General features: G+C 69.5%; 54 protein-coding genes and 1 pseudogene (2 of these 55 cut by a window edge). 26 read left to right on the top strand and 29 right to left on the bottom strand.

Annotated elements, in window-relative coordinates:
• Nucleotides 1–414, bottom strand: partial view of a type I methionyl aminopeptidase gene (gene map, locus MUN74_RS18995; protein WP_244854169.1) — the beginning only. 450 nt of this gene lie to the left of the window's left edge; the window shows 414 of its 864 coding nt (coding positions 1–414); the start codon lies at nt 412–414; its stop codon lies off the left edge, out of view.
• 11 nt (nt 415–425) lie between these two features.
• On the opposite strand from map, the gene MUN74_RS18990 reads away from it, so the two are divergent.
• Nucleotides 426–611, top strand: coding sequence for an SPOR domain-containing protein (locus tag MUN74_RS18990; protein WP_244854168.1), 186 nt, complete (start codon nt 426–428; stop codon nt 609–611).
• Nucleotides 612–616: 5 nt separating this feature from the next.
• Here MUN74_RS18990 and panB read toward each other — a convergent pair whose 3' ends face one another.
• Nucleotides 617–1525 carry a 3-methyl-2-oxobutanoate hydroxymethyltransferase gene (gene panB / locus MUN74_RS18985; protein WP_244854167.1) on the bottom strand — a complete coding sequence of 303 codons (909 nt, stop codon included), beginning with the start codon at nt 1523–1525 and terminating at the stop codon, nt 617–619.
• Between the two features lie 110 nt (nt 1526–1635).
• Here panB and MUN74_RS18980 point away from each other — a divergent pair, with 110 nt between their 5' ends.
• Both MUN74_RS18980 and MUN74_RS18975 read left to right on the top strand, forming a co-directional pair.
• The gene (locus MUN74_RS18980; RefSeq protein WP_244854166.1) at nt 1636–2973 is read left to right on the top strand and encodes a glutamine synthetase family protein; all 1338 of its coding nucleotides are present in this window, start codon (nt 1636–1638) and stop codon (nt 2971–2973) included.
• An 8-nt stretch (nt 2974–2981) separates the two neighbouring features.
• On the top strand, nt 2982–5990 hold the full coding sequence (locus MUN74_RS18975) for a bifunctional [glutamine synthetase] adenylyltransferase/[glutamine synthetase]-adenylyl-L-tyrosine phosphorylase (protein WP_244854165.1): 3009 nt from the start codon (nt 2982–2984) through the stop codon (nt 5988–5990).
• Nucleotides 5991–6127: 137 nt separating this feature from the next.
• On the opposite strand, the gene glnA is transcribed toward MUN74_RS18975, so the two are convergent.
• The gene (gene glnA / locus MUN74_RS18970; protein ID WP_244854164.1) at nt 6128–7552 is read right to left on the bottom strand and encodes a type I glutamate--ammonia ligase; all 1425 of its coding nucleotides are present in this window, start codon (nt 7550–7552) and stop codon (nt 6128–6130) included.
• A gap of 137 nt (nt 7553–7689) precedes the next feature.
• On the opposite strand from glnA, the gene MUN74_RS18965 reads away from it, so the two are divergent.
• Nucleotides 7690–8124, top strand: coding sequence for an RDD family protein (locus MUN74_RS18965; RefSeq protein ID WP_244854163.1), 435 nt, complete (start codon nt 7690–7692; stop codon nt 8122–8124).
• An 88-nt stretch (nt 8125–8212) separates the two neighbouring features.
• Here MUN74_RS18965 and MUN74_RS18960 read toward each other — a convergent pair whose 3' ends face one another.
• From MUN74_RS18960 to lipB, 3 genes are all read right to left on the bottom strand, one after another.
• Complete coding sequence (locus MUN74_RS18960; RefSeq protein ID WP_244854162.1) at nt 8213–8926, bottom strand: DUF4191 domain-containing protein; 714 nt, start codon at nt 8924–8926, stop codon at nt 8213–8215.
• Between the two features lie 97 nt (nt 8927–9023).
• Nucleotides 9024–10013, bottom strand: a complete 990-nt coding sequence (gene lipA / locus MUN74_RS18955) for a lipoyl synthase (RefSeq protein WP_244854161.1) — start codon at nt 10011–10013, stop codon at nt 9024–9026.
• Nucleotides 10010–10651 (bottom strand): lipoyl(octanoyl) transferase LipB, encoded by a 642-nt coding sequence (gene lipB / locus MUN74_RS18950; RefSeq protein ID WP_244854160.1) that lies wholly within the window; start codon nt 10649–10651, stop codon nt 10010–10012. The genes lipA and lipB overlap by 4 nt, the downstream gene beginning before the upstream one ends.
• 108 nt (nt 10652–10759) lie before the next feature.
• Between lipB and MUN74_RS18945 the strand changes: the two genes are divergently transcribed.
• The gene (locus MUN74_RS18945) at nt 10760–12490 is read left to right on the top strand and encodes a serine/threonine-protein kinase (RefSeq protein WP_244854158.1); all 1731 of its coding nucleotides are present in this window, start codon (nt 10760–10762) and stop codon (nt 12488–12490) included.
• Here MUN74_RS18945 and sucB read toward each other — a convergent pair.
• From sucB to MUN74_RS18930, 3 genes are all read right to left on the bottom strand, one after another.
• Complete coding sequence (sucB, locus tag MUN74_RS18940; protein ID WP_244854156.1) at nt 12487–14043, bottom strand: 2-oxoglutarate dehydrogenase, E2 component, dihydrolipoamide succinyltransferase; 1557 nt, start codon at nt 14041–14043, stop codon at nt 12487–12489. The two genes, MUN74_RS18945 and sucB, sit on opposite strands and share 4 nt — an antisense overlap.
• A gap of 68 nt (nt 14044–14111) precedes the next feature.
• Nucleotides 14112–15485, bottom strand: coding sequence for a dihydrolipoyl dehydrogenase (gene lpdA / locus MUN74_RS18935; protein ID WP_244854155.1), 1374 nt, complete (start codon nt 15483–15485; stop codon nt 14112–14114).
• A gap of 98 nt (nt 15486–15583) precedes the next feature.
• Nucleotides 15584–17056, bottom strand: a complete 1473-nt coding sequence (locus MUN74_RS18930) for a leucyl aminopeptidase (RefSeq protein ID WP_244854154.1) — start codon at nt 17054–17056, stop codon at nt 15584–15586.
• Nucleotides 17057–17145: 89 nt separating this feature from the next.
• On the opposite strand from MUN74_RS18930, the gene MUN74_RS18925 reads away from it, so the two are divergent.
• The 4 genes from MUN74_RS18925 (at nt 17146) to MUN74_RS18910 (ending at nt 21679) form a co-directional block, all read left to right on the top strand.
• A complete protein-coding gene (locus MUN74_RS18925) occupies nt 17146–18072 on the top strand; it encodes a proteasome assembly chaperone family protein (RefSeq protein ID WP_244854153.1) in 927 nt (308 codons plus the stop codon).
• Nucleotides 18073–18340: 268 nt separating this feature from the next.
• On the top strand, nt 18341–19666 hold the full coding sequence (locus MUN74_RS18920) for an RNA polymerase sigma factor (RefSeq protein ID WP_244854152.1): 1326 nt from the start codon (nt 18341–18343) through the stop codon (nt 19664–19666).
• A 7-nt stretch (nt 19667–19673) separates the two neighbouring features.
• Nucleotides 19674–20945, top strand: a complete 1272-nt coding sequence (locus MUN74_RS18915; protein ID WP_244854151.1) for a Mur ligase family protein — start codon at nt 19674–19676, stop codon at nt 20943–20945.
• The gene (locus tag MUN74_RS18910) at nt 20942–21679 is read left to right on the top strand and encodes a type 1 glutamine amidotransferase (RefSeq protein WP_244854150.1); all 738 of its coding nucleotides are present in this window, start codon (nt 20942–20944) and stop codon (nt 21677–21679) included. The genes MUN74_RS18915 and MUN74_RS18910 overlap by 4 nt, the downstream gene beginning before the upstream one ends.
• 113 nt (nt 21680–21792) lie before the next feature.
• Here MUN74_RS18910 and MUN74_RS18905 read toward each other — a convergent pair whose 3' ends face one another.
• A complete protein-coding gene (locus tag MUN74_RS18905) occupies nt 21793–22026 on the bottom strand; it encodes a DUF7455 domain-containing protein (RefSeq protein ID WP_244854148.1) in 234 nt (77 codons plus the stop codon).
• A 143-nt stretch (nt 22027–22169) separates the two neighbouring features.
• On the opposite strand from MUN74_RS18905, the gene MUN74_RS18900 reads away from it, so the two are divergent.
• Nucleotides 22170–24248 carry a DNA gyrase/topoisomerase IV subunit B gene (locus tag MUN74_RS18900; RefSeq protein WP_244854147.1) on the top strand — a complete coding sequence of 693 codons (2079 nt, stop codon included), beginning with the start codon at nt 22170–22172 and terminating at the stop codon, nt 24246–24248.
• 134 nt (nt 24249–24382) lie between these two features.
• Here MUN74_RS18900 and MUN74_RS18895 read toward each other — a convergent pair whose 3' ends face one another.
• On the bottom strand, nt 24383–26857 hold the full coding sequence (locus tag MUN74_RS18895) for a DNA gyrase/topoisomerase IV subunit A (RefSeq protein ID WP_244854146.1): 2475 nt from the start codon (nt 26855–26857) through the stop codon (nt 24383–24385).
• 75 nt (nt 26858–26932) lie between these two features.
• On the opposite strand from MUN74_RS18895, the gene MUN74_RS18890 reads away from it, so the two are divergent.
• A complete protein-coding gene (locus MUN74_RS18890; protein ID WP_244854145.1) occupies nt 26933–28078 on the top strand; it encodes an alkaline phosphatase family protein in 1146 nt (381 codons plus the stop codon).
• Nucleotides 28079–28143: 65 nt separating this feature from the next.
• Here MUN74_RS18890 and MUN74_RS18885 read toward each other — a convergent pair whose 3' ends face one another.
• Nucleotides 28144–28731 (bottom strand): DUF3043 domain-containing protein, encoded by a 588-nt coding sequence (locus MUN74_RS18885; RefSeq protein WP_244854144.1) that lies wholly within the window; start codon nt 28729–28731, stop codon nt 28144–28146.
• 38 nt (nt 28732–28769) lie between these two features.
• Between MUN74_RS18885 and MUN74_RS18880 the strand changes: the two genes are divergently transcribed.
• The 5 genes from MUN74_RS18880 to MUN74_RS18860 all read left to right on the top strand — a co-directional run bounded on the left by MUN74_RS18880 (nt 28770) and on the right by MUN74_RS18860 (nt 33895).
• Nucleotides 28770–30212: a dipeptidase gene (locus MUN74_RS18880; protein ID WP_244854143.1), complete on the top strand. Its 1443-nt coding sequence runs from the start codon at nt 28770–28772 to the stop codon at nt 30210–30212.
• 81 nt (nt 30213–30293) lie between these two features.
• Nucleotides 30294–30644, top strand: a complete 351-nt coding sequence (gene erpA, locus MUN74_RS18875; protein WP_244854142.1) for an iron-sulfur cluster insertion protein ErpA — start codon at nt 30294–30296, stop codon at nt 30642–30644.
• Nucleotides 30645–30843: 199 nt separating this feature from the next.
• The gene (ctaC, locus tag MUN74_RS18870) at nt 30844–31746 is read left to right on the top strand and encodes an aa3-type cytochrome oxidase subunit II (protein ID WP_244854140.1); all 903 of its coding nucleotides are present in this window, start codon (nt 30844–30846) and stop codon (nt 31744–31746) included.
• A complete protein-coding gene (gene ctaD / locus MUN74_RS18865; RefSeq protein ID WP_244854139.1) occupies nt 31743–33479 on the top strand; it encodes an aa3-type cytochrome oxidase subunit I in 1737 nt (578 codons plus the stop codon). Before ctaC ends, ctaD begins: the two co-directional genes overlap by 4 nt.
• Nucleotides 33479–33895: a cytochrome c oxidase subunit 4 gene (locus tag MUN74_RS18860; RefSeq protein ID WP_244854138.1), complete on the top strand. Its 417-nt coding sequence runs from the start codon at nt 33479–33481 to the stop codon at nt 33893–33895. Before ctaD ends, MUN74_RS18860 begins: the two co-directional genes overlap by 1 nt.
• A gap of 60 nt (nt 33896–33955) precedes the next feature.
• Here MUN74_RS18860 and MUN74_RS18855 read toward each other — a convergent pair whose 3' ends face one another.
• From MUN74_RS18855 to ctaE, 7 genes and pseudogenes are all read right to left on the bottom strand, one after another.
• Nucleotides 33956–34621 carry an SAM-dependent methyltransferase gene (locus MUN74_RS18855; RefSeq protein WP_244854137.1) on the bottom strand — a complete coding sequence of 222 codons (666 nt, stop codon included), beginning with the start codon at nt 34619–34621 and terminating at the stop codon, nt 33956–33958.
• Nucleotides 34622–34655: 34 nt separating this feature from the next.
• On the bottom strand, nt 34656–35366 hold the full coding sequence (locus tag MUN74_RS18850) for a methyltransferase domain-containing protein (protein ID WP_244854135.1): 711 nt from the start codon (nt 35364–35366) through the stop codon (nt 34656–34658).
• A gap of 69 nt (nt 35367–35435) precedes the next feature.
• A pseudogene (locus tag MUN74_RS19340) lies at nt 35436–35519 on the bottom strand (hypothetical protein); the annotation flags it as partial.
• 31 nt (nt 35520–35550) lie between these two features.
• Nucleotides 35551–37158 (bottom strand): cytochrome bc1 complex cytochrome b subunit, encoded by a 1608-nt coding sequence (gene qcrB, locus MUN74_RS18845; protein ID WP_244854134.1) that lies wholly within the window; start codon nt 37156–37158, stop codon nt 35551–35553.
• Complete coding sequence (gene qcrA / locus MUN74_RS18840) at nt 37155–38231, bottom strand: cytochrome bc1 complex Rieske iron-sulfur subunit (RefSeq protein WP_244854133.1); 1077 nt, start codon at nt 38229–38231, stop codon at nt 37155–37157. The genes qcrB and qcrA overlap by 4 nt, the downstream gene beginning before the upstream one ends.
• Nucleotides 38232–38269: 38 nt before the next feature.
• The gene (gene qcrC / locus MUN74_RS18835; RefSeq protein WP_244854132.1) at nt 38270–39064 is read right to left on the bottom strand and encodes a cytochrome bc1 complex diheme cytochrome c subunit; all 795 of its coding nucleotides are present in this window, start codon (nt 39062–39064) and stop codon (nt 38270–38272) included.
• A 50-nt stretch (nt 39065–39114) separates the two neighbouring features.
• On the bottom strand, nt 39115–39759 hold the full coding sequence (gene ctaE / locus MUN74_RS18830; protein WP_244854131.1) for an aa3-type cytochrome oxidase subunit III: 645 nt from the start codon (nt 39757–39759) through the stop codon (nt 39115–39117).
• Between the two features lie 132 nt (nt 39760–39891).
• On the opposite strand from ctaE, the gene trpD reads away from it, so the two are divergent.
• Nucleotides 39892–40944 (top strand): anthranilate phosphoribosyltransferase, encoded by a 1053-nt coding sequence (gene trpD, locus MUN74_RS18825; RefSeq protein ID WP_244854130.1) that lies wholly within the window; start codon nt 39892–39894, stop codon nt 40942–40944.
• A gap of 104 nt (nt 40945–41048) precedes the next feature.
• On the opposite strand, the gene glpK is transcribed toward trpD, so the two are convergent.
• Together glpK and MUN74_RS18815 are read right to left on the bottom strand one after the other, a co-directional pair.
• Nucleotides 41049–42563, bottom strand: coding sequence for a glycerol kinase GlpK (glpK, locus tag MUN74_RS18820; RefSeq protein ID WP_244854129.1), 1515 nt, complete (start codon nt 42561–42563; stop codon nt 41049–41051).
• Between the two features lie 89 nt (nt 42564–42652).
• On the bottom strand, nt 42653–43420 hold the full coding sequence (locus tag MUN74_RS18815) for an MIP/aquaporin family protein (RefSeq protein WP_244854128.1): 768 nt from the start codon (nt 43418–43420) through the stop codon (nt 42653–42655).
• A 206-nt stretch (nt 43421–43626) separates the two neighbouring features.
• Here MUN74_RS18815 and dhaK point away from each other — a divergent pair, with 206 nt between their 5' ends.
• Genes dhaK through dhaM form a run of 3 tightly spaced genes read left to right on the top strand, consistent with a single transcriptional unit; the run spans nt 43627 to nt 45997 of the window.
• Nucleotides 43627–44628: a dihydroxyacetone kinase subunit DhaK gene (dhaK, locus tag MUN74_RS18810; protein ID WP_244856502.1), complete on the top strand. Its 1002-nt coding sequence runs from the start codon at nt 43627–43629 to the stop codon at nt 44626–44628.
• A 17-nt stretch (nt 44629–44645) separates the two neighbouring features.
• On the top strand, nt 44646–45293 hold the full coding sequence (dhaL, locus tag MUN74_RS18805; protein WP_244854127.1) for a dihydroxyacetone kinase subunit DhaL: 648 nt from the start codon (nt 44646–44648) through the stop codon (nt 45291–45293).
• Between the two features lie 2 nt (nt 45294–45295).
• Nucleotides 45296–45997 carry a dihydroxyacetone kinase phosphoryl donor subunit DhaM gene (gene dhaM, locus MUN74_RS18800; protein WP_244854126.1) on the top strand — a complete coding sequence of 234 codons (702 nt, stop codon included), beginning with the start codon at nt 45296–45298 and terminating at the stop codon, nt 45995–45997.
• 16 nt (nt 45998–46013) lie between these two features.
• On the opposite strand, the gene MUN74_RS18795 is transcribed toward dhaM, so the two are convergent.
• Nucleotides 46014–46778 (bottom strand): SDR family NAD(P)-dependent oxidoreductase, encoded by a 765-nt coding sequence (locus MUN74_RS18795; protein WP_244854125.1) that lies wholly within the window; start codon nt 46776–46778, stop codon nt 46014–46016.
• 75 nt (nt 46779–46853) lie between these two features.
• On the opposite strand from MUN74_RS18795, the gene MUN74_RS18790 reads away from it, so the two are divergent.
• From MUN74_RS18790 to MUN74_RS18775, 4 genes are all read left to right on the top strand, one after another.
• Nucleotides 46854–47210: a hypothetical protein gene (locus MUN74_RS18790; protein WP_244854124.1), complete on the top strand. Its 357-nt coding sequence runs from the start codon at nt 46854–46856 to the stop codon at nt 47208–47210.
• A gap of 114 nt (nt 47211–47324) precedes the next feature.
• On the top strand, nt 47325–47798 hold the full coding sequence (locus MUN74_RS18785; RefSeq protein ID WP_244854123.1) for a GNAT family N-acetyltransferase: 474 nt from the start codon (nt 47325–47327) through the stop codon (nt 47796–47798).
• Nucleotides 47795–48682, top strand: a complete 888-nt coding sequence (locus MUN74_RS18780) for a serine hydrolase domain-containing protein (protein ID WP_244854122.1) — start codon at nt 47795–47797, stop codon at nt 48680–48682. The genes MUN74_RS18785 and MUN74_RS18780 overlap by 4 nt, the downstream gene beginning before the upstream one ends.
• The gene (locus MUN74_RS18775) at nt 48679–49020 is read left to right on the top strand and encodes a YciI family protein (protein ID WP_244854121.1); all 342 of its coding nucleotides are present in this window, start codon (nt 48679–48681) and stop codon (nt 49018–49020) included. The genes MUN74_RS18780 and MUN74_RS18775 overlap by 4 nt, the downstream gene beginning before the upstream one ends.
• A gap of 67 nt (nt 49021–49087) precedes the next feature.
• Here the strand turns inward: MUN74_RS18775 and MUN74_RS18770 are convergent, their stop codons facing one another.
• The 4 genes from MUN74_RS18770 to MUN74_RS18755 all read right to left on the bottom strand — a co-directional run bounded on the left by MUN74_RS18770 (nt 49088) and on the right by MUN74_RS18755 (nt 51292).
• A complete protein-coding gene (locus MUN74_RS18770) occupies nt 49088–49657 on the bottom strand; it encodes a dihydrofolate reductase family protein (protein ID WP_244854120.1) in 570 nt (189 codons plus the stop codon).
• 112 nt (nt 49658–49769) lie between these two features.
• Entirely contained in the window at nt 49770–50138 is a 369-nt protein-coding gene (locus MUN74_RS18765) for a DUF805 domain-containing protein (RefSeq protein ID WP_244854119.1), read from the bottom strand.
• Nucleotides 50139–50418: 280 nt separating this feature from the next.
• Entirely contained in the window at nt 50419–50811 is a 393-nt protein-coding gene (locus tag MUN74_RS18760; protein ID WP_244854118.1) for a hypothetical protein, read from the bottom strand.
• A gap of 64 nt (nt 50812–50875) precedes the next feature.
• The gene (locus MUN74_RS18755; RefSeq protein ID WP_244854117.1) at nt 50876–51292 is read right to left on the bottom strand and encodes a MarR family winged helix-turn-helix transcriptional regulator; all 417 of its coding nucleotides are present in this window, start codon (nt 51290–51292) and stop codon (nt 50876–50878) included.
• On the opposite strand from MUN74_RS18755, the gene MUN74_RS18750 reads away from it, so the two are divergent.
• Nucleotides 51275–51868 carry a hypothetical protein gene (locus MUN74_RS18750; protein WP_244854116.1) on the top strand — a complete coding sequence of 198 codons (594 nt, stop codon included), beginning with the start codon at nt 51275–51277 and terminating at the stop codon, nt 51866–51868. The two genes, MUN74_RS18755 and MUN74_RS18750, sit on opposite strands and share 18 nt — an antisense overlap.
• Here the strand turns inward: MUN74_RS18750 and MUN74_RS18745 are convergent.
• The 3 genes from MUN74_RS18745 to MUN74_RS18735 form a co-directional block, all read right to left on the bottom strand.
• Entirely contained in the window at nt 51849–52499 is a 651-nt protein-coding gene (locus MUN74_RS18745; protein ID WP_244854115.1) for a hypothetical protein, read from the bottom strand. The genes MUN74_RS18750 and MUN74_RS18745 overlap by 20 nt on opposite strands.
• 98 nt (nt 52500–52597) lie before the next feature.
• Nucleotides 52598–53260: a pentapeptide repeat-containing protein gene (locus MUN74_RS18740; protein WP_244854114.1), complete on the bottom strand. Its 663-nt coding sequence runs from the start codon at nt 53258–53260 to the stop codon at nt 52598–52600.
• Between the two features lie 30 nt (nt 53261–53290).
• Nucleotides 53291–55666 carry an ATP-binding cassette domain-containing protein gene (locus tag MUN74_RS18735; protein ID WP_244854113.1) on the bottom strand — a complete coding sequence of 792 codons (2376 nt, stop codon included), beginning with the start codon at nt 55664–55666 and terminating at the stop codon, nt 53291–53293.
• A 210-nt stretch (nt 55667–55876) separates the two neighbouring features.
• On the opposite strand from MUN74_RS18735, the gene MUN74_RS18730 reads away from it, so the two are divergent.
• Nucleotides 55877–55953 carry the 5' portion of an HdeD family acid-resistance protein gene (locus tag MUN74_RS18730; protein WP_244854112.1) on the top strand. Its footprint extends 526 nt past the window's final position, so only the first 77 of its 603 coding nucleotides appear in the window; it begins with the start codon at nt 55877–55879; its stop codon lies off the right edge, out of view.

Below are 55953 nucleotides of genomic sequence, written 5' to 3'. Positions count from 1 at the left end.
GAGGTAGGCCGTGACGTCGAGGTTCACGAGGTCGCCGTCGGCGAGCACGGTGTCGTCGGGGATGCCGTGGCAGATGACCTCGTTGATCGAGGTGCAGCTCGACTTCGGGTAGCCGCGGTAGCCGAGCGTCGACGGGTAGGCGCCGTGACCGGTGACGTACTCGTGCACGATGCGGTCGAGCTCGTCGGTCGTGACCCCCGGCCGGATCGCCGCTGCGGCCGCCTCGATCGCGCCCGCGGCGATACGGCCGGCGGTACGGATCCGCTCCACCTCGTCGGCGGTGTAGCGATCGCCCCCGGTGTTGGGCTGCGGCGCCCGACGGCCGACGTACTCGGGTCGCGCGATGCCTGCGGGCACTGCTCGGGCGGGCGAGAGTCGTCCGGGGATCAGGTGGCCGGCGGCGTCTTTGGGCATAGGATCAGCCTATGACCGAGAACGTCGAGCACATGTTCTGGTACAACCTCAAGACCGGCGAGGTCGAGCAGGGATTCGTCTCGCAGTCGGTCGATCGAGTCGGCCCGTTCGAGACCCGCGAGGAGGCCGAGCGGGCGCTCGAGATCCTGCGTGCGAACAGCGCGAAGTGGGCCGAGGAGGACGCCGCCGACGACTGACCGGGCTACTCGAACGAGTGCTCGGCCGTCGGGTACGCCCCCGACTCGACGTCGGCGCGCCAGGCGTTCGCCGCGTTGCTCAGCACGCTCGCGAGGTCGGCGTACTTCTTCACGAAGCGCGGCACGCGTCCCGTCGTGAGGCCAGCCCAGTCGGTCCAGACGAGCAGTTGCCCGTCGGTGTGCGGACCCGCGCCGACGCTGATGGTCGGGATGTCGAGGAGCTCGGTGACCTGGCGGGCCGCTTCGGCGGGGACCATCTCGAGCACGACGGCGAACGCCCCCGCCTCCTGCACGGCGCGCGCGTCCGCGAGGAGCTGGTCGAGTCCCTCGCCGCGCCCCTGGATGACGTGGCCGCCGAGGCCGTGCTCGCTCTGCGGCGTGTAGCCGATGTGCGCCATGACGGGGATACCGGCGTGCACGATGCGCCGGATCTGCTTGGCGCTGCGTTCGCCGCCCTCGAGCTTCACGGCGTGGGCGCCCGTCTCCTTCATGAAGCGCACGGCGGTGTGCAGGGCCTCCTCGGGGCCGTTCTCGTACGAGCCGAACGGCATGTCGGCGATGACGAACGCGCGCTTGACGGCACCCGCGACGGCGCGCGTGAGCGGAATCAGGTCGTCGACCTTGACCGGCAGGGTCGTCTCGTACCCGAGCACGTTGTTGCCCGCCGAGTCGCCGACGAGCAGGAAGTCGATGCCCGCCTCGTCGAAGATGTGCGCCGTGAGCTGGTCGTAGCTCGTGAGACCCGTGATCTTGATGCCGTCGCGCTTCGCGTTCTGGAAGTGACGGGTGCGCACCCGCTTCGGCCCGCCGGCGGCCGCGGCACCGCCGTAGGGGTTCTGCACGACCGTCGCGTCGGCGGCATCGCCGGCAGCGGGGGAGACGTCGGATGCTGAGGTCTGGGGCTCGCCTGACATGTCGCCATCCTCGCACACGCGGCATCGCGGTCGTGCCCGCCGGATGCTGCCGCCGCGCCGTGCCCGGCGGGGTCGAACCGGTACGCTGGAGACCGCGAGAGAGGGTGTGGATGGATAAGCAGCGCGACTTCGTTCTTCGCACGATCGAGGAGCGAGGGGTCAAGTTCGTCAGGCTCTGGTTCACCGACGTCGTCGGCACCCTGAAGTCGGTCGCGATCGCGCCCGCCGAGGTCGAGGGCGCCTTCACCGAGGGCATCGGCTTCGACGGCTCCGCGATCGAGGGGCTCAGCCGGACGTACGAGTCCGACCTGCTGGCGTTCCCCGACCCGTCGACCTTCCAGACGCTTCCCTGGCGCGGCGACATCGACCCGACCGGGCGCATGTTCTGCGACATCACGACGCCCGACGGCGAACCGGCCGTCGCCGACCCCCGCAACGTGCTGAAGCGCACGCTCGAGCGGGCCGCCGACCGCGGGTTCACGTTCTACACGCACCCCGAGATCGAGTTCTACCTGCTGCGCTCGTCGAAGTTCGGCGACGAGGGCCCGATCCCCGTCGACTCGGCCGGCTACTTCGACAACGTGCCGGGCGGCACCGCGCACGACTTCCGCCGGCGTTCGGTTCGCATGCTCGAAGACCTCGGCATCTCGGTCGAATTCAGCCACCACGAGGCGGGGCCCGGCCAGAACGAGATCGACCTGCGGTACGCCGACGCGCTCACCACGGCCGACAACATCATGACCTTCCGCACCGTCGTGAAAGAGGTGGCGATCGAGCAGGGCGTCTATGCGACGTTCATGCCGAAGCCGTTCTCGCAGTACCCGGGCTCGGGCATGCACACGCACCTGTCGCTCTTCGAGGGTGACACGAACGCCTTCTACGAGCCGGGCGCACAGTACCAGCTTTCGAAGATCGGCCGCCAGTTCATCGCCGGCCTCCTGCGGCACGCCAACGAGATCTCGGCCGTGACGAACCAGTTCGTGAACTCGTACAAGCGGCTCTGGGGCGGCGACGAGGCGCCGAGCTTCATCTGCTGGGGCCACAACAACCGTTCGGCCCTCGTGCGCGTGCCGCTGTACAAGCCGAACAAGGGGCAGAGCGCCCGCGTCGAGTACCGCGCGATCGACTCGGCCGCGAACCCGTATCTCGCATTCTCGCTGCTGCTCGCCGCGGGCATGAAGGGCATCGAAGAGGGCTACGACCTTCCGCCCGAGGCGGAGGACGACGTGTGGGCGCTCACCGACAGCGAGCGACGTGCCCTCGGCTACCACCCGCTGCCCGCGAGCCTCGACCACGCGATCGAGTACATGGAGGGATCCGAGCTCGTCGCCGAGACGCTCGGCGAGCAGGTCTACAACTACGTGCTCGCCAACAAGCGCCGCGAATGGCGCGACTACCGCTCGCAGGTCACGCCCTTCGAGCTGCACCGCAACCTCGAGATCCTCTGACCGCACGGATGTCTCGACAGGCGCCGACCCTCGGCCGACTCGCACGCGCCGGCTTCGACGATCTCGGCCGGGCATCGACCGTGCTCGAACAGCTCACGGTCGCGACCGGTGTCGACGGCGAGGACCTGCTCGCGGCGCTGGGCGCGGCCGCCGACCCCGACTCGGCACTGATCGAGCTCGGCCGGCTGCACGAGCGCGCGCCCGCCGAGGTCACCGCGGTGCTCGCCGAACCGGCCGCGGCCGAGCGTCTCGCACGCCTCGTCGGCGCGTCTCGCGGTCTGGCCGAGTTCCTGCAGCGGCATCCCACCGAGATCGCCCTGCTGCACGCGGTGCCGGCACCGCCGCCCACCGCCGAGGAGGCGCGGGCCCTTCTCGTCGGTGCCGTCGACGACCTGCCCGCCGAGGCCGTCGACGACGCCGTGGCATCGGCGCTCCGGATTCGATATCGTCGCCTGCTCGTGGGCATCGCCGTCTACGACCTCACGCGACTCGATCCCGTCGACGTCGTCGACGTGGTGTCTGCGGGGCTCGCCGATCTGGCGGGCGCCGCGCTCGACGCCGCGCTGGCAGGGGCGCGGCGCCTCGTTGCCCGAGCCGACGGCGGCCCCGCCGCACCCGGCCGGTACCCGGCCGCCGAGGTGGCCGCGACGAGGCTCGCCGTCATCGGCATGGGCAAGGCCGGCGCGCGCGAGCTCAACTACGTGAGCGACGTCGACGTCATCTTCGTCGGGGAGTCGGCCGACGACGAGACGACGCCGACGCCGCGCGCCGTCGAGATCGCGACCCGCCTCGCGATGGTCGCGATGCGGCTCATCCACGAGCCCGGCATCGAGCCGCCGCTCTGGGAGGTCGACCCCAACCTGCGCCCCGAGGGCAAGGACGGTGCGCTCGTGCGGACGCTCGACTCGCACCTGCAGTACTACGAGCGGTGGGCGAAGAGCTGGGAGTTCCAGGCGCTCCTGAAGGCTCGGCCGCTGGCCGGCGACCGCGAGCTCGGCGCTCGATACGCCGCGGGCGTCGCTCCCATGGTCTGGTCGAGCTCGAGCCGCGAGGGCTTCGTCGAGTCGGTGCAGCGCATGCGGGAGCGGGTCACCGAGCACATCCCCGCCGACGAGGTCGACGTGCAGCTGAAGCTCGGCCCGGGCGGACTCCGCGACATCGAGTTCACGGTGCAACTGCTGCAGCTCGTGCACGGTGCGAACGACGACTCGATCCGGCAGGGCGGCACGCTGGCCGCACTGGACGCCCTGGCCGATGCAGGCTACGTCGGCCGCGAGGAGGCGGGGGAGTTCGCGCGCGACTACCGGGTGCTGCGTGTGCTCGAGCACCGGCTGCAGCTCGAGCGTCTTCGCCGCACGCACCTGATGCCGCGCGACGGCGATCGGCTGCGCGTGCTCGCGAGGGCGTCGGGGCTGGGCCGCGACGCCGCGGAGCTCACGAAGGTCTGGCAGTCGACGCGCCAGCGCGTGCGAGGTCTCCATCAGCGGCTCTTCTACCGGCCGCTGCTGTCGGCGGTCGCGGCGTTGCCGGCTTCGGGTCTCGAGCTCACGAGCGCGCAGGCCGAGGCGCGCCTCGCGGCGATCGGGTTCCGCGACCCGCGCGGTGCGCTCGCGCACATCGCGGCGCTCACGTCGGGCCTCTCGCGCCGGGCGGCGATCCAGCGTCACCTCATGCCGGTGCTGATCTCGTGGTTCGCCGAGGGCACCGATCCCGACTTCGGCCTGCTCTCGTTCCGGCGCCTGAGCGACACGCTCGGCACGACGCACTGGTACCTCCGTCTCCTGCGCGACTCGTCCGACGCGGCGCTGCGGCTGACCCGGGTGCTGTCGGGTTCGCGCTACGCCGCCGAACTGCTCGAGCGCACCCCCGAAGCCGTCGCCTGGCTCGAGGATCTCGACGAACTGCGCCCACGGTCGCTCGCCGCCCTGCAGGACGAGACGCGGGCCGTGCTGAAACGGCACGGCGAGGCCGACGACGCCGCGAAGATCTTCCGTGCCGTCCGTCGGCGCGAGATGCTGCGACTCGCCCTGGCGGGCATCCTCGACGTGACCACGGTCGAGGAACTCGGCCACGGTCTCAGCGACCTGACCGAGAACCACATCGCCGCCCTCGTGTCGGCGATCCGCGGCGACGAGCCCGACGGCATCGAGTTCGCGGTGATCGGCATGGGGAGGTTCGGGGGGCGCGAGCTCGGCATCGGCTCGGACGCCGACATCATCTACGTGTACCGTGCGCTGGGCGCCGAGCCCGACGCCGCACACACCCGCGCGCTCCGGATCGTCGGCGACCTCGTCCGGCTCTCGGAGGACGCGCGACTCCCGTTCGAGCTCGACGCCGATCTCCGCCCCGAAGGACGCAACGGCGTCGTCGCCCGATCGCTCGATGCGTATCGCGCCTACTACTCGCGGTGGTCGCTGACGTGGGAGGCGCAGGCGCTGCTCCGTGCGCGGGGCGTCGCCGGTGACCCCGGGCTCGTGGCCGAGTTCACCGAGCTCGCCGACACGGTGCGATACCCGGCCGAGATCACCGAGCAGGAGGTGCGTGAGGTCAAGCGCATCAAGGCCAGGGTCGAGAACGAGCGGCTGCCGCAGGGCGCCGACCCCACGCGCCACCTCAAGCTCGGGCGCGGATCGATCTCCGACGTCGAGTGGTTCGTCCAGCTCGTGCAGCTCCAGCACGGCGCAGACCTGCCGGCGCTCCGCACCACCTCGACCCTCGAGGCCCTGGATGCCGCGGCCGACGCCCGACTCATCGCCGCCGACGACGCCGAGACGCTGCGCTCGGCCTGGATCTTCGCCTCACGCGCCCGGTCGGCGCTCACGTTGTGGCTCGACAAGACGACCGACGTGCTGCCCGTCGAGCGCTCGCAGCTCGAGGGCGTGGCCCGCATCATGGGGTACCCGCCGGGGTCGGCGACGCAGCTCGAGCACGACTACCTCCAGCTCACGCGGCGCGCCCGCGCCGTGTTCGAGCGGGGCTTCTACGGGCTCGAGCCCAAGCGCGAGCCCACCGTCTGACCCCTCCCGCCCGTCGCCGCGCTCGCGCGACCGGTCACCACGGGGCATCCGACCCGTGCTCGGCCGAGTACGCCCGAAGGGCCGCCCCGCGTGTGCGGGACGGCCCTTCGAGCGCAGCAGGGGCTGCAGGGGGACGGTCAGACGCCGTAGTACAGCTCGAACTCGAACGGGTGCGGGCGCTGGGCGAGCGGCTTGAGCTCGCGCTCGCGCTTGTAGTCGATCCAGGTCTCGATGAGCTCCTTGGTGAACACGCCGCCCTCGAGGAGGAAGTCGTGGTCGGCCTCGAGTGCGTCGAGGGCGGCGTCGAGCGACGCCGGCAGCTGCGGGATCGCCTTGGCCTCCTCGGGCGGCAGCTCGTAGAGGTCCTTGTCGACCGGCTCGTGCGGCTCGATCCGGTTCTTGATGCCGTCGAGGCCCGCCATGAGCTGCGCGGCGAACGCGAGGTACGGGTTCGACGCGCCGTCGGGAACGCGGAACTCGATGCGCTTCGCCTTCGGGTTGGTGCCCGTGATCGGGATGCGGATGCACGCCGAGCGGTTGCCCGCCGAGTACACGAGGTTCACGGGCGCCTCGAAGCCGGGCACGAGGCGGCGGAACGAGTTCACGCTCGGGTTCGTGAAGGCGAGCACCGCGGGGGCGTGCTTGAGCAGGCCGCCGATGTACCAGCGCGCGACGTCGCTGAGGCCGCCGTAGCCCGCCTCGTCGTAGAACAGCGGCTTGCCGTCGTTCCAGAGCGACTGGTGCGTGTGCATGCCCGAGCCGTTGTCGCCGAACAGCGGCTTCGGCATGAAGGTCGCCGTCTTGCCCCACTGCTCGGCGGTGTTCTTGACGATGTACTTGAACTTCAGGATGTCGTCGGCGGCGGAGACCATCGTGTCGAAGCGGTAGTTGATCTCCGCCTGGCCGCCCGAGCCCACCTCGTGGTGCGCGCGCTCGAGGTGGAGGCCCGCGTCGATGAGCTTGAGCGAGATGTCGTCGCGCAGGTCGGCCTGCTTGTCGACGGGGGAGACCGGGAAGTAGCCGCCCTTGTAGGGGGTCTTGTTGCCGAGGTTGCCGCCCTCCTCGGCGCGGCCGGTGTTCCACGCACCCTCCTCGGAGTCGACCGTGTAGAAGCTCGAGTGCTGGTTCACCTCGTAGCGCACGTCGTCGAAGATGTAGAACTCGGCCTCGGGGGCGAAGTAAGCCGTGTCGGCGATGCCCGTCGACGCGAGGTACTTCTCGGCCTTCTTCGCGACCTGGCGCGGGTCCTTCGAGTAGATCTCGCCGTTGCGCGGGTTGTAGATGTCGAAGACCATGATGAGCGTGCGCTCGGCGCGGAACGGGTCGATGTAGGCGGTCGACACGTCGGGGATGAGCTGCATGTCGGACTCGTGGATCGACGCGAAGCCGCGGATGGAGGAGCCGTCGAACAGCTGGCCGACGGTGAAGAACTCCTCGTCGACGGTCGACGCCGGGATGTTGAAGTGCTGCTGCACGCCCGGGAGATCGGTGAAACGGATGTCGAGGAACTTGACCTCCGTCTCCTTGATGAACTTGAGCACTTCGGACGAATCACTGAACATGTGACGGATCTCCAGGGGGCGGGGTCGAACAGATGGACTTGCACAGCCAACGGCGACGCTATCCGGGCGCCGTTTCCCGACCGTGACCGGAATGTTTCGGCCATGTTACGCCCATGCACGATCGGTAGACTCGTCGGGTGCCCGACGCGAAGCCCCAGACATTCGGAGACCTCGAACCGAGCCGGTGGCCCGGCGAACGACTCGGACTCCCCGACCACGGACGCGGATCGGTCGGCCGGGCCGGCCGGCGCATCGCCGCGATCTGCATCGACTGGGCGAGCGCGATGCTCATCTCGCTGCTGTTCACGCCGTACGAGTCGGTCGCCTACACGTGGGTCGTGCCCCTCGTGTTCGCCGTGCTCCAGGTGGTGTTCATCCCCACGATCGGCGGCAGCATCGGCCACCGCCTGCTCGGCATGCACGTCGTGCCGCTCGAGGGCGGGTGGATCGGTCTCTGGCGGCCCGTCGTGCGCACGGCGCTGCTCCTCATCGTCGTTCCCGCACTCGTGTGGGACTCCGACCAGCGCGGCTTCCACGACAAGGTCGCGGGCACGGTCCTCATCCGCGCCTGACGGCTGCGGGGCATCCGACCGGGATGCCGCCTGAACGACGAAGCGGCACCCGCCTCGATGACGGATGCCGCGTGGTCGACGGATGCGCTCAGCGCATCTTGCCGCGCTGCGGGCGGACCTTCATCGGGTCGATGCCCTTCGGGATCGGCAGCGCGGTCTGCAGCGAGTTCAGGCGGTTCGTGACCGCGAGCACCTCGGGCTTGGTGAGGGCCTTCTTGGTCTTGCGCAGGGTCGCAGGAAGCTTGTAGAGCTCGATCGAGCCCTCGTCGTGGCCGACCGAGATCAGGGTGATGGGCACGTTGGGAAGCACGCGGGCGACCTTGCGCTGCTCGTCGTCCAGCATCCGCTTCGTGCGAGAGGCGGGGCCCTCGCTGATGAGGGCGACGCCGCCGCGGCCGACGGCCCGGTAGACCGCGTCCTGCGTCTTGCCGTTGACGGCGACGGGCATCTCGTTGCCGACCCACGCACCACGGAGTCCGCTGCGGAGCACGGCGCCGACCGCGCCGGGCTGGCCGTCGATCTGCGCGTAGGCGGCACGTTCGGCACGACGGCCGAGGATCACGAGGGCGAGCAGGAGGCCGGCGAGCACGCCCGCAACGATCCACAGAGCGATCGTGAAGCCGTTGCCCTCGCTGAGCCACAGCGCGAGCGCGAGGCCCGCGAGCACGGGCACGAGGAACGCGAGGAGCATCAGCCACTGAGCGGTCGGGTCGTAGCGGCGGGTCATCTGGAAGACCTGCCACATCTGCTTGAGCCGGCCCGGCTCCTTCTGAGCCTTCGATGCGTCCTTCGTGCGTGCCATGGTCTCTAGGATACCGGCGCGCGGGGGTCGCTCGGACCGCGTCGAGCACGGCCGAACGACCCCGGGGCGCGTCGCCGGAAGCCCCTCCCGGTGGCGGTCAGCCGACCGCCTGTGCGAAGCCGAGCGATGCGTCTGCCAGGTGCGCCAGTTCGGGGGGAAGCTCGCGGCCCTTCGCCTGCATCGACTGCGCCCAGAGACGCCCGGCGCGGTACGAGGAGCGGACGAGCGGACCGGCGAGGACGCCGAGGAAACCGATCTCCTCGGCCTCCGCCTTGATCTCGACGAACTCCTCGGGGCGCACCCACCGCGCCACCGGCAGGTGGCGGGGGCTCGGACGCAGGTACTGCGTGACGGTGATGATGTCGGTGCCCGCGTCGTGCAGGTCGCGCAGCGCCTGCGAGATCTCCGCCCGTTCCTCGCCCATGCCGAGGATCAGGTTCGACTTCGTGATGAGGCCGGCATCTCGGCCCTGCGTGATGACGTCGAGCGAGCGCTCGTAGCGGAAGGCGGGGCGGATGCGCTTGAAGATGCGCGGCACCGTCTCGACGTTGTGCGCGAAGACCTCGGGCCGGGCGTCGAAGACCTGCTGCAGGAGGTCGGGCTCGCCGTTGAAGTCGGGAACGAGGATCTCGACTCCGGTGCCGGGGGACTGGCGGTGGATCTCGCGGATCGTCTCGGCGTAGAGCCACGCACCGCCGTCGGGCAGGTCGTCGCGGGCGACGCCGGTGACGGTCGAGTAGCGCAACTGCATGCGCACGACCGACTCGCCGACGCGGCGCGGCTCGTCGGCGTCGAACTCGGCGGGCTTGCCGGTGTCGATCTGGCAGAAGTCGCACCGCCTGGTGCACTGCGAGCCGCCGATCAGGAAGGTCGCCTCGCGATCCTCCCAGCACTCGTAGATGTTCGGGCAGCCGGCCTCCTGGCAGACCGTGTGCAGGTCTTCGCTCTTGACGAGCGACTGCAGGGCGCGGTACTCGGGCCCCATCTTCGCCCTGGTCTTGATCCACTCGGGCTTGCGTTCGATGGGCGTCTGGGCATTGCGGACTTCGAGGCGCAGCATCCTGCGCCCCTCGGGTGCGGTGGTCATGCGGCGATCGCCTGCTCGAACTCGACTCGCAGACGGGTGCCGACGGCGTCGACGAGGTCGCTCGGCATCACCGTGCGGCCGAGTTCGCGCGTGATCGTCGTCACCCCGGCATCGCGGATGCCGCAGGCGACGATGCGCTCGTACGGCTCGAGCGAGTTCGAGCAGTTGAGGGCGAAGCCGTGCATCGTGACGCCGTCGGCGACGCGGATGCCGATGGCCGCGATCTTGTTCTCGAGGCCGGGGGAGCCGACCCAGACTCCCGAGCGCCCGTCGACGCGGCGGCCGTCGACGCCGAGCGCTCGCAGGACGTCGATGAGCACGCCTTCGAGCCGGCGCACGTAGCCGACCACGTCGATCGGCTCGGCGAGATGCAGGATCGGATACCCCACGAGCTGGCCGGGGCCATGCCAGGTGATCTTGCCGCCGCGGTCGACGTCGATGACGGGTGTGCCGTCGGTCGGCCGCTCGTCGGGAGACGTTCGCTTCCCGGCGGTGTAGACGGAGGGGTGCTCCAGGAGGAGGACGGTGTCGGGGCGTTCGCCCGCGACGACCGCGCGATGGACGGCGCGCTGAAGGTCGAGACCCTCGATGTACGGCACGGAGTTGGCGCTTAGCCCCGTGACGACGATGTCGAGCATTCGGCCAGTCTAGGCGACTTCTCCTCCACAGCCGGGGATGCCGCGGACCGGCGTACATCCTGCCCCGAGCCGGCCCGTCCGGGCGGCGCGGCGACGCAGACTGGCGGCATGAGACGCTCAGCGAAGACGGGATCGACGTCGCAATCGGCCGAACCCGGCAGCGCACCGCGCATGACGTCGGCGCCCGACACGGACACGATGCCCCAGGCGGCCGGATCCGGGGTCGTCGCGGGGTATCGGCTGCTCCGACGGGTCGCGACGGGGGATCGTGCGGAGGTGCACCTGGCGGTCGAGGCGACGGAGCCCGCCGACCACGACGCCGCACGTCACGTCGCCCGTCGTGCACTCGCCGTCCGGATCTACCGGCCAGGGAGCGACGACGACAGGATCGGCACCGAGATCGCCGCGATGTCGGCCGACGCCTCCGGCACGCTCCCCGCCCTCGTCGACGTCGCCGTCCTCGAAGACGGGCGCCGCATCCTCGTCGTCGAACGCATCGGCGGCCCCACGCTCGCACGCGTCCTCGGCGAGCGGGTGCTCGATCCCGGCGAGGCGACCACGATCCTCGCGCCGCTCGTCGCGGCAGCTGCCGAGCTCACCGACGTCGGTTTCGTGCACGGTCGCCTGGCGACGAGCGACGTCATGATCGACGAGACCGGCCGGCCTCGGCTCATCGGCCTGGGGGCCGTCCGCGCGCTCGACGCCGCCGGCGGCGCGGTCGCCCGGACGGAGCTGCTGCGCGACGGGCATCGTCGACTCGCCGGCCTCATCGAGGAGGTCGCGCGATCGACGCGTCGGCCGGCCGCGTTCGAGCGGGCGGTCGCGGTCGCGCGCGCGGGTGCCGACTCCCGACCGTTCGAGCGGACCGAGGGCGAGATCGAACGTGCGCTCTTCGCGGCCGCGCCGGCGGTGCCGCTGCGGACGGGCGTGAATCAGCCGGGTCGCGAGGCGCTGCCGACCCGCTTCGGGCCTTCGACGGGCGTCATCACCGCGACCGGGCACGATGCCGACGTCGCACACGTGGGCACCATCGTGCCGGTGAGCACGAGCACGAGTCGCCCACGTGGCTGGCGGAAGGTGCTCGGCGAGGTCGCGCAATTGCCGCCGGTGGTCGTCGATCGGGTCGCCGACGCCGCCGATGCAGAACCCGCCGGAGCACTCCGCCGACGCGCGCGAGCGTTCGTCGCGGGGCGACGACGCACGCTGGTCGTCGGAGCGGCGACGGGCGGTGCCGCCCTCGTGCTGCTGCTCACGCTCGTGCCGCCGTCGGCCGACGCCGGGCGGTCGGCTGGAACCCAGGACGCGGCGGCGGTCGAGGTGCCGGCGTCGGGATCGGCCGAGTCGTCGTCCGCCTCGTCGTCGCCGGTCGGGACGACCGCGGGCGCACCGTCGGGCGGCGCCGCGCGACTCGGCGACGGCTCCGGTGACGAGCCTTCCGACGTGCCGTCCGCGGGCCCGGGCGCGACCGGCTCGAGTGCCGGGGCAGCCGACATGGAGGCCGGCGCCGCCATCGGCGCCGCAGCGGACCCCGTCGCCGCGGCGATCGAACTGATGTCGGTCCGTGCCGAGTGCCTGGCGAAGCTCGACGCCGGCTGCCTCGACGGCGTCGACCAGCCCGGCTCTGCGATCGAGCGTGCCGACCGGGCGATGCTCGCGGCGGCGCGCGAAGGCGACGACCCCGTCGTCGCCGACCATGCGCTCGACGCGATGTCGGTGTCGGCCGAGATGGGCGAAGCCGTGCTGCTGCGCCTCCCGTACCTCGACCCGCAACGCGAACCGGCCTCGCTCCTCGTGATGAGGGGCGAGGCCGGTTGGCGGCTTCGGGAACTGTTCGACTAGATGCCGAGGTCGGCCTCGAACGCACCCTCCTCGAGGCGCTCCTTGACGGCCGTCAGGAAGCGGGCGGCGTCGGCACCGTCGATGATGCGGTGGTCGTACGACAGCGCGAGGTAGACCATCGAGCGGATCGCGATCGCGTCAGCGCCGTCCTGGCTGACGACCACCGGACGCTTGACGACGACACCCGTGCCGAGGATCGCCGACTGCGGCAGGAAGACGACGGGCGTGTCGAACAGCGCGCCACGCGAACCGGTGTTGGTCAGCGTGAACGTGCCCCCGGCGAGCTCGTCGGGCTTCAGCTGGTTGTTGCGCGTGCGGTCGGCGAGGTCGGCGATCTGCGCGGCGAGACCCGCGATGTCGAGCTCGCCGGCGTTGCGGATCACCGGAGTGAGCAGGCCGCGCTCGGTGTCGACCGCGATGCTCATGTTCTCCTGCGCCGGGTAGACGATGCTGTCGCCGTCGACGGTCGAGTTGATGATCGGGTACGCCTTGAGCGCCTCAGCCGCGGCCAGACCGAAGAACGGCAGGAACGACAGCTTGTTGCCCGTCTTCGCGAGGAAGTCGGCCTTGACCCGGTCGCGCAGGCGCGCGATGCGGGTGACGTCGACCTCGACGACGGTGGTGAGCTGGGCGGTCGAGGTCATGGAGACGACGGCTCGCTCGGCGACGACCTTGCGCAGGCGCGTCATCGGGACGGTCGTGCCGCGCAGCGGCGACGTCTCGAGCGGCTGGCGCGCCGGTGCGGCGGAAGCAGCGGCTGCCGGAGCGGCCTGTGCGGAGATCACGTCCTGCTTGCGGATGCGACCGCCGACGCCGGTGCCGGTGACCGAGGCGAGGTCGACGCCCTGCTCGTTCGCGAGCTTGCGGACGATCGGCGTCACGTAGCCCGACGGGCCGGCGTGCGCACCCGACGATGCCGCAGGCGCAGCCTGAGCTGCAGGTGCTGCCGGAGCCGCCGGCGCTGCGGGAGCGGCCGGAGCCGCAGGTGCTGCCGGAGCGGCAGGTGCCGCGGGAGCGGCAGCCGGTGCAGCGGGAGCGGGGGCCTCTGCGGCGGGCGCGGGAGCAGCCGGCGCGGCCGGAGCCGGTGCCTCTGCGGCGGGCGCGGGAGCAGCAGGCGCGGCGGGCGCCGCGGGCTCGGCCGGAGCGGCGGGCGCGGGCGCCGGTGCTGCAGCCGGAGCAGCAGGCGGGGCGGCCACGGGCTCGGGAGCGGGCGGGGCCGCCACTGGCTCGGGCGCAGGGGGCGCGGCCTGCTCGACGGGGGCGGCCGGCGCCTCGGCCGGCGCCGGAGCGGCGGCCTCGGGCGCGGCAGCACCGGAACCGTCGCCGATCGTGACCAGTGCGGTGCCGACCTCGACGGTCTCGTCCTCCTGGACGAGGATCGCCTCGATGACACCCGCCACGGGCGACGGGATCTCGGTGTCGACCTTGTCGGTCGAGACCTCGAGCAGCGGCTCGTCGACCTCGACACGGTCGCCGACATTCTTCAGCCAGCGGGTGACCGTGCCTTCAGTGACACTCTCGCCGAGTGCCGGGAGGCTGACGGATTCGCTCATGCGCTTGTCTCCTTCACAGCGTGGGAACGCGTTCTAGCTTATTGCAGTCGTGGGTACGGGCAGCGGACTCAGATGGCGTGCAGCGGCTTGCCGGCGAGCTTCAGCACGGCTTCGCCGAACGCCTCGCCCTGGGTCGGGTGCGCGTGGATGAACGGGGCGATGTCCTCGGGGTACGCCTCCCAGTTGACGGCGAGCTGCGCCTCGGCGATGAGCTCGCCGACGCGGCCGCCGATCATGTGCACGCCGACGATCGGGCCGTCGTTCACCCGGATGACCTTGATCGAGCCGCCCGTGCCGAGGATGCTCGACTTGCCGTTGCCCGCGAGGTTGTAGTCGAACGAGCTGACCTGCTCGGCACCGAACTTCTCGGCGGCCTTCGCCTCGGTGTAGCCGATCGAGGCGACCTCGGGCTCGCAGTAGGTGATCTTCGGGATGTTGATGTCCTCGACGATGATCGGGTTCAGGCCCGCGATCTCCTCGGCGACGAAGATGCCCTGCTGGTAGCTGCGGTGCGCGAGCTGGAGGCCCGGCACGATGTCGCCGGCGGCGTAGACGCCGGGGACGCTCGTCTGCAGGCGCTCGTCGGTGATGACGAACCCGCGGTCGATCGTGATGCCGGCCTCTTCATAGCCGAGGTTCTGGGTGACGGGTCCGCGACCGACGGCCACGAGCAGCAGGTCGGCCTCGTAGGTCGAGCCGTTCTCGAGGGTCACGACGACGCCCTGGTCGTTCTGCGTGACGCTCTGGAAACGAACACCGAGCGAGAAGTCGATGCCGCGCTTGCGGAAGGCGCGCTCGAGCTGCTTCGAGACCGACTCCTCCTCGTTGGGGACGAGGTGGGGGAGCGCCTCGATGATCGTCACCTCTGCGCCGAACGAGCGCCACACGCTCGCGAACTCGACGCCGATGACGCCGCCGCCGAGCACGGCGACCTTGTTCGGCACGAAGTCGAGCTCGAGCGCCTGCTCGCTCGTGATGACCCGGCCGCCGATCTCGAGGCCCGGCAGCGAGCGCGAGTACGAACCGGTCGCGAGCAGCACGTTCTTGCCGACGTAGCGGTCGTCGCCGACCTGCACGGTGTTCGACGAGACGAGGCGGCCCTCGCCCTCGACGACGGTGATGCCGCGCGCCTTCAGGAGGCCCTGCAGGCCCTTCCACTTGCTCGAGACGATGCCCTCGCGGTAGGCGGTGACGCCGCCCATGTCGATGCCCTCGAACGCGGTCTTGACGCCGTACTTCGCCGACTCCTTCGAGACCTCGGCGACCTCGGCCGCATGCAGGAGCGCCTTGGTGGGGATGCATCCGCGGTGCAGACACGTGCCGCCGAGCTTGTCTTTCTCGATCACCACGGCGGTGAGGCCGAGTTCCACCGCGCGGATCGCTGCGGCATAGCCCGCGCTGCCCCCGCCGAGGACGACAATGTCAAAGTTCTGCTCGGACAACCGCAATCTCCCTTGCGCACCTGATCTGCGACACGGACTGCCTCAGGCGTGTCGCCCGGGCAGGCGTTCGGGCGACGTTCTCGCCCTGAACGACCTTACTACCTGGCGGCGAGGTCCTCGCCCAGCCGGACGAGCGTGCGGACTGCCGCTCCGGTGGCGCCGGTTCCGGTGAAGCCCCAGCCCGCTCCCGCGTTGTGCGACGGCCCGGCGATGTCGAGGTGCGCCCACGGAATCCGTGCGTCCGTACCCTCGCGCGTGCCGACGAACTCCTGCAGGAAGACACCGGCGAGCAGCATCCCCGGCACGGTCTGACCGAGCTTCGTGTTGGCGAGGTCGGCCACGTCCGACTTGAGGAGCGGCATCAGGTCCCTCGGCAACGGCATGGGCCAGACGGCCTCGTCGACGCCGTCGGCGGCCCGTCGCACGGTCGCGACCAGTTCGTCGTCGCCGAGCAGGCCCGAGATGCGGCCGCCCAGGGCGACCATCTGCGCGCCGGTCAGCGTCGCGACGTCGACGATCGCGTCGGGCTGCTCCTCGCTCGCCGCGACGAGGCCGTCGGCGAGCACCAGCCGGCCCTCTGCGTCGGTGTTCAGGACTTCGACCGTCTTGCCGCCGCGGATCCGCAGCACGTCGTTCGGGCGCGTCGCGGTGCCCGACGGCAGGTTCTCCGCGAGGCACAGCCAGCCGGTCACGCGGATCGGGACGCCGAGCTCGGCGAACGCGATCATCGCCGACAGCACCGCGGCCGCGCCGGCCATGTCGGTCTTCATGCCCACCATGGAGAGCATGGGCTTCAGCGAGAGGCCGCCCGAATCGAAGGTGATGCCCTTGCCGACGAGGGCGAGATGGGTGGATGCTCCGGCCGGGGCCCACTCGAGGCGCACCAGTCGCGGCCCCCGACTCGAACCCTGGCCGACACCGAGGATCCCGCCGAACCCGTCGGCGGCGAGCGCCCGCTCGTCCCACACGGTGGCGGTCACGCCGACCTCGGCCGCTGCCGCGACGGCGAGCTCGGCGAAGCTCGCCGGGAAGAGCTCGGAGGGCGACGTGTTCACGAGGTCCTTCGTGCGGGCCATCGCGGCGACCACGGCACGCACGCGGTCCAACCCGACCGCTTCGGCGTCGAACGCGGTGTGCAGGTCGATGCGCGAGATGCGCGGCTTCGCGTCGCTGCGGTACTCGTCGAAGGCGTATGCGCCGAGGGCGGCGCCCTCGACGATGGCCGCGACCGACCCGGCCTCGTCGAACGGGGCGGCGACGGCCACCGATTCGGTCTTGGCGAGGCGACGGACGGCCGAACCGGCCGCGAGACGCAGGCTCGCGGCATCCGCAGCATCGCCCACGCCGGCCACCGCGACGACGCGCGGTCCGCCTTCGACGCCGGGAAGTCGCGTCAGCTCGTCGGCGGCGCCCGTCGCGCCGAGTGCGACGAGCTGGGGGAGCACCCAGTCGAACCCCTCGGGGGCGAGCAGCTCGGGCCCGTCGTCGCCGGCACGGGCGACGAGGAGGACGACATCGGCGTCGGAGGCGGCCGCAGGGGTATCGAACACGGAAAGCACGGGAACGGTCATGGCTCCAGATGTTACGTGTTCGCTCTGGGCATGTTCTGGCGGAAGCCTGCCGCGGCGGGCGGCCGGCACCGCGTCAGTAGGCTGGAATCATGCGTGATCCACGATCCCTCTACGAGCTGAACACCGAGGTCATGGTGCCGCCGGGGCTGCCGCTCGTCGCCGGGCTCACGGGCTTCGCCGATGCCGGCGGGGCGGTCGCGCAGACGACCGAGTACCTTCGCGAGACGCTCGACACGACGACCGTCGCCGCGTTCGACGTCGACGAGCTGCTCGACTACCGGGCGCGCCGGCCGATCATGCTCTTCGAAGGCGACCACTTCACCGAGTACACGCCGCCACGGCTCGCGCTCGAACTCGCGAACGACGAGCTCGGTCGGCCGTTCCTGCTGCTCACGGGTTTCGAGCCCGATTTCAAATGGGAGTGGTTCACCGCCGCGGTGCTGCAGCTCGTCGATGACCTGCAGGTCTCGTCGACGACCTGGGTGAACGCCATCCCGATGCCGGTGCCGCACACGCGACCGATCCGCATGACGGTGAGCGGCAACCGCGACGAGCTGATCGATGCGATGTCGGTGTGGCGGCCGACGACGCAGGTGCCGGGCAACGCCCTCCACCTCGTCGAGTACCGTCTGGTCGAACTCGGGCATCCGACGACCGGATTCGTGCTGCTGATCCCGCACTACCTCGGCGACACCGAGTATCCGTCGGCTGCGGTCGCCGCGCTCGAGGCGATCAGCGCCGCGACCGGTCGCATCTTCCCGACCGACGCGCTCCGCGAACAGGGCCGCGACTTCATCGCGCGGATCGACGAACAGGTGGCCGAGAACGGCGAGCTGGCGAAGCTCGTCGGCACCCTCGAGCAGCGTCACGACGCCTACATGGAGGGCACCACCCTGCGATCGCCGCTGACCGACGAGGACGGCGAGCTGCCGAGCGCCGACGAGATCGCGGCCGAGCTCGAGAAGTTCCTCGCCTTCCGGCGTTCGAGCGACGACGAGCCGCCACTCGGCGGCTGAGCCGCGCGGCCGTGCGGCCGGGGAATGACCGATCGTTCGTCGGTGTTGTCACTTGATGAGCGGCGGGGTGTTCGGTGTGCGCGTCAGCGGTCAAGGGTCTGTATAATTAAGGCAGGACCCGTTCGGGTTCGCGGGTACGACGGTCGTCGTACCGATCACGCGGACTTGACATGGGTCCTCATAGTGTCCGAAAACGACCGGACCGACTGCACGAGCCGCGCCTTCCGAGAGGGCACACGCCGCGCGACGGTAGGAGAGGTTCATACGTATGGCAACGACGAAGGCGAAGGCCGAGGCGGCCGAGGCCGAGAAGCCGGCCGCGAAGCGCCAGACCGCCGCGAAGTCGACCGCGACGAAGGCGCCGGCCGCGAAGGCGGCGGCGAAGTCGACGACGGCGTCCAAGACGCCGCGCACGAGCACGGCGAAGAGCGCCGCCAAGCCCCGTACCAAGGCGAAGGGCAAGGCCGCCGACGACGACGAAGAAGATGAGGGCGAGGTCGACCCCGCCGAGCTCGAGGCGGTCGACACCGACGACGCAGGCGAGGCCGGCGACGGAGCATCCGACGATGACGACGACGCGAAGACCGTCGCCGTCGAACCGCACCCGACGGGCGCGCTCGTGCTTCGTGCCTCCGACGACGAAGACGAGGTTCCGGTCTACTCGTCCACCATCACCGGTGCGACGGCCGACCCCGTCAAGGACTATCTGAAGCAGATCGGCAAGGTCGCGCTCCTGAACGCGGCCGAAGAGGTCGAGCTCGCGATGCGCATCGAGGCGGGCCTGTTCGCAGAAGAGAAGCTGTCGGCGATGAGCGACACCGAGAAGCGCTCGCAGCTCGGCCGCGAGCTGCAGTGGGTCGCGAAGGACGGCCAGCGCGCCAAGAGCCACCTGCTCGGTGCGAACCTCCGTCTCGTGGTCTCGCTCGCCAAGCGCTACACGGGTCGCGGAATGCAGTTCCTCGACCTCATCCAGGAGGGCAACCTCGGCCTCATCCGTGCGGTCGAGAAGTTCGACTACACGAAGGGCTTCAAGTTCTCGACCTACGCGACGTGGTGGATCCGCCAGGCGATCACGCGCGCGATGGCCGACCAGGCCCGCACCATCCGCATCCCGGTGCACATGGTCGAGGTCATCAACAAGCTGGCCCGCGTGCAGCGCCAGATGCTGCAGGACCTGGGCCGCGAGCCCACCCCTGAGGAGCTGAGCCGCGAGCTCGACATGACCCCCGAGAAGGTCATCGAGGTGCAGAAGTACGGCCGCGAGCCGATCTCGCTGCACACCCCGCTCGGCGAGGACGGCGACAGCGAGTTCGGCGACCTCATCGAGGACACCGAGGCGGTCGTTCCGGCCGACGCCGTGGGCTTCACGATGCTGCAGAAGCAGCTCGAGTCGCTGCTCGACTCGCTGAGCGAACGCGAGGCGGGCGTGATCCGCATGCGCTTCGGCCTCGGCGACGGCATGCCGAAGACCCTCGACCAGATCGGCGACACGTTCGGCGTCACGCGCGAGCGCATCCGCCAGATCGAGTCGAAGACGATGGCGAAGCTCCGCCACCCGTCGCGGTCGCAGTCGCTGCGCGACTACCTCGAGTAGGCCGCCGGTGCGCGCTGGATCCCTGCGTTATGGGCCGGCGATCCTCGTCGGCAGACTCACCAGATTCGCCGCCCGGCTGCGCAAGCCGGGCGGCGGTTCTGCGGTTCCCGGGCTCGTCGTCAACCGCATCGCGCCGAACTACCTGAAGCGCACCCTGTCGGGCTTCCCGCAGGGGCTCGTCGTGGTGTCGGGTTCGGCGGGAAAGTCGACGACCACGAAGATGCTCGTCGCCATCCTGCGCGAGCACGGCGTCGACGTCTTCACGAACCCGTCGACCGCGAACATCAGCCAGGGGCTGACCTCGGCGCTGCTCGAGCAGGCCGACTGGCGCGGACGAGTGCCCGGTGACGTCGCCGTGCTCGAGATGGACGAAGGACATGGCGCCCTCGTCATGCAGGGTGTCGACGCCCGTGTCGTCTGCCTCACCAACGTCATGGTCGACCAGATCGACCGCTTCCACGACTCCGAGATGGTCGCCGGCATGCTCGAGCGCATCGCCGCGCGGGCGGGGGAGTCGGTGGTCGTGAACGCCGACGACGCCTACCTCGAGCGGCTCGCCGCGAAGGTTCGCCCCGGCGTCGCGGTGCGGCGCTACGGGGTCTCGCAGGCGGTGCTCGATGCGTCGCCCCGCGGCCTCGGCTACACCGAGACGTCGACCGATCGCCTCGACCCGGCCGTCGGCGTCGTGATCGAGGCGGTGAACGGCCGCGAGGTCGTGCTCCTCGACGACGGGTTGCGGGTCGAGGCCGGACTGCCGGCGCGCGGCACGCACTACGCCGTCGATGCGGCGGCCGCGTACTCGACCGCGAAGGCCGTCCTCGGCGAGCGCTTCTCGGCGGAGACCGCAGCTGCGGCGCTCACCGCGATCCCGGCCGTGTTCGGTCGCGGCGAGCGGTTGAGCGTGCGCGGTCAGGACGTCGAGTTCGTCCTCATCCAGAATCCCGCGAGCTACCAGCTCAACGTCGACAGCATCGAACCCGGCACGAGCGACATCCTGTTCGCGATCGGCTCCGACGTGCGCGATCCCTCCTATTTCTGGCCGGCGGATGCCTCGTCGCTCGGTCGGGTCGCGATCGTGAGCGGTTCGAAGGCCGGCGAGGCGGCGCTCATGCTCGCCTACGACGGCGTCGAGATCGACCGGGTCGAACCCGACCTCGGTCGCGCGCTCGACGACTTCCTCGCTGCACCGGCTCCCACCTCGGGAGTGAAGACGATCGTCTTCTCGGCCGACTCGATGCGGCGCACGCGTGCACACCTCGGATTGACGGGTACCGAATGAGCCTCACGATCGTCTCGTTGCTGCCGGCCCTGCAGAACACCAACGGCGACGCGCAGAACGCCCAGGTGCTCGCGATGCGGGCGGCGTGGGCCGGCCTCGACGCCGAGGTGATCGCCGTCGACGACGCCGACCGGCTGCCCGATCGCGTCGACGCGGTCGTGCTCGGCTCGGGCAGCGACGCCTCGCTCGAGGAGAGCCGCTCGCGCCTGCTCGCCCTGCACGACGAACTCCGCCGGTGGGGCACGGAGGGCGTGCCCATCCTCGCCGTCGGCACCGGCTGGGAGCTGCTGAGCTGGGGGGTCGAGACCGGCGACGGGCGCAGCATCGAGGGCCTCGGCATCCTGCCCGGCCGCGCAGTGCCCCGCACAGCCCGCGTCACGGGTGACCTCGTGGTGCGCTCGTCCGCGTTCGGCACGCTCGTGGGCTTCGAGAACCACGCCCGCGACTACCGCGGCGCAGAGGGCTCCCCACTCGGGCGAGTGCTGGCCGGCGTCGGCAACGGTCGCGACTCCGGCCAGGAGGGCGTGGTCATGGGGTCGGTCTACGGCACCCACCTGCACGGGCCCGTCCTCGCCAAGAACCCGGCCTTCGCTGACCACCTGATCGGCGTCATGGCCGAGCGGGCCGGGCTCGGCTACACGCCGGGCGGTCGCGCCGCCGAGGTCGACGCCTACGCGTCGGCCGCGCGCGACGCGCAGTCGCGCGCGGCCGGGGTCGAGGCGTCCGCCCGTTGAAACCCGGCACGGCCACTCACGACGGGTGAGGTGTCGTACGCGAAACGCCCCGGCGATGCCGGGGCGTTTCCGTTGCTCTGGGCGGCCGCCGTCGGTGCGGCGTGCGACGAGTCTCAGCGACCGTCGTCGACGAGGAGACGGTCGCTCTCGTCGTGCCACGAATGCGCGATCTGCGAGAGCTTCTCCTGGTGCTTGCGGCCGTGGTGCGCGCAGAACAGCAGCTCGCCGCTCGCGACGACGACGCGGATGTACGCCTGGGCGCCGCACGCGTCGCAGCGGTCGAGCGCCGTGAGCTCGTAAGGGGTCTCGGCTTCGACCGCACCGGTGGTCTCGGTGTACTGGGTCATGGCTCCTCCTCCGTCGCTCATGCTCTGTCCGTTCATCAATGAAAACACGCTCGAGAGCCCGAGACTTCCGTTCCGCCGGGCATTTCGCTCAGCGCGTAGCGCCTGCACGCCGGTGTCGGTCGCGCTCACTAGGCTTGGTCGACGTGAGCTCCGACTATTCCGCCCGCCATCTCTCCGTCCTCGAAGGACTCGAGGCGGTGCGCAAGCGCCCCGGCATGTACATCGGCTCGACCGATTCCCGAGGCCTCATGCACTGCCTGTGGGAGATCATCGACAACTCGGTCGACGAGGCGCTCGGGGGTCACGGCACCGAGATCGCGGTGCTGCTGCACCCCGACGGCAGTGTCGAGGTGCGAGACCGAGCCCGCGGCATCCCCGTCGACGTCGAGCCGAAGACCGGTCTCACGGGCGTCGAGGTCGTCTTCACGAAGCTCCACGCCGGCGGCAAGTTCGGAACCGGCTCGTACGCGGCGTCCGGCGGTCTGCACGGCGTCGGCGCCTCCGTCGTGAACGCGCTCAGCGAGCGGCTCGACGTCGAGGTCGACCGCGACGGAAAGACCTATGCGATGTCGTTCCACCGCGGCGAGCCGGGCATCTTCGCCGACGACGGGGTGCCGTCGCCCGACGCCCCGTTCACCCCCTTCGAGGAGCGCAGCGAGCTGCGCGTCGTCGGCAAGGTCAAGAAGGGCGTCACCGGCACCCGCATCCGCTACTGGGCCGATCGGCAGATCTTCACGAAGGGCGCCGAGTTCCAGACCGACGACCTCATCGGGCGCGCCCGCCAGACCGCATTCCTCGTGCCCGGACTCGCGATCGACGTGACCGACGAACGGGGCGAGACGCCGCACACGACGTCGTTCCAGTTCGACGGCGGCATCTCCGAGTTCGTCGAGCACCTCTCGCCCGACTCGCCGATCACCGACATCTGGCGGCTCACGGGCACCGGGAACTTCACCGAGACCGTGCCCGTGCTGAGCGACTCGGGCGCGATGGTGCCGACCGAGCTCTCGCGCGAGTGCGAGGTCGACATCGCCCTGCGGTGGGGCACCGGGTACGACACGGTCGTGCGGTCGTTCGTCAACATCATCGCGACGCCCAAGGGCGGCACGCACCAGGCCGGCTTCGACCAGGGCCTCCTGAAGTTCCTCCGCCAGCAGGTCGAGCAGAACGCGCGCCGGCTCAAGGCCGGCAACGACAAGCTCGAGAAGGACGACGTGCTCGCCGGGCTCACCGCGGTCATCACGGTGCGCCTCCCCGAGCCGCAGTTCGAGGGCCAGACGAAAGAGGTGCTCGGCACACCGGCCGTGCGAAGCATCGTCACGAACGTGCTCACGAAGGAGCTGAAGGAGCGGTTCGCGTCGACCAAGCGCGACGACAAGACGCAGTCCGCGCTCCTGCTCGACAAGGTCGTCGCCGAGATGAAGTCGCGCATCTCCGCGCGAGCCCATAAAGAGACGCAGCGTCGCAAGAACGCACTCGAGAGCTCGTCGCTGCCGGCGAAGCTCGTCGACTGCCGGTCGAACGACGTCGCGCACTCCGAACTGTTCATCGTGGAGGGCGACTCGGCGCTCGGCACGGCGAAGCTCGCGCGCGACAGCGAGCACCAGGCGCTGTTGCCGATCCGCGGCAAGATCCTCAACGTGCAGAAGGCGAGCGTGGCCGACATGCTCGGCAATGCCGAGTGCGCGTCGATCATCCAGGTGATCGGTGCGGGCTCCGGTCGCAGCTTCGACCTCGCCCAGGCCCGCTACGGCAAGGTCATCCTGATGGCCGATGCCGACGTCGACGGCGCACACATCCGCACCCTCCTGCTCACCCTGTTCTTCCGTTACATGCGGCCGATGATCGAGGAAGGCCGCGTGTTCGCAGCCGTACCTCCGTTGCACCGGGTCGTCGTCATGAACCCCGGATCGAAGCCGAACGAGACGATCTACACCTACTCCGAGGCCGAGCTCGCGGCGGTGCTCGCCGGACTCGACAAGCAGAAGAAGCGGTACCAGGACCCGATCCAGCGATACAAGGGCCTCGGCGAGATGGACGCCGACCAGCTCGCGACGACGACGATGGACCGTCGCCACCGCACCCTGCGCCGCGTCGGCATCGGTGACGCGGAGAACGCCGGGCGGGTGTTCGAGCTCCTCATGGGCAACGACGTGGCTCCCCGCAAGGAGTTCATCATCGAGAGCTCCGACGCGCTCGAGCGCGACCGCATCGACGCCTGAACGCCTGAACCGCCGCACGCTCGGGGCCGACCGCGGCGCCCAGGAGTCCGGCGTCGCGACGACTGCTCCGACGAACGATGAAGGCCGCCCCGTTCGGGGCGGCCTTCATCGCGTACGAATGGTCGAAGCGGACCTCAGCCGACTCGTCGACCGACGGCGGCGACGACGGCACCGAGCGCCTGCCCGGAGGCATCCCGCTTCGCCCCGGCGTCGGGCAGCTCGCGGGCCGAGCCGTCTGCGCCGACGGCGAGCGGCGGAGTGGGACCGACCCAGGCGAGATGCAGCGCGTCCTCGCCCTTCAGGAACCGCTGCGCGCGCACGCCGCCAGTCGCACGACCCTTCGCCGGGAACTCGGCGAACTCGCTGACCTTCGCGCTGCCGGGGTCGGTGCCGAGCAGCGTGTCGCTCGAGGCGGCGACCGTGACGACGACGGTCTCGTCGGCGACCGCCGCCGGGATGCTCGTGAAGTGGATCACGTGCGCGCCGCCGCCGAGGTTGATGCCCGCCATGCCCCCGGCGGGGCAACCCTGCGGTCGCACCGAGGCGGCCGGGAAGCGGAGGAGCTGCGCATCGGACGCGACGAAGACGAGCTCGTCGGTCTCGTCGCCCTGCACGGCCCCGACGACCTCGTCGCCGGCCTTGAGCCCGATCACCTCGAACTCGGGCTTGTTCGGATAGGCGCCCGTCGCGACGCGCTTCACGACGCCGAGCTTCGTGCCGAGCGCGATCGAGCGGTCGCCGTCGAGCGACACGATCGCGAGCACCCGCTCGTCGCGGTTCGGCAGTGCGAGGTAGTCGCCGATCTTGACCCCGGCGCCGAGCTGCACGGACGTGGGCGGGAGCATCGGCAGGTCGACCGGGGTGAACCGGATGAGTCGGCCGAGGTTCGTGACCGCACCGATCTCGGCGCGGCTCGTGGTGTCCAGCGACGACCGGATCGCGTCGTGCTTGCTGCGGCGCGCCGGCGGGGTGATCGTGGGTGCGCCCTCGGGGCCGTCGGGCAGGTCGACGCGGGCGATGCGACCTGTCGCGGAGAGGAACACCCGGCACGGCACGTCGGCCACCTCGAGCACGGCGGCGGCGCGCTTGGCGGCGGCACCGGCGATCGACGGCCGCGCGTCGGTGAGGAGGGTGCGGCGCGGGGTGCCGAACCGCTCTGCGACCTCGGCGAGCTCGTCGGAGACGAGCGCCTCGATGCGGTGGCGGCTCGCGAGCAGGGCCTCGAGCTCCTCGATCTCGGCTCGAAGGCGGTCGCGCTCGGCCTCGAGCTCGATGCGCGAGAACTTCGTCAGCCGGCGCAGCTGCAGCTCGAGGATGTACTCCGCCTGCACCTGGCTGAGGTCGAAGACCTCCATGAGGCGGGTGCGGGCCGCGGCCGTGTCGTCGCTCGAGCGGATGACCTGGATGACCTCGTCGATGTCGAGGATCGCGATGAGCAGTCCGTCGACGAGGTGGAGGCGCTCTCGCCGACGGGCCAGCCGGTACTCTGACCGGCGGGTGACCACCGCGATGCGGTGGCCCACGTAGACCTGCAGCAGTTCGCGCAGCCCGAGCGTCTGCGGCCCGCCGTCGACGAGCGCGACGTTGTTGATGTTGAACGAGTCCTCGAGCGGCGTGAGCCGGTAGAGCTGCTCGAGCACGGCGTCGGGGCTGAAGCCCGTCTTGATGCCGATGACGAGGCGCAGGCCGTTCGCGCGGTCGGTCAGGTCGGTGACGTCGGAGATGCCGTTGATCTTCTTGGCGTTGACGCCGTCCTTGATCTTCTCGATGACCTTCTCGGGTCCGACGAGGTAGGGGAGCTCGGTGACGACGAGTCCGGTCTTGCGCGCCGTGAGCTGTTCGACCGACACCTTCGCCCGCGTCTTGAAGCTGCCGCGACCGGTCGCGTACGCGTCTTTGATGCCGGAGAGGCCGACGATCGTGCCGCCCGTCGGCAGGTCGGGGCCGGGCACGAACTCCATGAGCTCGTCGAGGGTCGCGTTCGGGTGCGCGATGAGGTGGCGCGCCGCCCCGACGACCTCGATGAGGTTGTGCGGAGCCATGTTCGTGGCCATGCCGACCGCGATGCCGCTCGCACCGTTGACGAGGAGGTTCGGGTAGGCGCTCGGCAGCACCTCGGGCTGCGTGAGCTGGTTGTCGTAGTTCGGCACGAAGTCGACGACGTCCTCGTCGAGGCCCTCGGCCATCGCGAGCGCCGGGGAGGCGAGACGCGCCTCCGTGTAGCGCGGCGCGGCCGGCCCGTCGTCGAGCGAGCCGAAGTTGCCGTGGCCGTCGACGAGCGGCACCCGCAGGGTGAACGGCTGCGCCATGCGGACGAGGGCGTCGTAGATCGCCGTGTCGCCGTGCGGGTGCAGCTTGCCCATCACCTCGCCGACGACACGAGCCGACTTCACGTGGCCCTTGTCGGGCCGGAGGCCCATCTCGGTCATCTGGTAGATGATGCGACGTTGCACGGGCTTGAGCCCGTCACGGGCGTCGGGAAGCGCGCGCGAGTAGATCACCGAATACGCGTACTCGAGGAACGAGCCCTGCATCTCGGTGGCGACGTCGACGTCTTCGATGCGCTCGACGATCGGTTCGTCGGCGGGCTGCGATTTCGCTCGGGTCATCCGTGTTCTCTGTGCCGTGCGTGCCTGGCACGCGGTGGAACGGGGGCGCGCCCGGCCTGTGCCAGACTGGGCGCGATGTCTGCCATGCTACCGGTGCCCGCCGACACGACCCCGCGCCTCACCGACGTGCTCGGCAGTTGCCTCGCGAGCATCGGCGGGACGCAGAACCCGCTCGGTCTGCCTTCGGCCGGCGGCGCGGTCGTCGTGCTGGTCGACGGGCTCGGCGCGGCGAACCTCCGCAGCCGCGCCGGCCATGCCCGGTTCCTCGCCTCGCGGTTCGCGAAACGCGACGTCGCCCGCACCGTCTTCCCGTCGACGACCGCCGCCGCGCTCGCGAGCCTGACGACGGGTGCCTCGCCCGGCGAGCACGGCCTCGTCGGTTACCGCACGCTCGACGCCGCCCACGACCGGCTCGTCAACCAGCTGAACGGCTGGGACGACCGGATGCGACCCGACGAGTGGCAGCTCCGGTCGACCGTCTTCGAGGCCGCGGGAGAGCAGGGCGTCGACGCCGTCGCGATCGGGGGGCCGAAGCACGTCGACTCGGGATTCACCCGCGCCGTGCTGCGCGGCGCGCGCTACGTGCCGGGAGCGAGCATCGCCGACCGGTTCGAGGCGGCGCTCGACGTGCTCGCCGCCGGCCCGGCCCTCGTCTACCTCTACGTACCCGAGCTCGATCAGGCCGCGCACGCGCACGGTTGGGAGTCCGACCGCTGGCTGTGCCTGCTCGAACAGCTCGACGCCGAGACGGCGTCGTTCGAACGGCGGATGCCGCGCGGGACGGGTGTGCTCGTCACCGCCGACCACGGCGTGGTCGACGTGCCGGCCCACCGGCACGTGCTCGTGGACCGTCGGCCCGAACTCGTCGACGGGGTGCGGCACATCGGCGGCGAGCCGCGCGGTCTGCAGCTCTACGTCGAGCCCGACCTCGACGCGGCCGGCCGGGTGTCGCTCGTAGATCGCTGGCGCGAGGCCGAGTCGTCGCGTGCGTGGGTCGCGACGCGCGAGGAGGCGATCGCGGCCGGCCTCTTCGGCGAGGTGTCGCCCGAGGTCGTGCCGCGCATCGGTGACCTGATCGTGGCGGCTCGCGCAGGCGTCGCCTACTACGACGGGCGGCTGGCCGACCGGAAGGCGGAACGCATGATCGGCCAGCACGGCTCACTCACCGACGAGGAGACGCGGGTCCCGCTCATCCGGCTCGGTGCGTTCGCACGCGACTGAGACGACGAAGCCCGGCTCGAGGCATCCTCGGCCGGGCTCGTGCGCGCACCCGAGGGTGCAACGGTTCAGGACGGGTACTGGCGACGCTTGACCTGCGGCTTCGGGAGCCGGAGCGCACGCAGCTGGAGCGCACGCATCGCCGCGTACCAGCGCACCTTCTCGACCTTTCCGGCACCGAACTTCGCCGTGAGCTTCCGCTGCAGGGTGAAGCCCAGGATGATCACGTCGACCAGCGCGATGAGGAAGAACGCCCAGAGCAGCATGATGCTCGAGGCCTGGACCTGCGCGCTCGGGATGAAGGTGAGCACGATCACGGCGAACATGACGGGGATGAGCACCTCGCCGACGCTGAAGCGCGCGTCGACGTAGTCGCGCACGTACTTCTTCTGCGGGCCGCGGTCGCGGGCGGGGAGGTACTTCTCGTCACCCATCGCCATGCCGATGCGGGCCTTCTCGCGGGCGTCGGCCGCCTGCACCCGCGCCTGCTTCGCCGCCTCTTTGCGGTCGTTCGGCACGAGGGGCCGCTTGTTCGCGGCCTCGCGGTCGGCGCGCTTCGGAGTGGGGGCACCCTTGCCACCCTGCTTCAGGCGTGCCTGGGTCTCTTCGAGCGTCTCGGCGCTCGGCTGATCGGTGCTGTTGGGGTGCTTTGCCACGGGGATCCCTCGAATCGGTTCCCCTTAAGATTACCGGCATGACCGACTCTCTTCCCACCGAGGCCGCCGCCGCGGCAACCACCCCGAAGGCCGACGAACTGCGGGCAGCCGTCGAGGCGGGTTTTCCGACGACGATCGCCGAGCTCACCCGCCTCGTGAAGATCCCCTCGGTGTCGTGGCCGGCGTTCGATCCGGCGAACGTGCAGGCGAGTGCCGAGGCCGTCGCCGAGCTCGTGCGCGGACTCGGCGTGTTCGACCTCGTCGACGTGCGGCGCGCGCCAGTCGCCGGCGCCGAAGGCGAGGCCGACCCGCAGCTGGGTGCGCCCGCGGTGATCGCGCATCGCGCGGCCCGCAACGGCCGCCCGACCGTGCTGCTCTACGCGCACCACGACGTGCAGCCGCCCGGCCGCGACGAGGACTGGGAGTCCGCGCCGTTCGAGCCGACCCTCCGCGGCGACCGCCTCTACGGCCGCGGTGCCGCCGACGACAAGGCCGGCATCATGGCGCACGTCGCCTCGATCCGCGCACTGACCGAGGTGCTCGGCGACGACCTCGACCTCGGCATCGCCGTGTTCATCGAGGGGGAGGAGGAGTACCTCTCGCAGTCGTTCGGCAACTTCCTGCGCGAACACCGCGAGCTGCTCGCCGCCGACGCGATCATCGTGGCCGACTCCGGCAACTGGGACCTCGAGACCCCGGCGATCACCGTGGCGCTGCGCGGCGCGGTCGCGTTCAACCTGCGGATCGACACGCTCGGCCACGCGTCGCACTCGGGCATGTTCGGCGGTGCCGTCCCCGACGCCATGTTCGCGGCGATCCGGCTGCTCGACACGCTCTGGGACGGCGACGGCGCCGTGGCGGTCGACGGCCTCACCTCGGCCGCGTTCGAGACCCCCGCGTACGACGAGGCCCAGCTGCGCGCGGAGACCGGCCTGCTCGACGGCGTCGAGCCGGTCGGGCGCGACTCGATCCTCTCCCGGATCTGGGCGAAGCCGTCGATCACGATCACCGGGATCGACGCACCCGACATCGCGAACGCGTCGAACACCCTCGTCCCCGGTGTGAAGGTGCGCGTGAGCGCGCGCGTGGCCCCCGGTCAGGACGCTCGAGAGGCCTACGAGGCGATCCGCGCACATCTCGAGGCGAACGCGCCATTCGGCGCGAAGCTGACCTTCGACGACGTCGACACGGGCCAGCCGTTCCTCGTCGACACGAGTGGCTGGGCGGTGGCCGAGACTCGTGCCGCGATGGCCGAGGCCTGGGGCCGTGAACCCGTCGAGATGGGCGTCGGCGGGTCGATCCCGTTCATCGCCGAGCTCGTGGACGAGTTCCCGTCCGCGCAGATCCTCGTGACCGGCGTCGAGGACCCCGACTCGCGGGCGCACAGCCCCAACGAGTCGCTGCACCTCGGCGTGTTCCGTCGCTCGGTGCTCGCCGAGGCGTTGTTCCTCGCGCGGCTCGACGGCCGCTTCGCGGAATGATGACGACTCACAGCCGTCGTGCCGCTCACGGCGGCTACCATGGAGTGAGGAATCCGCGTTCCTGACGCATCGAGGAGAGACATGAGCGACACGATCACCGAGACCACGCACGGCGTGAAGCTGAGCGACCCCGCCGCCGACAAGGTGCGCAGCCTGCTCGCGCAGGAGGGCCGCGACGACCTCCGTCTGCGTGTGGCCGTGCAGCCCGGCGGCTGCTCGGGTCTCATCTACCAGCTCTACTTCGACGAGCGACTCCTCGACGGCGACGCCGTCGTCGACTTCGACGGCGTCGAGGTCGTGGTCGACAAGATGAGCGTGCCCTACCTCGACGGTGCGGCGATCGACTTCGAGGACACGATCCAGAAGCAGGGGTTCACGATCGACAACCCGAACGCGCAGGGCAGCTGCGCGTGCGGCGACTCGTTCCACTGAGCGCTACCGCAACTTCCTGAAAGGGGGCCGCATCTGCGGCCCCCTTTTGCGTATTCAGGCTGATCGACGGATGATTCTGCGCGGCGGCGCGCCCGACATGGGCCGTCGGTGCACACCTCGGGTGCCGAGTCGGAGTAGGCTAGGCATCGATCACCGCGCTTCACTGTGAAGCGCCTTCGAGTCTCCCGAAAGGTCACCGGTGCGCCACAATCGCCGTCTCCGATGGGCTGCAATCCCGATCGCAGCGTCTCTCAGCCTCGTGCTCGCCGGGTGCACGCAGGCGCAGCTCAACGGCTTCCTGCCCGGCTTCGTCGAGGGCGAAGCACCGGTCACGAATCACACCGAGACCGTCTCCGGCCTGTGGGTCACGTCGTGGATCGTGCTCCTCATCGTCGGCATCCTCACGTGGGGTCTGACGATCTGGGCCGTCATCGCGTACCGCCGTCGCAAGGGCCAGACCGGGCTGCCCGTCCAGCTGCGCTACAACATGCCGATCGAGGTCTTCTACACGATCGTCCCGCTCATCCTCGTGCTGGGATTCTTCGCGTTCACCGCGCGTGACCAGCAGCAGATCGAGCAGCGCTTCGCCGCCGACGACGTCGACGTGCAGGTCGAGGTCATCGCGAAGCAGTGGGCCTGGGACTTCAACTACGTGAAGGAAGACGTCTACTCGCCCGGCATCCAGGGCCAGCTCGATGAAGAGGGCCCGAAGGGCTCGCTCGTGCAGTCCGAGCTGCCGACCCTGTACCTGCCCGTCGGTGCGAACGTCGAGATCGAACTCGAGTCGCGCGACGTGATCCACTCGTTCTGGGTCGTCGACTTCCTCTACAAGAAGGACATGTACCCGGGCAAGACGAACTACATGTCGTTCGTCCCCGAGCGCGAGGGCACGTACGCCGGCAAGTGCGCCGAGCTCTGCGGCGAGTACCACTCGCTCATGCTCTTCAACGTCAAGGTCGTCTCGCAGGCCGAGTACGACGACTACATCCAGTCGCTCCGCGACGCCGGCCAGGAAGGCCAGCTGTCGAACGAGTACGACCGCAACCAGAACCTGCCCGGCGCAGGCGCACCCGACCTGAAGGAAGAGCGAGAAGCCGAATGAGCACCACGACCGCACCGGCTCGGCCGCAGTCGAGCAGCTTGCCGTTCGGCACCTCCAAGGTCGAGCGCAAGGGCAACATCCTGGTCAAGTGGATCACCTCCACCGACCACAAGGTCATCGGGTACATGTACCTGATCACCTCGTTCATCTACTTCTGCATCGGCGGCGTGATGGCGCTGATCATCCGCGCCCAGCTCTTCGAGCCCGGCCTCGAGCTGCTGCAGACGCGTGAGCAGTACAACCAGCTGTTCACCATGCACGGCACGATCATGCTGCTCATGTTCGCGACGCCGCTGTTCGCCGGGTTCGCCAACGTGCTCATGCCGCTGCAGATCGGCGCGCCCGACGTCGCGTTCCCGCGGCTGAACGCATTCGCCTACTGGCTGTTCAACTTCGGTTCGCTCATGGCGGTCGCGGGCTTCCTGACGCCGCAGGGCGCCGCCTCGTTCGGTTGGTTCGCCTACCAGCCGCTCGCCTCGACGACGTTCTCGCCGGGTGTCGGCGGCAACCTCTGGATGCTCGGCCTCGGCCTCTCGGGCTTCGGCACGATCCTCGGCGCGGTGAACTTCATCACGACGATCATCACGATGCGCGCCCCGGGCATGACGATGTTCCGCATGCCGATCTTCACCTGGAACACGCTCGTCACCTCGATCCTCATCCTGATGGCGTTCCCGGTGCTCGCGGCCGCCCTGCTCGCCGCCGGCGCCGACCGTGTGTTCGACGCCCACGTGTACGACCCCGCCAACGGCGGCGTCATCCTGTGGCAGCACCTGTTCTGGTTCTTCGGACACCCCGAGGTCTACATCATCGCCCTGCCGTTCTTCGGCATCGTGTCGGAGATCTTCCCGGTGTTCAGCCGCAAGCCGATCTTCGGCTACAAGACCCTCATCTACGCGACGATCGCGATCGCTGCGCTCTCGGTCACGGTGTGGGCCCACCACATGTACGTCACCGGCTCGGTGCTGCTGCCGTTCTTCGCCCTCATGACGATGCTCATCGCGGTGCCAACGGGCGTGAAGATCTTCAACTGGATCGGCACGATGTGGCGCGGATCGATCACGTTCGAGACGCCGCTGATCTGGTCGCTCGGCTTCCTCATCACGTTCGTCTTCGGTGGTCTCACGGGCGTCATCCTGGCGTCGCCGCCGCTCGACTTCCACGTGTCCGACACGTACTTCGTCGTCGCGCACTTCCACTACGTGGTGTTCGGCACCGTCGTGTTCGCGATGTTCGCCGGCTTCTACTTCTGGTGGCCCAAGTGGACCGGCAAGATGCTCAACGAGACGCTCGGCAAGTGGCACTTCTGGCTGCTCTTCATCGGCTTCCACACGACGTTCCTCATCCAGCACTGGATCGGTGTCGTCGGCATGCCTCGCCGGTACTTCTCGTACCTCCCCGAAGACAACGTGACGTGGATGAACCAGCTGTCGACGATCGGCGCCGGCATCCTGGCGATCTCGCTGATTCCGTTCTTCCTGAACGTGTACATCACGGCTCGCCGCGCACCCAAGGTCACGGTCAACGACCCGTGGGGCTACGGCGGCTCGCTCGAGTGGGCGACCAGCTGCCCGCCGCCGCGCCACAACTTCACGTCGATCCCGCGCATCCGCTCGGAGCGTCCGGCGTTCGACCTCAACCACCCCGAGGCCGGCATCCCCGTCGGCATCGGCCCGGCGAAGGACGCCCCTGAGGCGCCGACGTACGACGCGGCCACGGAGGAGATCAAGTAATGCGCGCCAACGTCATCCTGTTCTGGATCCTCTCGGTCTTCTTCTTGATCATGGCCGGGGTCTACTGGACCTGGACCACCCTCGAGTACGGCCAGCCCGAGTGGGCCGGATCGATCGCGATCACGCTCAGCGCGATCCTCGCGGCGTTCATCGCGTTCTACCTCGGTCGCGTGCACAGCGCCCAGGGCGCTGAGCTGCCCGAGGACCGGCTCGACGCCAACATCGACGACGGCGACGCCGAGCTCGGCTTCTTCAGCCCGTGGAGCTGGTGGCCGATCATGCTGGCCGGCGCGGCCGCGCTGCTGTTCCTCGGACTCGCAGTGGGCTTCTGGATCTCCTTCATCGCAGTCGGCATCGGCGTCATCAGCCTCGTCGGCTGGGTCTACGAGTACTACCGCGGCAACTTCGCTCGCTGATCGCCGGCTCCACCTCGAAGCCCCGGACCTCGTGTCCGGGGCTTCGTCGTGTGAGGGGGCTCAGTCGTGAACGGCGCCGACGACGCGCCAGGAGCCTGCCCGCTGGTGGTGTTCGGCCTTGAACCCCCGGTGCTCGAGCACGGCGACCATCGCCTCGGGTGAATGGACGTAGCCCCGGTACGTCTTGCGCTGCAGCCGCATGAGGAGATTCCCGGATGCCGCGGCGAAGCGCGTGAGCAGATCGCGAGGCGGGTGCGTGAAGACGACGGCCCGCTTCGCGCGCCCGGCAGCCGCTTCGAGCAGTCGCGTCGCATCGGGGTAGCAGCAGACCACTCGATGGAGGATCACGACGTCGGCCTGCTCGACCGCGTGCGGATGCAGGGCCAGGTCGATGCCCGTGCGCCGGCTCATCGCGTGCGCCGTACCGGCCTCGGCGGCCACTCGCGCGGCCACGGTCTCGTACGCACGCGAGAGTTCGAGGTTCACCGATGCGGCGGCGCCGCGTCTGATCAACTCGATCTGGATCTCGCCGATGCCGCCCCCGATCTCGAGCACGGTCGCGCCGTCGATGCCGACCTCATCCGCAAGGTAGGAGACGATGCCCTGCTCGGGCAGGGTCAGGCCGTCTTTCGCGTAGCGCCGTGCGATGCGCTCGGCGAAGCGCCCGGTGAAGACGGGCTCATACCTGTCGGCGCCGTCCGCGGCGGCCGAGCAGCAGTCGTCCATGCTGCAAGTATCGACCCTGCGGGCGACCGACGCATCACTCGGGTTCTGCGTCAGTTGCCGAACGCTCGAGTTCGAGGAGCTCGACGGACACCGTCACCGTCGTCGACGACGCATCCGGCTCGGCAGCCGAGCCGGCTCCCGCATGATGGGCTGACGGACCCATGCCTGCGAGCAGCCCGCGTGTCGCACGATCGGCGGTGAGCTCGTACTCGATGCGCCGGATCGCGCCGGGAACGAAACCGTCGGCGGCGAGCTGGGCGGCGACCCGCTCCGACTTTCCGGGTGGCACGTCGAGCATGAGACCCGCATCGCGGAGCTCGAGAAGATGGCGTTCAGTGGGAACGACCACGAAAAGCCGACCGCCTGGGCGGAGGATCCGCGCGAACTCGGGCCCGTTCCTCGGCGCGAACACGTTGAGCACCAGGTCGGCGGTCGACGAGCGGAGGGGGAGGGGACGCCAGATGTCGACGACCACGCCCGTCGACCCGGGGATCGCACGGAGGCTCACCCGAACGGCGTCAGGTGAGCGATCGGCGAGCAGGAGCCGCAGACCCGGAATCGCACGAGCGAGTTCGGCCGAGTAATGGCCGGTGCCGCAGCCGAGGTCGGCGACCCGCAGGCTCGGATCGACGCCCGACCCGAGGATGCGACCGGCGGCGTCGACGAGCGCATCTGAGATCGGACGATAGGCTCCGCTGCCGAGCAAGGCGGCGCGAGCGTCGAGCATGCTGCGGTCGTCGCCCATGGTCTTCGGCGCCTTCGGTGGAAGCAGCGTGAGGAAGCCGTACTTCGATCGGTCGAACCGATGGCCGGATTCGCATCCGAAGGTGCGATCGGTGATGGGGGAGAGGTCCTGGAAACAGTTCGGGCACCGAAGCCACGTCGAATCGATCGACATGGCTCGGTGCCCGAATCCGTCAGTCAGCGAGTCAGTGGTGGCCGTCGTGGCCGGACTCGAGTTCGCCCTTCGAGACCGGTGCGATGCGGTCTTCGAAGAACCAGCGCGACAGCGAGGCGCGCACGCGCTGGCCGAACGTGATCTTGCCGCGAGCGTTCGGGCGGATCATGAGCGGCTCGTAGCTCTCGAAGCTCACGAGCTTCCACCGGTCGTACTCGTCGAGCGGCTGGTGCACCTCGATGAACTCACCGCCGGGCAGCTTCACGATGCGACCCGACTCGTAACCGTGCAGGACGATCTCGCGGTCCTTCTTCTGGAGCGCGATGCAGACGCGCTTCGTGATGAAGTAGGCGATGAACGGCCCGATGATCACGACGGCCTGGAGCGCGTGGATGACGCCCTCCATGGTCAGCGAGAAGTGGGTCGCGAGGATGTCGGAGCTCGCAGCCGCCCAGAGGCCCGCGTAGAACGTCACGCCGGCGGCGCCGATCGCGGTGCGGGTCGGGGCGTTGCGGGGACGGTCGGCGATGTGGTGCTCGCGCTGGTCGCCCTTCACCCACGCCTCGATGAACGGGTATAGGAGGACGAGGACCAGGAACACACCGATGCCGATGAGCGGCACGAGGATGTTGAACGACCACGTGCGGTCGAGCCAGACGAACTCCCAGCCCGGCGGGATGAGACGCAGGGCGCCGTCCGCGAATCCGATGTACCAGTCGGGCTGGGTGCCGGCGGAGACGGGGGAGGGGTCGTACGGGCCGTAGTTCCAGATCGGGTTGATCGTGAACATGGAGGCGATGAGCGCGAGCACACCGAAGATGATGAAGAAGAACCCGCCGGCCTTCGCCGCGTAGATGGGGAGGATGGGCGGACCAACCGCGTTCTGCTGCGTCTTGCCCGGTCCGGCGTACTGCGTGTGCTTGTGTACGACCACGAAGACGAGGTGGAGTGCGACGAGGGCGACGACGAGCGCGGGAAGCAGCAGGATGTGCAGCGTGTAGAGGCGGCCGACGATCGCGGTGCCCGGGAACTCGCCGCCGAACAGCAGGAACGAGGTCCAGGTGCCGACGACCGGGATGCCCTTGACCATGCCGTTGATGATCGCGAGGCCGTTGCCCGAGAGGAGGTCGTCGGGGAGCGAATATCCCGTGAAGCCCTCGGCCATCGCGAGGACGAAGAGCGTGAAGCCGATCACCCAGTTGAGCTCACGGGGCTTGCGGAACGCACCCGTGAAGAAGATGCGCAGCATGTGCAGGCCGATCGCAGCCACGAACAGCAGTGCCGCCCAGTGGTGCATCTGGCGCACGAAGAGTCCGCCGCGGATGTCGAACGAGATGTCGAGCGACGAGGCCATGGCGACCGACATCTCGACGCCCTTGAGCGGCACGTACGATCCGTCGTAGTGCACCTCGGCCATGGAGGCCTGGAAGAAGAAGGTCAGGAACGTGCCGGAGATGAGCACGACCACGAACGCGAAGAGCGCGACCTCACCGAGCAGGAACGACCAATGGTCGGGGAACGCCTTGCGACCGAGCTCCTTGACGAAGCCGGCGATGCTCGTTCGCTCGTTGACGTAGACGGAGGCTGCCGCGGTGAACGACCGCTTCTGCGGCGCGGTGGCGGACGGTGCGGTGCTCAATGGCGCTCCCAGAAGCTCGGGCCGACGGGTTCGGTGAAGTCGCTCTGCGCGACGAGGTAGCCCTCGTCGTCGACGGTGATCGGCAGCTGCGGCAGCGGACGCTTGGCCGGGCCGAAGATGACCTCGCAGTGGTTCGTGACGTCGAACTGCGACTGGTGGCACGGGCACAGCAGGTGGTGCGTGTGCTGCTCGTACAGCGCGACGGGGCAGCCGACGTGCGTGCAGATCTTCGAGTAGGCGACGATGCCGTCGTACGACCAGTCCTTGCGCTCGGGAAGCTCGTTGAGCTCGGCCGGGTTGAGACGCATGAGCAGGACCGCAGCCTTCGCCTTCTCTTCGAGCTTGCCGTGCTCGAGCTCGGCGAGGCCCTCGGGGATGACGTGGAACGCGCTGCCGATCGTCACGTCGGCCGCCTTGATGGGCGTGCCCGACGGATCGAGCGTGAGGCGGCTGCCCTTCTGCCACATCGTGTGGCTCAGCAGCTCGATGGGGTTCTGGTCCTGGGGCGCGAAGCCGCGGAACAGCACGATCGCCGGCAGCGGGAAGACGAGCAGGGCGCCGATGAGGCTGTTGCGGACGACCGCGCGGCGGGTGAAGCCGGACTCCTGGTCGGCGTCGGCGAACACCTTGGCGGCCGCCGCCTGCGTCTCGGGCGTACCGCCGATGGGGTGGCGCTCGTCGGCGAGCTCGACGTCGGCCATGAGCGCCTTGGCCCAGTGCACGGCACCGAAGCCGATCCCGAGCAGGGCCAGGGTCGCGCCGAGTCCGAAGAACATGTTGTTCAGTCGGACCATGCCGACGTCGTTCGACTCGATCGGGAAGAGCATGTACGCGGCGATCGCCCAGACGCTGCCGAGGATCGACAGGTAGAACAGCGTGTAGACGGTGCGCTGGGCGCGCTTCTCGCGCTTGGGGTCCTCGTCGGTCACGCGGGGGCGGTGCGGCGGGAAGCCGGGGTTCTCGAACGTGTCGGCCGCGATCACCGCGGTGCCGTGCGAGACGTTCGAATCGTGCGCGGCGTGCGACGAGTCGGCAGCGGCGACTTCCGCGCCGCTGTGGTCGTCCTGTGCCATGGTTCTCCTTCTGAGTCTTCTTCGGTGCCGGGCTGCCGCTAGTTGGACTTCGCCGTGATCCACACGGTGATCGCGACGATCGTGCCGAGACCGAAGATCCAGATGAACAGGCCCTCCGAGACCGGGCCGAGCGAGCCGAGCTCGAATCCGCCGGGTGAACGGTTGTCCTGGACGTACTTGAGGTACGTGATGATGTCGCGCTTGTCTTCAGGCGAGATGTTGAGGTCGTTGAAGACCGGCATGTTCTGCGGGCCCGTGACCATCGCCTCGTAGATGTGGACGCCCGTGACCTCGGTGAGCGGGGGAGCGTACTTGCCCTCGGTGAGGGCGCCGCCGGCGCCGGCGACGTTGTGGCACATCGCGCAGTTGATGCGGAAGAGTTCCGCACCGTTCGCTGCATCGCCGCCGCCGTTGACGAGGTGGTCGGCGGGGATCTCGGGCCCGGGCCCGAGCGACGCGACGTAGTAGGCGAGCTGCTTGACCTGCTCGTCGGTGAACTGCGGCGGCTTCTGCGGCGCCTGCGGTCCCTGCATCTGCATGGGCATGCGCCCGGTGCCGACCTGGAAGTCGACCGCCGCCGCGCCGACGCCGATGAGGCTGGGGCCGTCGTCGGTACCCTGCGCGTTCATACCGTGACAGGTGGCGCAGTTCGCCTGGAAGAGCTTCTTGCCCTCGTCGATGGTCTGCTGCGACGTCGGGTCGCCCTCTGCCTGGGCGACCGTGCCGGCACTCAGTGCGGCGTAGGCGCCGCCGGTGAAGACGAGGCCCAGGGCGAGGAGCGCGACGGTTGCGAGCGGGTGCCGGCGGCCGGTGCGACGCTTCTGGCGGGTCATGTGGTTCTTCCTGTTCGCGGGCTTTCGGGTCTGACGCATCGGGTGGTGGACTATTTCAAGACGTAGATGACGAGGAACAGGCCGATCCAGACGACGTCGACGAAGTGCCAGTAGTACGAGACGACGATCGCGCTGGTCGCTTCACGGTGACCGAAGTTCTTGATCGCGAACACTCGTCCGATGACGAGGAGGAAGGCGATGAGACCGCCGGTGACGTGCAGGCCGTGGAAGCCGGTCGTCAGGTAGAACGCCGAGCCGTAGGAGTCGGAGCTGATCGAGATGCCCTCGGAGACCAGCGTCGCGTACTCCCAGATCTGGCCGGCGACGAAGATGGCGCCCATGGCGTACGTGAGGAAGAACCACTCGACCATGCCCCACTTGGCGGGGTTCCACCACGGGCCGCGCGCGTACGGCTGCAGTCGCTCCGCCGCGAACACGCCGAACTGACAGGTGAACGACGACAGGACCAGGATGATCGTGTTCGTCAGCGCGAACGGGAAGTTGAGCCGACCGGCCTGCGCCTCCCAGAGCTCGGGCGACGTCGAGCGCAGCGTGAAGTAGATCGCGAAGAGACCCGCGAAGAACATGACCTCGCTGCCCAGCCAGACGATCGTGCCCACCGCTACGGTGTTCGGTCGATTGATCACGGGCGCGCTCGCCTGATAAGTGATTGAGGTGCTCGTCACGCTCCCCATTATGGCCGAAATCCCGGCGGAGTTTTCGTCATCATCGGCCGTCGTGTCGCAGGCCTCGTGGTTAGGGAACCCTAAGTCGCACTGTGCAACGCCCGGGAATCCGCCGTGAATCGGGCCGATAGGATCGGCTGCATGCCCGCGCACCAGAACTGGCCAGACATTCTGAACTCCCTCGTACAGGGAGAAGACCTCAGCGTTTCGGACGCCGCCTGGTGCATGGAGCAGGTCATGACCGGCCAGGCGACCGAGGCGCAACTGGCGGCGTTCCTCGTCGCGCTGCGCATCAAGGGGGAGACGGTCGACGAGATCGTCGGCTTCCGAGATGCGGTTCTCGACCACGCCGTGCCGCTTCGCGCCGATCCGATGGCGCTCGACATCGTCGGCACCGGCGGTGACCGGTTCGGCACGGTGAACGTCTCGACGATGGCGTCGATCGTGGCCGCGGCAGCGGGGGTTCCCGTGATCAAGCACGGCAATCGCGCCGCGAGCAGCGCGTCGGGCTCGTCGGACGTGCTCGCGGCGCTCGGACTCGACCTCGCGCTCCCTCCTGAGCGCGTTGCATCCGTGCTCGACGACGCGGGCATCACGTTCGCCTATGCGGCGGCGTTCCATCCCGGATTCCGGCACGCGGGCCCCGTGCGCGCACAGCTGGGCATCGCGACCGTGTTCAACTTCCTCGGGCCGCTCTGCAATCCGGCCCGCCCCGAGGCGTCAGCAGTGGGCGTCGCCCACCTCGACCGGGTTCCGCTCATCGTCGGGGTGTTCCAGACCCGTGGTGCGACGGCGCTCGTGTTCCGTGGCGACGACGGGCTCGACGAACTGACGACGACGGGTCACTCCCACGTGTGGGAGGTGTCAGGCGGAACGGTGAAGGAGCACGACCTCGAACCGCGCGACCTCGGCATCCCGCGTGCGAGCATCGACCAGCTCATGGGCGGCGACTCCGCGCACAACGCGACGATCGTGCACGACGTGCTGGCGGGCGCACGCGGGCCGGTGCGCGACATCGTCGTGCTCAACGCCGCAGCAGGACTCGTCTCGTTCGACCTCGCGAAGGATCCGGGTCAGTTCCAGCGGCCGATCCTCGACCGCTTCCGCGACAAGATGGCGGTCGCCGAAGAAGCCATCGACAGCGGCGCCGCCGCCGCGAAGCTCGCCGAGTGGATCGAGGCGACCAGACGCTGACGGGGGCGCCTAGGGAGCTCGGTCGCCCACCTGGCCGAGCCGTCGGCGCGCCGCACGCACGCAGCGGGGGCCCGTGGACTCCACGGGCCCCCGCTGCGAACCGGTCACTCCACGTCGTCGTCGACCCAGTCGAAGGTCTTCGTGACGGCCTTCTTCCAGAGCCGCAGGCGCCGCTCGCGCTCGTCGGGCTCCATCGCGGGCTCCCAGCGCGAGTCCTCCTGCCAGTTGGCGCGGAGCTCGTCGAGGTTCGCCCAGAAGCCGACAGCGAGACCGGCGGCGTACGCCGCGCCGAGGGCCGTCGTCTCGGCGACGACGGGACGCACGACGGGAACTCCGAGGATGTCGGCCTGGAACTGCATGAGCGTGTTGTTCGCGATCATGCCGCCGTCGACCTTGAGCTCGGTGAGTTCGACACCCGAGTCGGCATTGACCGCGTCGAGCACCTCGCGCGTCTGGAACGCGGTCGCCTCGAGCGCGGCACGGGCGATGTGTCCCTTGTTCACGAACCGCGTGAGGCCGACGAGGGCACCGCGCGCATCGGGTCGCCAGTAGGGCGCGAACAACCCCGAGAACGCCGGCACGAAGTACGCACCGCCGTTGTCCTCGACCGACTTCGCCAGCTCCTCCACCTCGGGTGCGCTCTGGAACAGCCCGAGGTTGTCACGGAGCCACTGGATCAGCGATCCGGTCACCGCGATCGACCCCTCGAGTGCGTAGTGGGGAGCGTCGTCGCCGAGCTTGTACCCGAGCGTCGTCAACAGCCCGTTCTTCGAGTGGACGATCTCCTCGCCCGTGTTGAAGATCAGGAAGTTGCCGGTGCCGTAGGTGTTCTTGGACTCGCCCGGATCGAAGGCCGCCTGCCCGAAGGTCGCGGCCTGCTGGTCGCCGAGGATGCCCGCGACCGGGACCTCGCGCAGCAGGCTCGAGGGCTCGACGGTGCCGTAGACCTCGGACGAGCTCTTGATCTCGGGCAGCATCGAGCGCGGGACGCCGAAGGCGGCGAGGATCTCGTCGTCCCACTGCAGGGTCTCGAGGTCCATGAACATCGTGCGGCTCGCGTTCGTGACGTCGGTCGCGTGGACGCCGCCCTCGTGGCCGCCGGTGAGGTTCCAGAGCACCCAGCAGTCGGTCGTTCCGAACAGCAGGTCGCCGGCCTCGGCGCGTTCGCGCGCACCAGGGACGTTCTCGAGGATCCAGACGATCTTCGTGCCCGAGAAGTACGTCGCGAGCGGCAGGCCGACCTTCGGCTTGAAGCGCTCCACGCCGCCGTCGGCGGCGAGCCGGTCGACGATCGGCTGCGTCCGGGTGTCCTGCCAGACGATCGCGTTGTACACCGGCTCGCCCGTGTGCTTGTCCCAGACCACGGCCGTCTCGCGCTGGTTCGTGATGCCCACCGCGGCGATGTCGTGGCGGGTGAGGTCGGCCTTGCCGAGCGCCTGGCCGATCACCTCACGGGTGTTGCGCCAGATCTCGGCGGGGTCGTGCTCGACCCAGCCGGCCTTCGGGAAGATCTGCTCGTGCTCGAGCTGCCCGGTCGCGACGATCGATCCGGCCTTGTCGAAGATGATCGCGCGCGAGCTCGTGGTGCCCTGGTCGATCGCGAGGATGTAGTCGGGCATGGGTTCCTCTCATTCCTGCGCGCAGGAAGTCACGGCGCGCACGTGGTTGATCTGGAGACTGGCCGGTTCGACGAACGGGACCGGGCGCCTCACGTGATGATGGGAAGCAGCACGAGCGCCGCCCAGCCGGCGATGAGTCCGCCGATGATGGGCCCGACGACGGGCACCCAGGAGTACGACCAGTCCGAGCCGCCCTTGCCCTTGATGGGCAGGATGGCGTGCGCGATGCGCGGCCCGAGGTCACGTGCCGGGTTGATGGCGTACCCCGTCGGTCCACCGAGCGACGCGCCGATGCCGATCACGAGCAGGGCCACCGGCAGCGCGCCGAGCGACGCGAGTCCGGACGCGTCGCCGTTGCGACCGAAGCCGACGACGACGAACACGAGCACGAACGTGCCGATGATCTCGGTGATGAGGTTCCACCCGTAGGAGCGGATCGCCGGACCGGTGGAGAACACGCCGAGCTTGTTGGCCGCGTCGGGCTCCTCGTCGAAGTGCTGCTTGTACGCCAGCCAGCAGACGATGGCACCGATGATGGCGCCGATCAGCTGCGCGCTGATGTAGGTCGCGATGGATGCGCCGTCGATGGGCACGCCCGGGACGAACTCGGTCTTGCCCTCGCCGAGGAGGTTGACCGTGAGCCCCAGCGTGACGGCCGGGTTGATGTGCGCACCCGAGGCGTACGAGACGATGACGCCGGCGAAGACCGCGAGGCCCCAGCCGATGTTCACCATGAGGAACCCGCCGTTGTGGCCCTTGTTGCGGATGAGCGCGACGTTCGCGACCACACCGCAACCGAGCAGCACCAGCATGGCGGTGCCGACCAGTTCCGAGAGGAAGATGGTGCCGAGATTCATGTGCAACCCCCTTCGTTGGCGGTGCGCCGTCGCAGCCGCTCGTCTGTCACGATAGCGCCGTGACCCCTTCGGGGGGAACGATCTGCCGCGAGTTGGCGGACCGGCCTTACGGCGGGATGCGGTCGGGGCGTAGGTTTGCGGAGGGAGCGCTGCGCCGGGGCCGCCGCGCCGCGACATGCCCCTGGCGGAGACGGAAAGGGGTGACGATGAAGAAGATCATCAACGACCCGAAGCGCGTCGTCGACGAGTCGGTCGCGGGGTTCGCACTCGCGCACGCGGATCTCGTCCGCGTGGAGGTCGATCCGATCCGGGTCGTGCGTGCGGACGCGCCGATCGCCGGGAAGGTCGGGCTCGTGAGCGGCGGAGGCAGCGGGCACGAGCCGCTGCACGCGGGCTTCGTCGGGTTCGGCATGCTGGATGCCGCAGTGCCCGGCGCCGTGTTCACGTCGCCGACGCCAGATCCGATCCTCGAGGCGACGAAGGCCGTCGACGGGGGCTCGGGCGTGCTGCACATCGTGAAGAACTACACGGGCGACGTGCTCAACTTCGAGACGGCCGCAGATCTGGCGGCTGCCGAGGGCATCGAGGTGCGTGCCGTCGTCACCAACGACGACGTCGCCGTGCGCGACTCGCTCTACACCGCCGGCCGGCGCGGCGTGGCGGGGACGGTGCTCGTCGAGAAGATCGCGGGGGCCGCGGCCGAACGGGGCGATTCCCTCGAGGAGGTCGCCGCGATCGCCGAACGGGTGAACGCGGCCGCGCGCTCGATGGGCCTCGCGCTCACGCCCTGCGTTGTGCCGCACGCGGGCGAGCCGAGCTTCACGCTCGCCGACGACGAGATCGAGATCGGCATCGGCATCCATGGCGAGCCCGGTCGCGAGCGCGTCGGACTCGAGCCCGCCGACCGGCTGGTCGATCGACTGCTCGAACCGATCCTCGACGATCTGCCGTACGAGTCCGGCGAGCAAACGCTGCTCTTCGTGAACGGCATGGGCGGCACGCCGCAGATCGAGCTGTACATCGCGTTCCGTCGCGCCGTCGAGGTGCTCGAGGCACGGGGCATCCGGATCGCCCGCTCGCTCGTCGGCAGCTACATCACCTCCCTCGAGATGCAGGGGATGTCGATCACCCTGTTGAAGCTCGACGACGAGATGATCGAACTCTGGGATGCCCCGGTGCAGACGGCTGCACTCCGCTGGGGCCGGTGACGGAAGAAGGAGGGGCGGTGGGCCTCGACATCACGTGGGCGGTGGACTGGACCCGGCTGAGCGCCGAGCGCATCGGCGAGCACCGGGTGGAGCTGATCACGCTCGATCGCGAGATCGGCGACGGCGATCACGGCGAGAACATGGATCGCGGGTTCCAGGCGGTCGCCGCGAAACTCGACGATCTCGCCGCGGGTGCGGTTCCGGCCGACGTGCTGAAGCTCGTCGCCACGACGCTCATCTCCACGGTGGGTGGCGCCGCAGGGCCGCTGTACGGCACGGCGTACCTCAAGGCGGCGGCCGCCGTCGCGGGGCGGGACTCGCTCGACGGTCCCGCGATCGCGAGCCTCCTCGAGGCCGCTCGCGACGGCATCGTCCTCCGCGGCAAGGCCGAACCCGGCGACAAGACGATGGTCGACGCCTGGACCCCGGCCGTCGAGGCGGCGGCTGCGGTCGCGGCGGCCGGCGCCGACGCGACCGAGGTGCTCGACGCTGCGGCATCCGCGGCCGAGGCGGGCGCCGTGGCCACGGAGCCGCTCGTCGCCCGCAAGGGGCGTGCGAGCTACCTCGGCGAACGCTCCGCCGGCCATCGCGATCCCGGCGCGGAGTCGAGCGCGTTGCTGCTGCGCGCGGCCGCCGATGCCGCAGACGGCGCGGCAGGGGCGTGACGATGGGCGGCACGGTGGGGCTCGTCCTCGTCTCGCACTCTGCGGAGATCGCCTCGGGGCTTGCGAAGCTCGCGCGGCAGATGGCGCCGACCGTCGCGCTGGTGCCGGCGGGCGGCACCGACGACGGCCGCATCGGTACGAGCTTCGATCTCGTCGCCGCTGCCGTCGCCGAGGCCGACTCGGGCGCCGGCGCGGTCGTGCTCTGCGACCTCGGATCGGCGATCCTCACGGCGGAGACCGTGCTCGACTTCCTCGACGACGAGGCCCGCGCCCGCACGAGGATCGCCGATGCGCCGCTCGTGGAGGGCGCCGTCGCGGCGGCGGTCGCGGCCGAGTCCGGTGACGAGCTCGATGCGGTCGTGCGAGCGGCGGAGAGCGCACGCGGCGAACACCCGACGGCAGCCGGCGGAGCGCCGTCCGTTGCGGAGGGCGCCGGCCCCGAGGCATCCCGATATGCGCGCACGGTCACCCTCGTCAACGCGGACGGCCTGCACGCTCGTCCGGCCGCCGAGCTCGTCAAGCTCGCGGCGCGCTACCCGCAGCGGATCACGGTGAACGGTGCCGACGCGAAGAGCCTGCTGGGCATCATGTCGCTCGGGCTGACGAAGGGCGCGAGCCTCGAGATCGCGAGCGACGACGCGGACGCGGCGGACGCGGTCGAAGCGATCGCCGAGCTGGCGCGGTCGGGTTTCGGCGAGTCCTGAGCCGGGCGACGGCCGGTCAGTTGCCGCCCGCCACGCGGATGTCGGCGCCCGAGGTGTAGCCGGCGTCGTCGGAGAGCAGGTATGCGACCGCGCCGGCGATCTCGTGCGGTTCGCCGGCCCGCCGCATCGGGATGCCGGGCGCTCGTTCGTCTGCAGCCTGCGGGCGGCCGCCCGACGCGTGGATCTCGGTTCTCGTGGTACCGGGCGACACGGTGTTGACGCGGACACCGACGGGGCCGAACTCCTTCGATGTTCCGGTGGTGAGGGCGTTGAGGGCGGCCTTGCTCATGGCGTACGGGATGTAGGTGTTGGGGGCACCCGACTTGGCGGCGCCCGACGAGATGTTCACGATCGAACCCCCCGACCCGCCGCGATCGGTCGACATGTGCGCGATCGCCGCCTGCGTGATGAGGAGCGGAGCCACGACGTTGATGCGGAACACCGCTTCGGCCTCGTCGAGGGCGACGTCGAGGAACGGGCCGATCCTGCCGGTGATGCCCGCGTTGTTCACGAGCCCGGTCACCCGGCCGAACGCGTCGATCGCGGCGGGCACCACCGAGGCCGCCGCGTCGAGGTCGGCCAGGTCGACCTGGAGCACGAGCACGCGAGAGCCGGACGCGGTGCAGCGGCGTGCGACCGCGTCGGCGTCGGCCGCGCGATCGCGATAGGTGATGACGAGGTCGTGCCCCTCTGCCGCGAGCCGTTCGGCGATCGCGGCGCCGATGCCCCGGCTCGCGCCGGTGACGATCGTGACCGGGCGGGGGAGCGAGGCATCCGTCATACCGTCAGCCTAGGCGCGGCGCGGCCCGCGCGCGCCTCTGGTGATGAGGATGCCTCGGGGCGTACGATCTCCCGTATGGCACGCGACGCGGCGAGCCGCCCAGACGACGGCAACGCATTCACGAGATTCTTCGATCGAGTCGACAACGCACTCGAGCCGATCTTCGGCGCACCGCCCATCACCGAGGGCACCGAGCAGGCCGACGAGCGGGAATTGCAGGAGCGACCCTGCCCCGTGTGCGGGCGCCCGATCTTCGAACACACGTTCGATGACGCGAACGGCAACATCGTCATGACCTGTCCGACCGATGAGCGCCTGCCCGAGCGGTCGACGGCCGGTCCGCTCAATGAGCTCGGCATGCCGGCGACCGGTCGGCGGCTCGAGCGTTACGAGGAACGCGAAGCCGAATCCGAGGCTGAAGCCACGGGCTGAGCCGGGGGAACAACCGGGGGGATCGGGGGAGTGCGCCGCTCGGGGGAGCGGCGCACACCATCGTGGTCGCGCCGACGGTCGCGGCTGTCGTCGGGTCGTGTCAGCATGACTGACATGACGGTGAACGTGCGGCCGATGACCGAGTCCGAGTTCGACGAATGGCAGCTCGCGATCGCGCAGGAGTACGCGGAGGAGCAGGTGTCGGCGGGCAACTGGTCTCGCGACGGTGCGGTGGAGCGCGCGCTCGACGAGAATGCGCGGCTGCTTCCCGACGGGCTGGCCACGCGTCGGATGCTCGTACTCCGCGGCGTCGACGACGACGGCATCCCGGTCGGCCGTGCCTGGGTGGGGCTCGACCATCCCCGAGGCACGCCCGAGGTGGCGTTCCTCTACGACATCGAGGTGCTCGAAACGCGTCGGGGGAGCGGGCTGGGCCGTGCGCTCCTCTCTGCGGTCGAGGCTGCGACCCGGGCGGCCGGCGCCTCAGCGCTCGAGCTCAACGTGTTCGGCGGCAACGCCGTCGCGATCGGACTCTACGACTCGGCAGGCTACGAGGTCACGACCCAGCAGATGCGGAAGGCGCTGTGAGCGCGGCGTCGGTGTGCGACGAGATCATCGCGCAAGTCGACGCCGAACGTCTCGGGGCGTACGGACTCCACGTGCTGGTCGGCGACGACGTCGCGGAGCATCGCTGGCGCAGCGACGACCGCGTGAACGTCTACTCGGCGTCGAAGGGCGTCTCGGCGCTCGCGGCCGGCATCGCCGTCGACGAGGGCCTGCTGTCGCTCGACACGACCGTCGGCGAGCTGCTGCCGTCGGTCAGCCTGGGGGACGGCGTCGAGCGAGTCGCTCTGCGGCACCTCTTGACGATGACGAGCGGCATCGACTTCGTGTGGTTCTCGCACGAACCCGTTCCCTGGCCCGATCTCGCACAGGAGGTGCTTCGCCGGCCCGCGGTCGGCACGGGCACGGCCTTCCAGTACACCGACGCGAGCACCTACGTCGCGATGCGCATGCTCGGCGCCGTCGTGGGCGACGTTCGCGACTGGCTCATGCTGCGACTGTTCGACCCGCTCGAGATCCACAATCCGCAGTGGCACCGCTGCCCACTCGGCTGGATCATGGGCGGATCGGGGCTCGAGCTCCGCACCGAGGAGCTCGCACGAATCGGGCGCCTGTTGCGCGACCGAGGTCGATGGGGCTCGTCGCAGCTCGTGGACGCTGCGTGGGTCGACGGAATGCACCGGTCGTGGATCGACACCGGCTACGGCGGATCGTCCGCCGGATACGGCCTCGCGGTCTGGGACGGCCCGGGTGAATGCTGGCGACTCGACGGACGATACGGCCAGTTCGTGGTCGTCGACGACGCGCGCGACGCCGTCGTGACGATCACGGCGCACGAAGAGGAGCAGTACAACCGCCTCGCCGTGATCGCGGCGACGGTGCTCGCGAACGAGGAGAGAGTTCGATGACGAAGTACCTGATCTCGTTTCCCAGCGGTGCGATGCAGGTTGCCGCCGCAGAGATGCAAGCCGTCGCGGATGCCGCGCACGAGGTCGTGCGCGAGGCGAAGGCCGCCGGGGTGTGGGTCTTCGGCGGCGGGATCGACGAGACCGTGCCGCCGGTCCGGGTCGACGCCGGCGGAACCGTGACTGAGGGGACCTATCCCGAGACCGAGCGCATCGAAGGCGGCTACACGGTGCTCGAGCTGACGAGTCGCGATGAGGCGCTCGCCTGGGCGGCGAAGATCGCGGCCGCGTGCCGTTGTGCGCAAGAGGTGCGTGCGTTCCAGTACGACCCCGAGAGCTGACGCGGTCGATTCTGGTGGCGCTTGGGGGAGAGTCGAGGGTCGAGTCGACCAAGCCGGCGGAATCGCGTCACGCGGTGCCTCGCGTGGGCCGATAGCGCATGGCCACCGCTCCTGACCTGAACTCACGCCGGTCCACGAGCTCGAGCTGTATGCGCTCGCGCAGGCCTGCGAGCAACGTCGGGCCGTGCCCGGCGAGGACCGGCTGCACGAGGAACTCGTACTCGTCGATCAGTCCTGCGTCGGCCAGAGCCCGGGGGAGCGTCACACCGCCGACCCACAGTCGCCCGCCCAGCTCCTGTTTGAGCCGGCGCACCGCCTGCTCGAGGTCGCCGCGCAGGAGCTCGGCATTCCAGTCGGCAGTCTCCAGCGTGCTCGACACGACGTACTTCTTCGCGCCATCGATGGCCTCGGCGAACGGGCGCTGCAGCTCGTCCACCCAGTCGGGCCAGGCGCCCGTGGCGGGTTTCCGCCACGCCGACTCCATCATCTCGTAGGTCACCCGGCCGAACAGCAGTGCATCGGCCTGTTCCATCTCGGTGGCCCAGTATCGCATCGAGTCCTCGTCAGGCGGGAGACCCGCCTCATGATGGCAGCAGCCGTCGAGCGTGACGTTGATCGAGTATCGAAGCGTTCTCATCCCGTTGCTCTCCCTTGATGGCGCACGCACTCGGCACGTCCACTCAATCTGGCAGATGGCGAGGCGATTTGGAACGGGCGGGGACCGGCCACGGGCGCCGCGAAAATGCCAACTAGTCGTCGAAGCGTGTGCCTTCGAATCGCGATCTCCGGAGGGCGAGAAGGAGCAGGACGAACGGACCCGGAGGGATGAGCGCCAGCAGCACCCACCATCCGGACAGGTTCGAATCGTGCAGGCGGCGCACCGCCACTGTGAAGCCGGGGAGAACGGTAACCCATTGCCACACTCCCGCGCAGAAAAATGAGAACGCGACGAACGACGAGTTGGAGACCTCTGGCGAAGGAGTGCTGAACAACGCCACGCTTGCAAAGAGCCACGAACCGAATGGGCCGACCATCAGCGATTGCTGTGTCGCCGGTCCAGAGATGAGCGCCGGTACGAGCACGAGCGTCACCGCCAGTACAACGATGTTGACGAGCATCCACCACCAGTACTCGCTTCGACTTGCCCGGCCCCGGAGACGGAACGCACCGGCCGCGAACCTGCTCATGGCCCGCCCGAGCGACGCGCCTGGCCAAGGCAGTTCAACCCGATGGGCTGTACCGACATATGTCACACGCCGATGCTAGGGCAACGCGGCGTCCAGTCGCGTTCGCGCAGAGCCGCCTTGGGTTGAACCAGAGTCAGCGGACCACCAGATCCTCGCGGAGCAGTCGGTTAGGAGGAGTGAAATCCGACCGACGCCAGAGCGTCTTTGCATTCTATTCCGACATAATGTGCATTATCGGCGCTCCTGCCGAATGGGCCGTGAGGCCGATTCGATCTGCGCGATCACCTGGAGATGGCGCGCGCAGCGCGCGTCGCGGCCGACCACGCGACGCCGATGACGAACGCGCCGATTGACCCCTGATTCCGATGATCGCGCAGGTCAGGCCGACTGCCGCCATGGCGGCCGATGGAACGATCGCTGCAGCGTGACCTTTCCGCCAGGCGGAATCGCTCTGCAGCAGCGCCGGGAGTTTGAGCCCGAAGTATCGGTTCACGTGGATCGAACCACGACTCGCGAGAACGCAGACGACGACCAGCAGCGTCGACAGTGCGGTGAACCACCAGCCGAGAACGGCGAGGACGACCGAGGCGTGCTCCGATCCCATGGAATCGATTATGCGCGCTCAGCGGCACGGAGAGGCGAAGACTTCGCCAGCAACTCCCCCGGCGCTACCCGCCCTCGCTCGATGCCCGCAGGCCTTCGAGCGCCCGAGCGAGCGTCGACTTCAGCACGGTGAGCTCGTCGGCGCTGACAGCGGCGAACAACTCGTCGGCGACTCCCCTGGTGTGAGTCTGAGCGGTTCGGAGGGCTTGCAGGCCTGCGTCGGTGAGCTCGAGGATGCCGACCCTGCGGTCGATCGCCGACGGTGTCCTCGAGACGAAGCCCTGGCGTTCGAGATCGTCGACGGTTCGGACCATCCCCGTCTTGTCCATGCCCAGTCGTGCGACGAGGTCGCGCTGGGTCTGCACACCATCCCTGATCAAGAACATCACCGACAGATGGCGGGCTGTGAGATCCATGGGGCGCAGGATGGCATCGAGACGCTCGGTCGCCGCGGCATACACCTGATGGAACAGCACGGCCACACCGATGGCGTCCTCTCCCCCGCGTTCGCTCATGGCTCGATCATCGCACAGATAGATCCATCTGGGATTGATTCAAATGGATCTAATTGCTACGGTGCTCTCATGTCGACCGCAACCGCTGCTCTGCCGCATGCTCCTCGATGGTCGATCCGGCTCCTCCGATGGGCATGGACCGTCACTGCGGCGCTCATGTTCGGGCAGTCCGTGCTGGCGGGCCTCTTCATGGGCGGGGCGCCGGCGGCGTTCGACCTGCATCGCGACATGGCGACGATCTCGGGGATCGCGCTGATGGTCGGCATCGCGACGACGATCGTCGCTCGCATCGTGAGCCGTTCGCCGCGGTGGCCGATCGGCGCTTCGATCGGGCTCCTCGGCCTGATGTCGCTGCAGGCGTTCGCCGGATTCCGCTCGCTCGTCGCTCTGCACGTGCCGCTCGGGGTCATCGTCATCGTGCTGACGGTCGGGCTGACCGTCTGGTCGTGGCGGTGGCCGTCGCACTGTGAGCGGCAGGAGAAGCAACCCGTCGCCCCGGGCGCGGTCGACGAACGGCCCGGGGTCACGACTCCGAGTCGATGATCGAGACGGTCCGTGTGGGTGCCGGCCAGTTGGCCAGCACGATCGCAAGGACGCCGAGGAAGGTCGAGCCACCGACACGTGCGAGGAGGTCGACGGCCACGACGGCACCGAGGACCTCCTGCGATTCGGTGCCTCCGGCGAAGACGAGGTATTGGAGCACGGTACTCGCCGCGACGGCGCCCAGCACCCAGGCCGGCGCCCAGTTCCACGGCCGCTGAACCGCGTGCGCACGTCCGATCTGCACGACGGCGATGAGCGCTATTGCGCCTTGCAGGAGCGAGAGCGTGGTGCCCAGCACCTGAGCGGGGCCCATGTTCGACGGGTCGATCGGCACGAGGCCGAATACGACCTCGTGAGCGAAGCCCCAGACCGCGAGCAGCACGAGCGCTGTCGTGCCGAGCGGGCGGCGAGCCGTGATGCTGCCCTGCCCGCGAAGGCCGAAGGCGAACACGAGCAGTGCGAGCGCATACAGGACCTCTCCGACGAGCCGGGAGCCCGGCATCGCGAAGAGCCATGGCCGCACGACGAAGTCCACGATGGTGGAGGCCAGCAGCAATGAACCGCCGAGCAGCCACGCGCGTCGACGATCGGAGAAGCGACGTGCATCGTCGCGGAGGGCGTCGGTGGCCATGACCGCAAGGCTACTTCGAGCCGCCCCGAGAAGGGGCGTGGAGTTCGATCATCGGATGAGTGGCATATGGCGACCTCGATGCGACGGTGGAGGCGGTTTCAGCCGACGACCCTGATGCCCAGATGTCGCGCGAGGTGCGGCGCGAGCATCGCCACCTGCAGTGCGTCGAGTGTCGCACCGCTGAGGCCGGCGATGCCGTCGATCACCGCGGGGTCGAGGCCCCGGAGATCGACGTCGCGCAGCCGCGCCCCGGTGACGTCGAGTGCGCGCATCTCGCTGCCGTCGAAGGCGACGCGTTCGGCGCTCGCGTTGCCGAGATCGAGTTCGTCGATCGTGCAGTCGACGAAGCGCACGTCGCGGATCTCGGCACCGCGGAGGTTCACGAAGCCGAGCTTGCAGCCGACGAACCGCACCGACTGCCAACGCCCGTCGTGGAACTCGACCGAACCGAGCCGCGATGACGTGACCGAGACGTCGCGCAGGTCGAGGTACGGCGCGTGCAGCACCGGTGCCTCGAGCCGCTCGACGACGACGTCCCGCAGCACCGTCCCGCGGAGCCGTGCCTCATGGGCGAACACCCCCGACAGCTCGCACTCGTCGAGCCGCATCCCGCTCAGATCACGCCCGGCCAGATCGATGTCGGTGAACCGGCGCGCCTCGACCCTGGCGCCTGCCGTGAGCTCCGCGACGGCGCCGTCGTCGAGGTCGACCAGCACGATCTCCTCGATGCGCGGGGCGATCGGCCGGTCGGTCTTGGCCACGGCTGGTGCTCCTTCCGTGCGGACGTCGGGTCAGGATGCCGCGGCGCCGACGTAGTCCGCGAGGTGTCGGCCGGTGAGCGTCGAGCGTGCGCTGACGAGATCCGCCGGGACACCCTCGAACACGATGCGACCGCCGTCGTGGCCGGCTCCGGGCCCGAGGTCGATGATCCAGTCGGCGTGCGCCATCACGGCCTGGTGGTGCTCGATGACGATCACCGATCTGCCCGAGTCGACCAGGCGGTCGAGCAGGCCCAGCAGGTTCTCGACGTCGGCGAGATGGAGGCCGGTGGTCGGCTCGTCGAGCACGTACACCTCGCCCTCCTCCCCCATCGCGATGGCGAGCTTGATGCGCTGCCGTTCGCCGCCCGACAGCGTCGAGAGCGGCTGGCCGAGGGTGAGGTACCCGAGCCCGACGTCCTCGAGCCGACCGAGGATCTTCGCGGCGGCGGGGATCTTCGCCTCGCCGTCGGAGAAGAACTCCCGGGCACGCGCGACGGGCAGGTCGAGCACCTCGGTGATGTCGAGTCCGCCCAGCTTGTACTCGAGCACGGCGGCCTGGAACCGCTTGCCGCCGCAGTCCTCGCAGGGCGTCTCGATCGTGTCCATGAAGCCGAGCTCGGTGATGATGACGCCCGAACCCTTGCAAGTCGGGCACGCCCCCTCGGAGTTCGCACTGAAGAGCGCCGGCTTCACGCCGTTCGCCTTCGCGAAGGCCTTGCGGATCGGTTCGAGCAGCCCGGTGTAGGTCGCCGGGTTGCTGCGGCGGGAGCCCTTGATCGCCCCCTGGTCGATCGAGACGACGCCCTCGCGTCGTGCGACGGACCCGTGGATGAGCGAGCTCTTGCCCGAGCCGGCGACGCCGGTCACCACCGTCAGCACGCCGAGCGGGATGTCGACGTCGACGCCCTCGAGGTTGTTCTCGCTCGCGCCGCGGATCTCGATCGCGCCGTTCGGGGTACGCACGGCCGGCTTGAGCGAGGCGCGGTCGTCGAGGTGGCGCCCGGTGAGCGTGCCGCTCGCCTTGAGTCCGTCGACGGTGCCCTCGAAGCAGATCTCGCCGCCGTTTCGGCCGGCACCCGGGCCGAGGTCGACGACGTGGTCGCCGATCGCGATCGTCTCGGGTTTGTGCTCGACGACGAGCACGGTGTTGCCCTTGTCGCGCAACTGCAGGAGCAGGGTGTTCATGCGCTGGATGTCGTGCGGGTGCAGCCCGATCGTCGGTTCGTCGAAGACGTACGTGACATCGGTCAGCGAGGAGCCGAGGTGGCGCAGCATCTTGATGCGCTGGGCCTCGCCGCCCGACAGCGTTCCCGACGGACGCTCGAGGCTCAGGTAGCCGAGTCCGAGGGTCACGAAGGCGTCGAGGTTCGCGCCGAGCGCCTCGAGCAGCGGCCCCGCCTCGGGCCGGTCGAGCCCGCGAACCCAGTCGGCGAGGTCGGTCACCTGCATCCGACACGCGTCGGCGATGCTGACCCCGTCGATCTTCGACGAGCGCGCGCCTTCGGTGAGCCGGGTGCCGTCGCACTCGGGGCACCTCGCGAAGGTCGCCACCCGCTCGACGAAGCTGCGGATGTGCGGCTGCAGCGCGTCGAGGTCCTTCGACAGCATCGACTTCGTGAGCTTCGGGATGAGCCCCTCGTAGGTCATGTTGATGCCGCTGATCTTGACCTTCGTGACCTCGCCGTAGAGGAAGAGGTGCCGCTGCTTCTCGGTGAACTGCGCGATCGGCTTGTCGGCCGGGTAGAAGCCCGACTGCGAGAACCCCTTCACCATCCAGCCGTCGGCGGTGTAGCCGGGCACCATGATCGCCCCCTCGTCGAGCGACTTCGACTCGTCGACGATCTGCGAGAGGTCGAGGTCGGAGACCGAGCCGCGGCCCTCGCAGCGCGGGCACATGCCGCCGAGGTAGATGGCGTCCTTCACGATCTTCTTCTCGCCGCCCGGCCCGGTCATGACCCCGCTCGCGCGCTGCGTCGGAATGTTGAACGAGAACGCCGTGGGTCCGCCGATGTACGGATCGCCGAGCTTCGAGAACAGGATGCGCAGCATCGCGTTCGCGTCGGTGACGGTGCCGACCGTCGAACGCGGGTTGGCGCCGAGGCGCTCCTGGTCGACGAGGATCGCGGTCGTCAGGCCCTCGAGCACGTCCACGTCGGGGCGCGGCACCGAGGGCATGAACCCCTGCACGAAGGCGCTGTAGGTCTCGTCGATGAGTCGACGCGACTCGGCCGCGATCGTGTCGAACACGAGCGAGCTCTTTCCCGAGCCCGACACGCCGGTGAACACCGTGAGCCTGCGCTTCGGCAGGTCGACGTCGACGTTCTTCAGGTTGTTCTCCCTGGCACCGCGCACGCTGATGCGTTCATGACGGTCGGCGGGGTTCGTCGCGTTCTTCTCGGTGGCCATGTGGTCTAGATTCTCACGGGCGCGGACGATGAGGCACATGCGGGTCACGCTAGCCGCGGCATCCTCGTCGACGCTTCTCGATTCGTGACCGATACCGCTACGTCACCGACGCGCGCGGTCGCATTGCGACGCGCGGGTTCACATCCGATACCCAGACTGGGTTCGGCAATAGCCTTGGCGGGCACGGTTCACCCCCTGAAAGGACAGGACATGTCTTCACCGCAGCCCACCGGGTTCTTCGCCACGTTCTCGCTCGACGCCGATGAACTGTCGAAGTCGGCGATCAA

The organism is Agromyces sp. H17E-10 (assembly GCF_022919715.1).
Lineage (GTDB): Bacteria > Actinomycetota > Actinomycetes > Actinomycetales > Microbacteriaceae > Agromyces.
This window is presented reverse-complemented; position numbering and strand designations above follow the sequence as displayed.

Coding starts and splice junctions, on each gene's coding strand:
- MUN74_RS18990 (WP_244854168.1), top strand. CDS start 426: ATGACCGAGAACGTCGAGCACATGTTCTGGTACAACCTCAAGACCGGC.
- panB (WP_244854167.1), bottom strand. CDS start 1,525: ATGTCAGGCGAGCCCCAGACCTCAGCATCCGACGTCTCCCCCGCTGCC.
- MUN74_RS18980 (WP_244854166.1), top strand. CDS start 1,636: ATGGATAAGCAGCGCGACTTCGTTCTTCGCACGATCGAGGAGCGAGGG.
- MUN74_RS18975 (WP_244854165.1), top strand. CDS start 2,982: ATGTCTCGACAGGCGCCGACCCTCGGCCGACTCGCACGCGCCGGCTTC.
- glnA (WP_244854164.1), bottom strand. CDS start 7,552: ATGTTCAGTGATTCGTCCGAAGTGCTCAAGTTCATCAAGGAGACGGAG.
- MUN74_RS18960 (WP_244854162.1), bottom strand. CDS start 8,926: ATGGCACGCACGAAGGACGCATCGAAGGCTCAGAAGGAGCCGGGCCGG.
- lipA (WP_244854161.1), bottom strand. CDS start 10,013: ATGACCACCGCACCCGAGGGGCGCAGGATGCTGCGCCTCGAAGTCCGC.
- lipB (WP_244854160.1), bottom strand. CDS start 10,651: ATGCTCGACATCGTCGTCACGGGGCTAAGCGCCAACTCCGTGCCGTAC.
- MUN74_RS18945 (WP_244854158.1), top strand. CDS start 10,760: ATGAGACGCTCAGCGAAGACGGGATCGACGTCGCAATCGGCCGAACCC.
- sucB (WP_244854156.1), bottom strand. CDS start 14,043: ATGAGCGAATCCGTCAGCCTCCCGGCACTCGGCGAGAGTGTCACTGAA.
- MUN74_RS18930 (WP_244854154.1), bottom strand. CDS start 17,056: ATGACCGTTCCCGTGCTTTCCGTGTTCGATACCCCTGCGGCCGCCTCC.
- MUN74_RS18925 (WP_244854153.1), top strand. CDS start 17,146: ATGCGTGATCCACGATCCCTCTACGAGCTGAACACCGAGGTCATGGTG.
- MUN74_RS18920 (WP_244854152.1), top strand. CDS start 18,341: ATGGCAACGACGAAGGCGAAGGCCGAGGCGGCCGAGGCCGAGAAGCCG.
- MUN74_RS18910 (WP_244854150.1), top strand. CDS start 20,942: ATGAGCCTCACGATCGTCTCGTTGCTGCCGGCCCTGCAGAACACCAAC.
- MUN74_RS18905 (WP_244854148.1), bottom strand. CDS start 22,026: ATGACCCAGTACACCGAGACCACCGGTGCGGTCGAAGCCGAGACCCCT.
- MUN74_RS18895 (WP_244854146.1), bottom strand. CDS start 26,857: ATGACCCGAGCGAAATCGCAGCCCGCCGACGAACCGATCGTCGAGCGC.
- MUN74_RS18890 (WP_244854145.1), top strand. CDS start 26,933: ATGTCTGCCATGCTACCGGTGCCCGCCGACACGACCCCGCGCCTCACC.
- MUN74_RS18880 (WP_244854143.1), top strand. CDS start 28,770: ATGACCGACTCTCTTCCCACCGAGGCCGCCGCCGCGGCAACCACCCCG.
- erpA (WP_244854142.1), top strand. CDS start 30,294: ATGAGCGACACGATCACCGAGACCACGCACGGCGTGAAGCTGAGCGAC.
- ctaD (WP_244854139.1), top strand. CDS start 31,743: ATGAGCACCACGACCGCACCGGCTCGGCCGCAGTCGAGCAGCTTGCCG.
- MUN74_RS18860 (WP_244854138.1), top strand. CDS start 33,479: ATGCGCGCCAACGTCATCCTGTTCTGGATCCTCTCGGTCTTCTTCTTG.
- MUN74_RS18855 (WP_244854137.1), bottom strand. CDS start 34,621: ATGGACGACTGCTGCTCGGCCGCCGCGGACGGCGCCGACAGGTATGAG.
- MUN74_RS18850 (WP_244854135.1), bottom strand. CDS start 35,366: ATGGGCGACGACCGCAGCATGCTCGACGCTCGCGCCGCCTTGCTCGGC.
- qcrA (WP_244854133.1), bottom strand. CDS start 38,231: ATGGCACAGGACGACCACAGCGGCGCGGAAGTCGCCGCTGCCGACTCG.
- qcrC (WP_244854132.1), bottom strand. CDS start 39,064: ATGACCCGCCAGAAGCGTCGCACCGGCCGCCGGCACCCGCTCGCAACC.
- ctaE (WP_244854131.1), bottom strand. CDS start 39,759: ATGGGGAGCGTGACGAGCACCTCAATCACTTATCAGGCGAGCGCGCCC.
- trpD (WP_244854130.1), top strand. CDS start 39,892: ATGCCCGCGCACCAGAACTGGCCAGACATTCTGAACTCCCTCGTACAG.
- glpK (WP_244854129.1), bottom strand. CDS start 42,563: ATGCCCGACTACATCCTCGCGATCGACCAGGGCACCACGAGCTCGCGC.
- MUN74_RS18815 (WP_244854128.1), bottom strand. CDS start 43,420: ATGAATCTCGGCACCATCTTCCTCTCGGAACTGGTCGGCACCGCCATG.
- dhaK (WP_244856502.1), top strand. CDS start 43,627: ATGAAGAAGATCATCAACGACCCGAAGCGCGTCGTCGACGAGTCGGTC.
- dhaM (WP_244854126.1), top strand. CDS start 45,296: ATGGGCGGCACGGTGGGGCTCGTCCTCGTCTCGCACTCTGCGGAGATC.
- MUN74_RS18795 (WP_244854125.1), bottom strand. CDS start 46,778: ATGACGGATGCCTCGCTCCCCCGCCCGGTCACGATCGTCACCGGCGCG.
- MUN74_RS18790 (WP_244854124.1), top strand. CDS start 46,854: ATGGCACGCGACGCGGCGAGCCGCCCAGACGACGGCAACGCATTCACG.
- MUN74_RS18785 (WP_244854123.1), top strand. CDS start 47,325: ATGACGGTGAACGTGCGGCCGATGACCGAGTCCGAGTTCGACGAATGG.
- MUN74_RS18775 (WP_244854121.1), top strand. CDS start 48,679: ATGACGAAGTACCTGATCTCGTTTCCCAGCGGTGCGATGCAGGTTGCC.
- MUN74_RS18770 (WP_244854120.1), bottom strand. CDS start 49,657: ATGAGAACGCTTCGATACTCGATCAACGTCACGCTCGACGGCTGCTGC.
- MUN74_RS18765 (WP_244854119.1), bottom strand. CDS start 50,138: ATGCTCGTCAACATCGTTGTACTGGCGGTGACGCTCGTGCTCGTACCG.
- MUN74_RS18760 (WP_244854118.1), bottom strand. CDS start 50,811: ATGGGATCGGAGCACGCCTCGGTCGTCCTCGCCGTTCTCGGCTGGTGG.
- MUN74_RS18750 (WP_244854116.1), top strand. CDS start 51,275: ATGGAACAGCACGGCCACACCGATGGCGTCCTCTCCCCCGCGTTCGCT.
- MUN74_RS18745 (WP_244854115.1), bottom strand. CDS start 52,499: ATGGCCACCGACGCCCTCCGCGACGATGCACGTCGCTTCTCCGATCGT.
- MUN74_RS18735 (WP_244854113.1), bottom strand. CDS start 55,666: ATGGCCACCGAGAAGAACGCGACGAACCCCGCCGACCGTCATGAACGC.